The organism is Glycocaulis alkaliphilus, from assembly GCF_004000605.1.
In the GTDB taxonomy this organism is placed as follows: domain Bacteria; phylum Pseudomonadota; class Alphaproteobacteria; order Caulobacterales; family Maricaulaceae; genus Glycocaulis; species Glycocaulis alkaliphilus.
Map to the genome: position 1 here is coordinate 57,672 of NZ_CP018911.1, position 56,712 is coordinate 114,383.

50 protein-coding genes and 1 pseudogene (2 of these 51 running past the window's edge) are annotated in these 56,712 nt (G+C 63.3%); 27 read left to right on the top strand and 24 right to left on the bottom strand.

What is annotated here, in order from left to right; genetic code table 11:
• The 5 genes in view from dnaQ to X907_RS00345 are tightly spaced (at most 5 nt apart) and all read right to left on the bottom strand, a layout consistent with a single transcriptional unit that may run on beyond the window.
• On the bottom strand, positions 1-117 hold the 5' portion of the coding sequence (gene dnaQ, locus X907_RS00325) for a DNA polymerase III subunit epsilon (protein WP_127565083.1). The gene continues 570 nt to the left of window position 1, outside the view; the window shows 117 of its 687 coding nt (coding positions 1-117); it begins with the start codon at positions 115-117; its stop codon lies off the left edge, out of view.
• Positions 114-722 (bottom strand): dephospho-CoA kinase, encoded by a 609-nt coding sequence (gene coaE / locus X907_RS00330; protein WP_127565084.1) that lies wholly within the window; start codon positions 720-722, stop codon positions 114-116. Before coaE ends, dnaQ begins: the two co-directional genes overlap by 4 nt.
• A complete protein-coding gene (aroE, locus tag X907_RS00335; RefSeq protein ID WP_127565085.1) occupies positions 719-1,540 on the bottom strand; it encodes a shikimate dehydrogenase in 822 nt (273 codons plus the stop codon). Before aroE ends, coaE begins: the two co-directional genes overlap by 4 nt.
• A 5-nt stretch (positions 1,541-1,545) precedes the next feature.
• Positions 1,546-2,133 carry a Maf family protein gene (locus X907_RS00340; RefSeq protein WP_127565086.1) on the bottom strand — a complete coding sequence of 196 codons (588 nt, stop codon included), beginning with the start codon at positions 2,131-2,133 and terminating at the stop codon, positions 1,546-1,548.
• A complete protein-coding gene (locus tag X907_RS00345; RefSeq protein WP_127565087.1) occupies positions 2,130-2,987 on the bottom strand; it encodes a pyruvate, water dikinase regulatory protein in 858 nt (285 codons plus the stop codon). The genes X907_RS00340 and X907_RS00345 overlap by 4 nt, the downstream gene beginning before the upstream one ends.
• A gap of 538 nt (positions 2,988-3,525) precedes the next feature.
• On the opposite strand from X907_RS00345, the gene hemE reads away from it, so the two are divergent.
• From hemE to X907_RS00375, 6 genes are all read left to right on the top strand, one after another.
• Positions 3,526-4,551, top strand: coding sequence for a uroporphyrinogen decarboxylase (gene hemE / locus X907_RS00350; protein WP_127565088.1), 1,026 nt, complete (start codon positions 3,526-3,528; stop codon positions 4,549-4,551).
• 32 nt (positions 4,552-4,583) lie between these two features.
• Positions 4,584-5,648 carry a ferrochelatase gene (gene hemH / locus X907_RS00355; protein ID WP_127565089.1) on the top strand — a complete coding sequence of 355 codons (1,065 nt, stop codon included), beginning with the start codon at positions 4,584-4,586 and terminating at the stop codon, positions 5,646-5,648.
• Positions 5,648-6,094 carry a protoporphyrinogen oxidase HemJ gene (hemJ, locus tag X907_RS00360; protein WP_233352437.1) on the top strand — a complete coding sequence of 149 codons (447 nt, stop codon included), beginning with the start codon at positions 5,648-5,650 and terminating at the stop codon, positions 6,092-6,094. The genes hemH and hemJ overlap by 1 nt, the downstream gene beginning before the upstream one ends.
• Positions 6,095-6,436: 342 nt before the next feature.
• The gene (gene rho / locus X907_RS00365; RefSeq protein ID WP_127565091.1) at positions 6,437-7,693 is read left to right on the top strand and encodes a transcription termination factor Rho; all 1,257 of its coding nucleotides are present in this window, start codon (positions 6,437-6,439) and stop codon (positions 7,691-7,693) included.
• 21 nt (positions 7,694-7,714) lie between these two features.
• Positions 7,715-8,260 (top strand): hypothetical protein, encoded by a 546-nt coding sequence (locus X907_RS00370; RefSeq protein ID WP_127565092.1) that lies wholly within the window; start codon positions 7,715-7,717, stop codon positions 8,258-8,260.
• Between the two features lie 34 nt (positions 8,261-8,294).
• Entirely contained in the window at positions 8,295-8,924 is a 630-nt protein-coding gene (locus tag X907_RS00375; RefSeq protein ID WP_127565093.1) for a glutathione S-transferase family protein, read from the top strand.
• Between the two features lie 172 nt (positions 8,925-9,096).
• On the opposite strand, the gene X907_RS00380 is transcribed toward X907_RS00375, so the two are convergent.
• A complete protein-coding gene (locus X907_RS00380) occupies positions 9,097-9,777 on the bottom strand; it encodes a dienelactone hydrolase family protein (protein WP_127565094.1) in 681 nt (226 codons plus the stop codon).
• A gap of 83 nt (positions 9,778-9,860) precedes the next feature.
• Between X907_RS00380 and X907_RS00385 the strand changes: the two genes are divergently transcribed.
• The 6 genes from X907_RS00385 (at position 9,861) to X907_RS00410 (ending at position 15,807) form a co-directional block, all read left to right on the top strand.
• Positions 9,861-10,100, top strand: coding sequence for a DUF6489 family protein (locus X907_RS00385; RefSeq protein WP_127565095.1), 240 nt, complete (start codon positions 9,861-9,863; stop codon positions 10,098-10,100).
• Between the two features lie 10 nt (positions 10,101-10,110).
• Positions 10,111-11,436: a tRNA uridine-5-carboxymethylaminomethyl(34) synthesis GTPase MnmE gene (gene mnmE, locus X907_RS00390; protein ID WP_127565096.1), complete on the top strand. Its 1,326-nt coding sequence runs from the start codon at positions 10,111-10,113 to the stop codon at positions 11,434-11,436.
• 76 nt (positions 11,437-11,512) lie between these two features.
• Positions 11,513-13,411, top strand: a complete 1,899-nt coding sequence (mnmG, locus tag X907_RS00395) for a tRNA uridine-5-carboxymethylaminomethyl(34) synthesis enzyme MnmG (protein WP_127565097.1) — start codon at positions 11,513-11,515, stop codon at positions 13,409-13,411.
• Positions 13,411-14,064, top strand: a complete 654-nt coding sequence (gene rsmG, locus X907_RS00400) for a 16S rRNA (guanine(527)-N(7))-methyltransferase RsmG (RefSeq protein ID WP_127565098.1) — start codon at positions 13,411-13,413, stop codon at positions 14,062-14,064. The genes mnmG and rsmG overlap by 1 nt, the downstream gene beginning before the upstream one ends.
• Positions 14,054-14,905 carry a ParA family protein gene (locus X907_RS00405; RefSeq protein WP_127565099.1) on the top strand — a complete coding sequence of 284 codons (852 nt, stop codon included), beginning with the start codon at positions 14,054-14,056 and terminating at the stop codon, positions 14,903-14,905. The genes rsmG and X907_RS00405 overlap by 11 nt, the downstream gene beginning before the upstream one ends.
• Positions 14,902-15,807, top strand: coding sequence for a ParB/RepB/Spo0J family partition protein (locus tag X907_RS00410; RefSeq protein WP_127565100.1), 906 nt, complete (start codon positions 14,902-14,904; stop codon positions 15,805-15,807). The genes X907_RS00405 and X907_RS00410 overlap by 4 nt, the downstream gene beginning before the upstream one ends.
• 65 nt (positions 15,808-15,872) lie before the next feature.
• Here X907_RS00410 and holA read toward each other — a convergent pair whose 3' ends face one another.
• The 3 genes from holA to X907_RS00425 are packed head-to-tail and all read right to left on the bottom strand — an operon-like array spanning position 15,873 to position 17,964.
• Positions 15,873-16,850 carry a DNA polymerase III subunit delta gene (gene holA / locus X907_RS00415; protein WP_127565101.1) on the bottom strand — a complete coding sequence of 326 codons (978 nt, stop codon included), beginning with the start codon at positions 16,848-16,850 and terminating at the stop codon, positions 15,873-15,875.
• Between the two features lie 50 nt (positions 16,851-16,900).
• Positions 16,901-17,443: a hypothetical protein gene (locus X907_RS00420; protein WP_127565102.1), complete on the bottom strand. Its 543-nt coding sequence runs from the start codon at positions 17,441-17,443 to the stop codon at positions 16,901-16,903.
• A gap of 35 nt (positions 17,444-17,478) precedes the next feature.
• On the bottom strand, positions 17,479-17,964 hold the full coding sequence (locus X907_RS00425) for a DUF3576 domain-containing protein (protein ID WP_127565103.1): 486 nt from the start codon (positions 17,962-17,964) through the stop codon (positions 17,479-17,481).
• Between the two features lie 316 nt (positions 17,965-18,280).
• Here X907_RS00425 and X907_RS00430 point away from each other — a divergent pair, with 316 nt between their 5' ends.
• Positions 18,281-19,519: a hypothetical protein gene (locus X907_RS00430; RefSeq protein WP_127565104.1), complete on the top strand. Its 1,239-nt coding sequence runs from the start codon at positions 18,281-18,283 to the stop codon at positions 19,517-19,519.
• A gap of 95 nt (positions 19,520-19,614) precedes the next feature.
• Positions 19,615-20,181, top strand: a complete 567-nt coding sequence (locus X907_RS00435) for an NtrZ family periplasmic regulatory protein (protein WP_127565105.1) — start codon at positions 19,615-19,617, stop codon at positions 20,179-20,181.
• A gap of 2 nt (positions 20,182-20,183) precedes the next feature.
• On the opposite strand, the gene X907_RS00440 is transcribed toward X907_RS00435, so the two are convergent.
• On the bottom strand, positions 20,184-20,939 hold the full coding sequence (locus tag X907_RS00440) for an alpha/beta fold hydrolase (protein ID WP_127565106.1): 756 nt from the start codon (positions 20,937-20,939) through the stop codon (positions 20,184-20,186).
• A gap of 113 nt (positions 20,940-21,052) precedes the next feature.
• On the opposite strand from X907_RS00440, the gene X907_RS00445 reads away from it, so the two are divergent.
• The 9 genes from X907_RS00445 to X907_RS00485 all read left to right on the top strand — a co-directional run bounded on the left by X907_RS00445 (position 21,053) and on the right by X907_RS00485 (position 31,537).
• Complete coding sequence (locus X907_RS00445; RefSeq protein WP_127565107.1) at positions 21,053-22,210, top strand: glycosyltransferase family 4 protein; 1,158 nt, start codon at positions 21,053-21,055, stop codon at positions 22,208-22,210.
• A complete protein-coding gene (locus X907_RS00450; RefSeq protein ID WP_127565108.1) occupies positions 22,207-23,193 on the top strand; it encodes a glycosyltransferase family 9 protein in 987 nt (328 codons plus the stop codon). The genes X907_RS00445 and X907_RS00450 overlap by 4 nt, the downstream gene beginning before the upstream one ends.
• A 145-nt stretch (positions 23,194-23,338) precedes the next feature.
• Entirely contained in the window at positions 23,339-23,878 is a 540-nt protein-coding gene (gene infC / locus X907_RS00455; RefSeq protein WP_127565109.1) for a translation initiation factor IF-3, read from the top strand.
• Positions 23,879-24,020: 142 nt separating this feature from the next.
• A complete protein-coding gene (locus tag X907_RS00460; RefSeq protein ID WP_127565110.1) occupies positions 24,021-25,787 on the top strand; it encodes a hypothetical protein in 1,767 nt (588 codons plus the stop codon).
• Between the two features lie 156 nt (positions 25,788-25,943).
• Positions 25,944-26,147: a 50S ribosomal protein L35 gene (gene rpmI, locus X907_RS00465; RefSeq protein ID WP_127565111.1), complete on the top strand. Its 204-nt coding sequence runs from the start codon at positions 25,944-25,946 to the stop codon at positions 26,145-26,147.
• A 44-nt stretch (positions 26,148-26,191) separates the two neighbouring features.
• Complete coding sequence (gene rplT / locus X907_RS00470) at positions 26,192-26,551, top strand: 50S ribosomal protein L20 (protein ID WP_127565112.1); 360 nt, start codon at positions 26,192-26,194, stop codon at positions 26,549-26,551.
• Between the two features lie 159 nt (positions 26,552-26,710).
• Complete coding sequence (pheS, locus tag X907_RS00475; RefSeq protein WP_127569203.1) at positions 26,711-27,793, top strand: phenylalanine--tRNA ligase subunit alpha; 1,083 nt, start codon at positions 26,711-26,713, stop codon at positions 27,791-27,793.
• A 12-nt stretch (positions 27,794-27,805) separates the two neighbouring features.
• Positions 27,806-30,199, top strand: coding sequence for a phenylalanine--tRNA ligase subunit beta (gene pheT / locus X907_RS00480; RefSeq protein ID WP_127565113.1), 2,394 nt, complete (start codon positions 27,806-27,808; stop codon positions 30,197-30,199).
• Positions 30,200-31,537: an MFS transporter gene (locus tag X907_RS00485; RefSeq protein ID WP_127565114.1), complete on the top strand. Its 1,338-nt coding sequence runs from the start codon at positions 30,200-30,202 to the stop codon at positions 31,535-31,537.
• Here X907_RS00485 and X907_RS00490 read toward each other — a convergent pair.
• Together X907_RS00490 and X907_RS00495 are read right to left on the bottom strand one after the other, a co-directional pair.
• Positions 31,534-32,175, bottom strand: a complete 642-nt coding sequence (locus X907_RS00490; protein WP_233352438.1) for a DUF1134 domain-containing protein — start codon at positions 32,173-32,175, stop codon at positions 31,534-31,536. The genes X907_RS00485 and X907_RS00490 overlap by 4 nt on opposite strands.
• A gap of 155 nt (positions 32,176-32,330) precedes the next feature.
• A complete protein-coding gene (locus tag X907_RS00495; protein WP_170175403.1) occupies positions 32,331-32,792 on the bottom strand; it encodes a BLUF domain-containing protein in 462 nt (153 codons plus the stop codon).
• A 148-nt stretch (positions 32,793-32,940) separates the two neighbouring features.
• Between X907_RS00495 and lepA the strand changes: the two are divergent.
• Together lepA and X907_RS00505 are read left to right on the top strand one after the other, a co-directional pair.
• Positions 32,941-34,748 (top strand): annotated as a pseudogene (gene lepA, locus X907_RS00500) (translation elongation factor 4).
• A gap of 7 nt (positions 34,749-34,755) precedes the next feature.
• Positions 34,756-35,685 (top strand): HNH endonuclease, encoded by a 930-nt coding sequence (locus X907_RS00505; RefSeq protein WP_127565116.1) that lies wholly within the window; start codon positions 34,756-34,758, stop codon positions 35,683-35,685.
• On the opposite strand, the gene X907_RS00510 is transcribed toward X907_RS00505, so the two are convergent.
• The 6 genes from X907_RS00510 to X907_RS00535 all read right to left on the bottom strand — a co-directional run bounded on the left by X907_RS00510 (position 35,651) and on the right by X907_RS00535 (position 43,891).
• On the bottom strand, positions 35,651-36,106 hold the full coding sequence (locus tag X907_RS00510; protein WP_127565117.1) for a very short patch repair endonuclease: 456 nt from the start codon (positions 36,104-36,106) through the stop codon (positions 35,651-35,653). The two genes, X907_RS00505 and X907_RS00510, sit on opposite strands and share 35 nt — an antisense overlap.
• Positions 36,099-37,331 carry a DNA (cytosine-5-)-methyltransferase gene (gene dcm / locus X907_RS00515; RefSeq protein WP_127565118.1) on the bottom strand — a complete coding sequence of 411 codons (1,233 nt, stop codon included), beginning with the start codon at positions 37,329-37,331 and terminating at the stop codon, positions 36,099-36,101. The genes X907_RS00510 and dcm overlap by 8 nt, the downstream gene beginning before the upstream one ends.
• A 128-nt stretch (positions 37,332-37,459) precedes the next feature.
• Complete coding sequence (locus tag X907_RS00520) at positions 37,460-38,134, bottom strand: copper chaperone PCu(A)C (RefSeq protein WP_127565119.1); 675 nt, start codon at positions 38,132-38,134, stop codon at positions 37,460-37,462.
• Between the two features lie 187 nt (positions 38,135-38,321).
• Positions 38,322-39,359, bottom strand: a complete 1,038-nt coding sequence (gene trpS / locus X907_RS00525) for a tryptophan--tRNA ligase (protein WP_127565120.1) — start codon at positions 39,357-39,359, stop codon at positions 38,322-38,324.
• 103 nt (positions 39,360-39,462) lie between these two features.
• The gene (gene murJ, locus X907_RS00530) at positions 39,463-41,064 is read right to left on the bottom strand and encodes a murein biosynthesis integral membrane protein MurJ (RefSeq protein WP_127565121.1); all 1,602 of its coding nucleotides are present in this window, start codon (positions 41,062-41,064) and stop codon (positions 39,463-39,465) included.
• Positions 41,065-41,068: 4 nt separating this feature from the next.
• Complete coding sequence (locus X907_RS00535) at positions 41,069-43,891, bottom strand: [protein-PII] uridylyltransferase (RefSeq protein ID WP_127565122.1); 2,823 nt, start codon at positions 43,889-43,891, stop codon at positions 41,069-41,071.
• Positions 43,892-44,047: 156 nt separating this feature from the next.
• On the opposite strand from X907_RS00535, the gene X907_RS00540 reads away from it, so the two are divergent.
• A complete protein-coding gene (locus tag X907_RS00540) occupies positions 44,048-45,760 on the top strand; it encodes a heparinase II/III family protein (RefSeq protein ID WP_170175404.1) in 1,713 nt (570 codons plus the stop codon).
• Here the strand turns inward: X907_RS00540 and X907_RS00545 are convergent.
• From X907_RS00545 to mutS, 3 genes are all read right to left on the bottom strand, one after another.
• A complete protein-coding gene (locus tag X907_RS00545; protein ID WP_127565124.1) occupies positions 45,757-46,842 on the bottom strand; it encodes a DUF2855 family protein in 1,086 nt (361 codons plus the stop codon). The genes X907_RS00540 and X907_RS00545 overlap by 4 nt on opposite strands.
• Positions 46,843-46,874: 32 nt before the next feature.
• On the bottom strand, positions 46,875-47,630 hold the full coding sequence (gene ppk2 / locus X907_RS00550; protein ID WP_127565125.1) for a polyphosphate kinase 2: 756 nt from the start codon (positions 47,628-47,630) through the stop codon (positions 46,875-46,877).
• A gap of 61 nt (positions 47,631-47,691) precedes the next feature.
• Positions 47,692-50,385 carry a DNA mismatch repair protein MutS gene (gene mutS / locus X907_RS00555; RefSeq protein ID WP_127565126.1) on the bottom strand — a complete coding sequence of 898 codons (2,694 nt, stop codon included), beginning with the start codon at positions 50,383-50,385 and terminating at the stop codon, positions 47,692-47,694.
• Between the two features lie 148 nt (positions 50,386-50,533).
• Between mutS and X907_RS00560 the strand changes: the two genes are divergently transcribed.
• The gene (locus X907_RS00560) at positions 50,534-52,816 is read left to right on the top strand and encodes an NADP-dependent malic enzyme (RefSeq protein ID WP_127565127.1); all 2,283 of its coding nucleotides are present in this window, start codon (positions 50,534-50,536) and stop codon (positions 52,814-52,816) included.
• 9 nt (positions 52,817-52,825) lie between these two features.
• Here X907_RS00560 and X907_RS00565 read toward each other — a convergent pair whose 3' ends face one another.
• The 3 genes in view from X907_RS00565 to X907_RS00575 are tightly spaced (at most 36 nt apart) and all read right to left on the bottom strand, a layout consistent with a single transcriptional unit that may run on beyond the window.
• Positions 52,826-54,256: an AmpG family muropeptide MFS transporter gene (locus X907_RS00565; RefSeq protein ID WP_127565128.1), complete on the bottom strand. Its 1,431-nt coding sequence runs from the start codon at positions 54,254-54,256 to the stop codon at positions 52,826-52,828.
• Between the two features lie 26 nt (positions 54,257-54,282).
• Positions 54,283-56,172, bottom strand: coding sequence for an ATP-binding protein (locus tag X907_RS00570; protein ID WP_233352439.1), 1,890 nt, complete (start codon positions 56,170-56,172; stop codon positions 54,283-54,285).
• 36 nt (positions 56,173-56,208) lie between these two features.
• Positions 56,209-56,712 carry the final stretch of a YifB family Mg chelatase-like AAA ATPase gene (locus X907_RS00575; protein WP_127565129.1) on the bottom strand. It continues 1,062 nt past the right edge of the window, so 504 of the gene's 1,566 nt are visible here — the last part of the coding sequence; its start codon lies off the right edge, out of view; it ends in the stop codon at positions 56,209-56,211.

Genomic DNA, 56,712 nt, shown 5'->3' on the forward strand with positions numbered 1-56,712 from the left:
AAACTCCCGGCCTGTCGGGATCATGTTGAACACTTCCACACAGCCAAGCTCGGTGACCCGGTCGCCTTCGAGCGGGTAGAGGCCTGTGGTCTCGGTATCGAATATGATCTCTCTCATGGGCGGGGATTTTGCGGGCGTTCGCGCAAGGCATCCAGAACGGCGCGCACCTGATCGCGGGCATCATCCACACCTTTTGACGTGTCGATGACGAAATCGGCGCGCTCGCGCTTGTGTGCATCGGGTGTCTGGCGCGCCAGGATCATGTCGAACTTATCTGCATGCATGCCGTCACGGGCCAGCACCCGCGTCCGTTGCACATCTTCCGGAGCGGACACCACGACGATCACGTCGACATGCCCCTCCATGCCGGTCTCGAACAGGAGCGGAATATCGAAAAGCACACACCAGGCCCCGTCCTTGCGCGCCTGCTGCAGAAAAGCGGCGCGGCGCGCCGCCACCAGCGGATGCACGATGGCTTCAAGGCGGGCAAAATCCTGCGGGTTGTCTTTCAGATGGGCGCTGAGCGCATCACGGTCCACGCGCCCAGCTGTAGTCACATCGGGAAACACGGCATTGACCAGCTCAACCGCCTCTCCGCCCGGCGCATACATGCCGGCCACCGCCGCATCGGCGTCAAAGACCGGCACGCCTTCAGCGGCGAACAGGGAGGCCGTGGTGCTTTTGCCCATACCGATGGAGCCGGTGAGGCCAATCGTGATCATGCCCTCTCCTCCAGCGCGGCTTCCAGCAAGGCCCTGACCTGCGTACCGGCAGGCGCAGGCTGGCCGAAGAACGCCTCAAAGGCCGGGCGGGCCTGGCCGATCAGCATGGAAAGCCCGTCCACCGTCCTTAGCCCGCGCGCCCGGGCCTGCCTCAGCAGAGGCGTCTCCAGCGGCGCGTACACCATGTCAAAGACAGCGGCGCCGGGCGGCAATGCATCCAGCGGCACGCAGAGCTCCGGCTGTCCCTTCATGCCAAGTGAGGTGGCGTTAATGACAAGGCGGGCGCCCTCAAGCGCAGCCGCCGCATCATCCAGCCCGTAAATCTCGGCCGCGCAGCCCATGGAACGCACCAGCCCGGCTGCCCTGTCCCGGCTGCGATTGATGATCCGCACTGGCGCGCCCGACGCATTAAGCACATGAAGCGCCGCGCGGGCCGCCCCGCCAGCCCCGATAAGGACAGCCGGGCCCACACCGGCCTGCCAGCCGCTTTCCGCCAGCGCCGCTTCCACCCCCACAATATCGGTATTGTCCGCCACAATGCCGTCTGGACCGAACAGAAGAAGGTTTGCCGCGCCGCAGGCACGCGCGCCCTCGCTCGCCTCGTCGGCTAGCGTCAGAGCGGCCTGCTTGTGCGGCAAGGTGACATTGATCCCGCGATAACCCGCATCGCGCAGGCGCGATATGGTGGCGGCAAACGCGTCTGGCTGCACGCCGATACGGTCATAGCTGCCGGCAAGCCCCGCATCGGTCAGCCAGGCCTGCATCATCAGCGGCGAAAGCGAGTGATCGACTGGCCAGCCTGCGACACCGGCTTTCATGACAATCAACCCTCCAGCACGCCATGCTGGCGCAGCGCATCCAGCAGCGGCAGGAGCGGCAGGCCCAGAACCGAGAAGAAATCGCCCTCCACCCGCTCAAACAGCTGCGCGCCCAGCCCTTCATAGGCATAACCGCCGACGCCAGCTGTCAGGATAGACCCGGCATCGCGCATATAGCGGTCGAGAAAGCTGTCCGACACATTGCGGACATGCATCTCGCACCGGCTTTGATGCTGCCACACAATCTGGCCATCACAGGCCAGTACCAGCCCGCCAACCAGCGCATGCGTCCTGCCGCGCAGCATTATCAGGCGCGCACGGGCCTCTGCCTCATCGCGCGACTTGTCATAGGCACGGCCTTCAAATTCCAGCACCTGATCGGCGCCCAGTACCAGCTTTCCCGCCTGCCGGGGCGAAACCGCCAGGGCTTTCTGCCGGGCAAGTTCAAGTGCCAGTTCAGCAGGGGTGCCGGCAAAGCCTGCTTTCACGGCGCCCTCATCAATATCCGCCGGATCAATCGTGAAAGGCACGCAGGCCTTATCCAGAATCGCGCGGCGCGACGCCGAACCGGATGCCAGAACGAGCGCGGTCACAGCTTGCCTCCCGTCATCTTGCCCCGGTGTTCGGTGAGAAGATTGATGATCTTGGCGGCCGTCTCCTCGATGGAGCGCCGTGTGACATCGATGGACGGCACGTTGTGGCGGGCAAACAGGCGCTTGGCAAAAATAAGCTCGTCCTTCACCGCGCCTTCATCGACATATTCGGTCGAGCGGTCCTCATTCAGATTCAGGAGCCGGTTGCGGCGTATCTGGACAATGCGTTCAGGCGTCGCGTAAAGCCCGACAATGACAGGCTTTTTGTGTGAAAACAGATCAGGTGGAAGCGGCGCGTCGGGCACCAGCGGAATATTGGCCGCGCGCACACCGCGATTGCCCAGATAGATGGAGGTCGGGGTTTTCGACGTCCGGCTGATCCCCAGAAGGATGACATCCGCACTCGCCAGATCATCGCCCTGCCCGTCATCATGGGCCATGCAGTAGTTCATCGCCTCGATACGCCGGTAATAATCGGCATCGAGCGTGCGCTGGGCTCCGGCGCGGCCCGTCATCGGCGCGCCCAGATAGGCCGAGAGCGTTGTCTCTATCGGATCCAGCAGGGCAATGGCCGGAATGGAGAGCTCCGCACAACGCGTTTCAAGAGCCTCCCGGAGCTCCTGATTGACGACCGTGTACATGACCACGCCCGGGAAAGCTTCGACATGCTCCAGCGCGCGCGTCATCTGGCGTGGTGAACGCACCAGCGCAAACAGGTGTTCGATGGACTGGCCACGGTCAAACTGCGCCGCGGATGCACGCATGGCGCTCATCAGCGTTTCGCCTGTGGAATCAGAGATCATGTGGACATGAAAATAGATTTTTATGTCCGGTGCGCGTTGGGAAGTGGGCATGATGTCCTTCTCGAAGACCGCGTGATCTGAGCTCTGGCAGGCTAGCGATCAAGCGTTAGCCCGTTCTGCCCCGCCTGTGAACAAGCTGTCGGGAAACATGACAGCCTGTCCCCGCTTATCCCGTTCAAGCCAGGTTTTCGCGCAGCATGGCCATCTTCACCCACATCCCATCCCCGGTCATCCACCGGACAGGCCGGTGCAGGAGACGGCAAATCATGCGCTGTCGACGAAGGGCGCAAAAATGCATTGGCCGCTCCACATGATCCCCGGCGGGCTTACGAATTAGTATTTTGTTAAAGAAGATGAATTTTGAGTTAATCTCCCAATCAACAGCCGTGGCATACCTGCCGGTGCGGCACATTTGCCCACAGGCTGTGAAATACGCGGATAACAGGGTAAGCAACCTGCGTTTTCCACGATGCTGACAGACCTACGACTCATCTCCTTCCAAATTTTCTTTTTTAATTGAGAAAGAAGAGTGTGGAGGAAAACCGCCGCCAGGCCAGTCAGACCCCAGCGATACCAAGGGTAACACTCGATGACCGAACGCGCGCTTTTGAAGGTTCTGAGCGGTGAAACCCTCAAAACCCCGCCAGTATGGCTGATGCGTCAGGCGGGGCGCTACCTGCCCGAATACCGCGCTGTGCGCGCCCAGCAGCCTGATTTCATCGCCTTCTGCCTGAACCCGGAGGCGGCAGCCGAAGTCACCCTGCAGCCGATCCGCCGATACGGGTTTGATGCCTCCATCGTGTTTGCCGACATATTGCTGATCCCCCATGCGATGGGTCAGAAAGTGTGGTTCGAGAAGGGTGAGGGTCCAAGGCTGGCGGCGATGTCGCTCGACACGCTTTCAGCACTTCGCCCGGATGGGGCAGCGCAGAAGCTTTCGGCGGTCTGCGATACCTTGCGCCTTGTACGCGCTGGCTTGCCGGAGAGCTGCACGCTGATCGGCTTTGCTGGCGCGCCCTGGACGGTGGCGACCTACATGATCGAGGGCGGTGGATCGAAAGACCGCTGGAAGGCCCGCACCGCCGCCTGGAGCGAACCGGAAACGATGGACAGGCTGCTGGCCAATCTGGCGGACACGACCGCCGATTATCTGATCGCGCAGGCAAAAGCCGGCGCAGACGTGCTGAAGATCTTTGAAAGCTGGGCTGAAGGCCTGCCTGCGCCCCTGTTCAACCGCGTCGTGATCGCGCCCACGCGGCGCATTGTCGAGCGGGTAAGGGCGGCGGGCATAACCGCGCCGATTATCGGTTTTCCCAAAGGCGCGGGGCCCCATTATGTGCGCTATGCGGAAGAAACCGGGATTGATGCCATAGCCACCGATCATGGCCTCGATACCGATTGGGCCGTGGCCAATCTGCCGCGCTCCATGCCGGTTCAGGGTCAGCTCGATCCTGCCGTTCTCCGGGCGGGCGGCACGGCGCTTGAAGGCGAGGTCAGCCGTTTGCTCGACGCATGGGGGGGCCGACCCTATGTCTTCAATCTTGGACATGGGATCAATCCTGATGTGCCGCCTGAACATGTGAGCGAGCTGCTGGCCCATATACGCGGGCGCTAGCACGCGCCTCAAGACAAGCCGGAGTAGACTCTATGGGCCGCAAAATCGCTGTTGTACTGTTCAATCTGGGCGGGCCGGACGGGCAGGCAAGCGTGAAACCCTTTCTGCGCAACCTGTTCAATGATCCGGCCATCATCTATGCGCCCTGGCCGGTGCGGCCCTTGCTGGCCTGGCTGATTTCCACAACGCGTGGACCTAAAGCGGCGAAAGAGTACGCCAAGATGGGCGGCGGCTCTCCCATCGTGCCGGAGACTGAAAAACAGGCAGCAGCGCTCACTTCCACGCTGCAGGCTGCTCTGCCCGGCGACGAGATCCGCTGTTTCCTCGCCATGCGCTACTGGCATCCTTTCACTCATGAAGCGGCCGAGGCGGTAAGGGCGTGGGGCGCGGATGAGGTCGTGCTTTTGCCGCTCTATCCGCAGTTTTCGACCACCACGACAGCGAGCTCCCTCAAAGCCTGGCGTGATGCAGGCGGCGGGGACGCGCGTACGATATGCTGCTTCCCGCGCGAGGCCGACTTCATAGCCGCCCATGCCGGCCTGATCCGCCAGGCCTGGGAGACGGCCGGAAAGCCCGGGAATGTACGCGTGCTGCATTCCGCCCATGGCCTGCCGGAGATCACCATCCAGCGCGGCGACCCCTATCAGTGGCAGGTGGAGGAGACGGTGAAGGCCGTGACTACCCTGCTGCCGGAGCTGAACGATCACATCACCTGCTTCCAGTCGAAAGTCGGCCCGCTCAAATGGATCGGGCCCTCAACTGAAGACATGGTGGAAGAGGGGGCGAAAGAGGGAAAACACATCATCCTCTCGCCCATCGCCTTTGTGTCGGAACACATTGAAACACTGGTCGAGCTGGATGAAGAATATGCCGAGCTTGCCCACGAACACGGCGCGGCCGGTTATACCCGCGTGCCAGCGTTGGGTGTGACACCAGACTTCATCAAGGCGCTGGCCGGGCTGGTCGTGGATGCGCTCGACGGCCCAGCCGGGCTGAAGCCGCCATCGGGTAAGCCCATATGCCCGGCTGAATTTGGCCGCTGCCCGTGCCGCGAAGCAGGCTATAACGGAGAGCCAAGACAGCCAGAGGCCGCCTGATGGATTTTCTCCTGCCCTATTATGATGTGCTCAAAGCCCTGCACATTGTGTCGGTGATCTTCTGGATGGCCGGCATGCTCTACCTGCCGCGCCTGTTTGTGTATCACCACACCGCCACGCCAGGCGGGGAGCTGGAAACGGCCCTCCTCAAGCAGGAAACCAATCTGAACCGCATCATCATGGGCCCGGCGCTTATCGCGGTCTGGCTCTTTGCCATATTGATGATCGCGGCAAACCCCGCCCTGTTCAGCCAGGGCTGGTTTCACGGCAAGCTGGCGCTGGTGATCGCCCTGTCTGGCGTGCACGGGTTTTACGCGGCCAGCGCGAAGCGCTTTGCCAAAGGCGAACGCCCGCGCAGCGAGAAGTTCTGGCGGATGCTCAATGAAGTACCGGCAGTGGCGGCGATTATCATTGTAATACTGGCAGTGCTGAAGCCTTTCGCTTGACGGCTGCGGGCGCTTGTGTCACGCCTAGCCCATAACCGCCCGCCTGCGGACGGCTTCCCCCCTTATCGTGCTGTCCTTGGCGCCTGGCCTTGCGATCTGGCACGCTCTCGAAACACAGTCTTGCCCGCCTGTAGCCCGTGAGGGCCGCGTTCGCGGGGCCGGAACCAGCAGCTTGTGCCGGGCATTAGCCTAAAGGCATGCCTGTTCGCGCAAAGGCCGATCCCGGTCAGGCATTTCACCTTCCCGTCCGTTTCTCAAAAAAGACCTCCCCATGACCGATCAGAACGACACGCCCGAAACCGATCTCGACGAAATTGTAACGCCAACCCCGACGGTCGGCGCATGTCCTTGCAGGAGCTGAAGGAAAAGTCTCCGGCAGACCTTCTCCAGCTGGCCGAGAGCCTCGATATTGAAAACGCCGCCTCGCTGCGCAAGCAGGGCATGATGTTCGCGATCCTCAAGGCACTGGCCGAAGAGGGCGTCGAGATCCATGGCGGCGGTACGCTGGAAGTGCTGCAGGACGGGTTTGGTTTCCTGCGCTCACCAGAGGCCAATTATCTAGCCGGGCCGGACGACATCTATGTGTCGCCCAACCAGATCCGCAAGTTCGGCCTGCGCAATGGCGACACGGTGGACGGCGAGATTCGCGCCCCGCGCGATGGCGAGCGCTATTTCGCACTGCTCAAGGTCAATGCGATCAACTTCCAGCCCACCGATCAGGCCAAGCACAAGGTCCATTTCGACAATCTGACCCCGCTCTACCCCGAGAGCCGGTTCATCATGGAAAACCCGGATCCGACCAAGAAGGACCGCACGGGCCGGGTGATCGACATTGTGGCGCCGCTCGGCAAGGGCCAGCGCGCCCTGATCGTCGCGCCGCCGCGCACCGGCAAGACGATGGTGCTGCAAAATATCGCGCACGCCATCGAGACCAATCATCCCGAATGCTACCTCATGGTGCTGCTCATCGATGAGCGCCCGGAGGAAGTGACCGACATGCAGCGCACGGTGAAGGGCGAGGTCATCGCCTCCACCTTCGACGAGCCGGCCACGCGTCACGTCCAGGTCGCCGAAATGGTAATCGAGAAAGCCAAGCGCCTCGTCGAGCATGGCCGCGATGTGGTGATCCTGCTGGATTCCATCACCCGCCTCGGCCGCGCCTACAACACTGTGGTGCCAAGCTCCGGCAAGGTGCTGACCGGCGGTGTGGACGCCAACGCCTTGCAGCGCCCGAAACGCTTCTTCGGTGCCGCCCGCAATATCGAGGAAGGTGGCTCGCTGACCATTATCGCCACGGCCCTCATCGATACAGGCAGCCGCATGGACGAGGTGATCTTCGAGGAGTTCAAGGGCACGGGTAACTCCGAGATCGTCCTTGACCGGAAAGTCGCCGACAAGCGCGTCTTCCCGGCCATCGACATTCTCAAGTCCGGCACCCGGAAAGAGGAGCTGCTGGTCGACAAGAAGAATCTCGCCAAGACCTATGTGCTGCGCCGCATCCTCAACCCGATGGGCCCGCAGGATGCGATCGACTTCCTGCTCGGCAAGCTCAAGGAAACCAAGACCAATGACGAGTTCTTCGACTCGATGAACACGTAAACCTGATATTGGGCGGGCAACATGTTAGATATTATAGCGAGAGAAGCTGATGTAATACAGAATGCTCCAATCAGCTTCTTGTTATCTGTAATTGCGTTGTCGGTTGTTTTTTACTTTCTATGCGAATGGCGCTATGCGCCACTGCGCGATCGCTTGTCATTTAGAGACGAGCAGATTGCGGCGTTGAAGGAAAAGTTTCCTGATGTTTCCGCGCCCGAGCTCGTTGGAAAAGTAGAAGAGATAAGAACCAGATTAAATATAATTGAAGAGCGATATAAATTTTCAGCAGATAAAGAAAATGGAGGATCGTCAGGAGATAATGCTAACGGATATTATACGCGTTACAAGGATGGAACAATGGTTTGTAAAGCGATTCTTTCATTAGAAAATGAAGTGAATACAGTAGTTTTCCCAGCTGAATTTATTGGAAAACCAAGTTTATCTATTTCAAATGAAGACAGAGTAAAAATTTTAAATATAGATGAACACGGTTTTCGTTACAGGGCATCAAATGCTAGGTTTTGTGGAACAAAAATGTCTTATGTTGCTGTAGGGTTTTGGAACTAAAAAGTGCGCAACTTTTTTATTCGGGAGATTTCCTATGAGCCACGACGCAAACCTGATCCTGTTCCACGCCCCGATGACCCGTTCCATCCGCGCCCGCTGGGCGATGGAGGAGATGGGCCTCGATTACCGGCTGGAGCGCGTGGCCTTTGACCGGGGCAATGTGGGCGGCGATGAATACCGCAAGATACATCCCCTGCAGAAAATCCCGGCGCTCAAAGACGGCGATACCGTGATCCTGGAATCGGTCGCAATTGTGGAATATCTCATCAACCGCTACGGGCCGACGCCGCTGCGCGTAGACCCCTCCGAGGCGGAATATCCGCGCTATCTCGAATGGCTGCACTATGCTGAGGGCTCGATGGGGATGCCGGTCAGCCTGCTGCTGGCCCACACCACCCTCCTGCCTGAAGCCCAGCGCAATGAGGGCATCGCCAAATGGGCCAAGCGGGAGGTGGACAAGCATCTTGAGCTGATCGCCGCGCGCGGCCTTGAGGGCCGCGGCTGGCTGGCGGCGGACCGGTTCACGGCGGCCGACATTTCGGTCGGTTACCTGTTGTATTTGCTGAAGATTATACGCCAGCTGAAAGACGCCCCTGCGCCGGTGCTGGCCTATTGGGAGCGTATGACGGCGATGGAAAGCTGGCAGAAGGCAAGCGCGGAATAGGGCTAGGTCTTTCGTCCTTCGTCATTCCGATGAAAGTCAGAACCATATCCGGGTCCCCGGCCCCTGAGCCGGGGTCCATGTCCAGGCACTGGGCTTTTCCCATGGATCCCCCATCGGGGCGGGGGACCCCGGTGAAGAGGCAAGCCGGGCCATGACAATGCTGGGAAACCTCCTATCCCAGATGTTTTTCAAAGAAGGCTATCGTCCGGTTATTGGCCGCTTCGGCGTCCTCGCCGTGATAATGGGCTCCGCCCACACGGGCAAAGGCGTGATCGCGCTCCGGGTAGAGATGCATCTCCACTTTCGGGTTGGATTTCAGCCCGTCCAGAATCGCTTTTTGCGCCTCTGGCGGTACGAACTGGTCTTTCCCGGCAATGTGTAGCAGCAGCGGGCTGGTGATCTTGCCGCCTTCGCCCAGCCGGTCCTGTATCCCGACCCCGTAATAGCCAACGCTGGCATCGCAATCTGTACGGCAGGCGGTGAGGTAAGCGAGCAGTCCGCCAAGACAGAAGCCAACCGCGCCAACCTTCTCCGCGCCCTCTCCGCGCGCATGGGCGATGGTGGCCGCTATGTCTTCGACCCCCTTGTCGGGATCGAATTTACCAAACAGATCAAAGGCCTGTTTCCACTCGGCGTCCGTCTGGTCGGTCAGCTCAATGCCCGGCTCGATCCGCCAGAACAGGTCCGGGCAGATGGCGCGATAGCCGCTGGCCGCCAGATCATCGCAAATATCGCGCATCACCTGATTGATGCCGAAAATTTCCTGGATGACGATGATGGCCGGTCCTTTCCCGCGCGCATAGGCGGAAAAGCTGCCGTCGGCGGTCTTGATGGTGAGTGTTTCGGCGGGCATGTCGTCTCCTTTGGCTTATGGCGCGGAGCGGCTTATGGTCGGGGCATGAAGCGCCCTTTCCATAGAACCAAGACGAGGCAGGCATGAAGGTCAATATCGAAATCGACTGCACCCCGGCCGAGGCGCGCGCCTTTTTCGGCCTGCCGGACGTGACCCCACTTAACGAGCAGCTGGTCAGCGAGATGAGCAAGCGCATGGGCGCCAATATCGAGGCGCTGGAGCCCGACGCCCTGATGCGCAACTGGATGAGCATGGGCGGTGAGTGGCAAAAGCAGTTCATGTCGCTGATGAACCAGGCCGCTGGCGGCAAGACGGGAAGCTAGACGCACCGCCATGACCGATACGATTTTCGCTCTGGCCAGCGGCGCGGGCCGCGCCGGCGTCGCGATTGTGCGGGTTTCCGGCCCGGACGCAGGACCGGCGCTTGCTGCACTGGCAGGCAGTTTGCCAGAACCACGCCGCGCCGCGCTGAGATCGCTCAACGCCCGCGACGGCTCGCTCATTGATCGCGCCCTGCTGCTCTGGTTTCCCGCGCCGCAAAGCTTTACCGGCGAGGACGTCGCCGAGTTTCATGTCCATGGCGGCCCTGCCGTTATCGAGGCGTTGTCTGAGGCGCTTATAGCCGAGGGCCTGCGCCCGGCAGAACCGGGCGAGTTTTCCCGGCGCGCCTTTGCCCACGGGCAGATGGACCTGACCGAAGCTGAAGGCCTCGCCGATCTGATCGATGCGGAAACGCAAACCCAGCGCCAGCAGGCACTGGCGCAGATGGGCGGCGCGCTGGGTTCGCTCTATGGTGAATGGCGTGATGCGCTGATTGACACGCTTGCCGCCATTGAGGGCGAGATCGACTTTCCCGATGAGGATGATGTACCCGAAGGCCTGTCAGAACGCGCCGGGCCGCCGCTGGAAACCTTGTGCGCCAGCATGCGCGCCCATCTGGCGGACAATCATCGCGGCGAGCGGGTGCGTGACGGGTTCACCATCGCGGTAATCGGCGCGCCGAACGCCGGAAAGTCGAGCTTTATCAATTATATGGCGCAGCGTGATGCGGCGATTGTCAGTGATATTCCTGGTACGACGCGTGATATTATCGAGGTGCGCCTGATCCGGGCCGGTTTCGTCGTCTACATGGCCGATACGGCCGGTTTGCGTGAAGCGTCTGACGTCATTGAGGCTGAAGGCGTGCGCCGGGCGCTGGCCCGCGCCGAGAGCGCCGATATGCGGTGCCTGATGATCGATGTTTCACGTGAAACGCCGGATGAGGCCGCCTTCGCCATGCTGCGTCCAGGCGATGTGGTCCTGCTGAACAAGACCGATCTCGCCAGCGTTGATGCGCCCGTGCCAGAGGGCGTTGCGGCCTTTCCGGTGTCGGTAAAGACCGCGTCCGGTCTGGATGCCTTCAACGCCTGGCTGGACCGCGAGCTGGTAACACGGCTGGGCGGCGCAGAGGCCGCGCCTTTGTCGCGCGCGCGCCATCGCGAACTGGTCCAGCGGGCTCTGGCTTCCCTGGAAGAGGCATTGTCGCTTCTGTCCTCCCGCCCCGAGCTTGCAGGGGCTGAAGTGAACCGGGCGATCCGCGCGTTGGGAGAGCTGACCGGGGCGGTTGATATTGAGGATGTGCTGGACCGGGTGTTCAGCCAGTTCTGCATCGGCAAATAGGCCGGCAACTCGACTTGGCGGCGCCGATCATGTAAGGACGCGCTCCCCGGCGGGCTGGGCCGGACAAAAGAAAGCCATGACCAGAGATTTGCTCAAGCCGGCCGAGGCCGCGCAACGCCAATGGGATGTGATCGTGATCGGCGGCGGCCATGCGGGCTGCGAGGCCGCGAGCGCGGCTGCGCGCCTGGGCGCGGCTACGCTGCTCCTGACCCACAAGGCCGCAACCATTGGCGAGATGAGCTGCAATCCGGCGATTGGCGGGCTCGGCAAGGGTCATCTGGTGCGCGAAGTGGATGCGCTGGACGGGCTGATGGGCCGCGTCGCCGATGCGTCCGGCATCCAGTTCCGTATGCTGAACGCCTCCAAGGGTCCGGCCGTGCGCGGCCCCCGCACCCAGTCTGATCGGAAGCTCTATCGCGAGGCCATGCAGGCGGCGTTGGCTGAGCAATCCAATCTGCACATCGCTGAAGCCGCTGCCGAGGATCTGATTGTCGAGGACAGGCGCTGTGCGGGCGTCGTCGATGGCGAAGGCCGCCATTACCGTTCTGGCGCGGTCGTTCTGACAACTGGAACCTTCCTCAAAGGCGTGATCCATCGCGGCGATGAGCGTATCCCGGCGGGCCGCGTTGGCGACGCACCCTCTATCGGCCTGTCAGACCGGCTCTACGGGCTGGGTCTCTCCATGGGGCGGCTGAAAACCGGCACACCGGCGCGCCTTGATGGCTCCACTATCGACTGGGCCGGACTGGACATGCAGCCTGCCGACGATGTGCCAACCCCCTTCTCTTTCCTGAATGAGCGTATCAGCGTGCCGCAGATCGCCTGCGGCATTACACGTACGACCGTTCAGACTCACAAAATCATTGAAGATAATCTGGGCCATTCTGCTGTCTATGGCGGCAAGATCGCGGGGCGCGGCCCGCGCTACTGCCCGTCTATCGAGGACAAGGTGGTGCGCTTCGCTGACCGGACCAGCCACCAGATATTCCTGGAGCCGGAAGGGCTGGACGATGACACGGTCTATCCCAATGGCATCTCTACCTCCCTGCCCGATCATATCCAGGACGCCTTCCTCCAGACCATTCCGGGGTTGGAGCAGGTGAAAGTGCGCCGCTACGGCTATGCCATCGAGTATGATTATGTCGATCCGCGCGAGCTGGATGCGACTCTGGGGGTGAAGTGCCTGCCGGGCCTGTGGCTCGCCGGGCAGATCAATGGCACCACCGGCTACGAAGAAGCGGCGGCGCAGGGCCTGATGGCGGGCTTTAATGCGGCTCTTGCCTGCACTGGCAACCCAGCCTTCGTGCTCGACCGCTCACAAGCCTATATCGGCGTGATGATCGATGATCTCATCACGCGCGGTGTGACCGAACCCTATCGCATGTTTACCTCGCGCGCCGAGTACCGGCTCAGCCTGCGCGCCGACAATGCCGATCAGCGCCTGACGCCTCTGGCTATCGATCTCGGCGCGGCGAGTGTTTCACGTGAAACATCGTTCGCAGCCCGCGCTGAAGCGTTGTCCGAAGCCCGCGCCCTTCTTGAGCGCCTGAACCTGACGCCAACCGATGCAATGAAGGTGGGGCTGTCGATCAATCAGGACGGCAAGCGCCGCCCTGCCATGGAGCTGGCCGCACACCCGCAAGTGGGCTGGGCTGCGATCTGCAAGATCTGGCCGGAGATCGCTGCTCTGGATGTGCCCATAGCCAGCCAGATGCAGAACGAGGCGGTCTATCACGGCTATCTCGACCGGCAGGAGGCCGATGTGATGGCTTTCCGCCGGGATGAAGGTGTGCGCATTCCGGCAGATTTCGATTACCGGACGGTCGGCGGCCTGTCGCATGAGGTGCGCGAGAAGCTGGAGCGCGCGCGTCCTGCCACGCTGGGGCAGGCGGGCCGCGTGGAGGGCGTGACACCGGGCGCGTTGACGGCGCTCCTCGCCAGCGTGAAGCGGCTGGACCGTCAGCGGGCAAGCTGATGAATCACGAACGGACGTACGGCGCCGAAAACTTCCAGGCCGACACGGGTGTTTCACGTGAAACACTGGAGCGTTTCGTCATCTGGCGGCGCCTTCTGTCGGAGTGGTCAGCGCACACAAATCTGGTTGGCCGAGCGACGCTCGACGATTTCTGGTTCCGGCACGCACTGGATAGCTGGCAGTTGCCTGATCTGGCTCCGGCGGGTGCAAACCGCTGGGCGGACATTGGGGCCGGCGCGGGCTTTCCGGGGCTCGCCATCGCGTTCGGCCTCGCGGATCGGGCCGTTCCGAATGCCAGGGTCACGCTCATCGAATCCATCGGGAAAAAGGCCGCTTTCCTGCGCGCGGTGCTGGCTGAAACGGGCCTGACATCGCACGCCGAGGTGCTGGCGGAGCGTGTCGAGACGCTGGATGGCCTGCCGCCGTTCGACGTTGTGACGGCCCGCGCGGTGGCACCTTTGGAGAAATTGCTGGGTCTTATGGCACCGTTTGTGGAAAACGGCGCAATTGCGCTGATTCCCAAGGGTGCGCGCCATGCAGAGGAATTGACCGCGGCGCGTAAAAGCTGGAACTTCGAGGCGAGCCTTCATCCAAGTATTACCAGCGATGAAGCCGCCATCATCCGCATTGAAAGGCTGACCCGTGTCCGTTGATCCCCGTTCCGATACAGCGCCGCGCGCTGGTGCGCCCAAAGTCATCGCTATCGCCAACCAGAAGGGCGGTGTCGGCAAGACCACGACGGCGATCAATCTGGCCACCGCCCTGGCGGCCATCGGCAAGCGGGTGATCGTGCTGGATCTCGATCCGCAGGGTAACGCCTCCACGGGTCTTGGCGTGCCGCGCACCGAGCGCAAGGCCACCAGCTATGATGTGCTGGTCAATGAGCGCCCGATCGAGGAAGCGCTGGTGGATACGGCTGTGCCGGGGCTCGGTATTATCCCGTCCGATGTGGATCTCTCCGGCGCCGAGCTGGAACTGTCGGCTGCACCGCGCCGCTCCTACCGGCTGCGCCATGCCGTGGACAAGTTCCGCCGCTTTCTGGCGTCGCGTGGTGCCCATTGCGACTACATCCTCATTGACTGCCCGCCCTCTTTGAACCTGCTGACCGTCAATGCGATGACGGCGGCCGATTCCGTGCTGGTGCCGCTGCAGTGCGAGTTCTTTGCGCTGGAAGGGCTTTCGCAGCTTATGCGAACGGTCGATCTGGTTCGGGGCAATCTCAACAAGAATTTGGAGATTCAAGGGGTTGTGCTGACCATGTATGATCGGCGGAACAATTTGTCGTCCCAGGTCGCTGCCGATGTGCGCGCGCACTTTGGCGACCGTGTCTATGAGACGGTGATACCGCGCAATGTCCGCGTCTCCGAGGCGCCGTCCTTCGGCAAGCCGGTTCTGCTCTACGATCTCGCCTGCCCGGGATCGCAAGCCTATGTCCGCCTCGCCCGCGAGCTGGTCCGCCAGGAGCGCAAGCCGGCTGAAGCGGTGCCGGCATGAGCGCGCAGGAACGCCCGCGCGGCCTCGGCCGTGGCCTCTCCGCCCTTCTGGGTGAAGGTGAAGATGCCGACAATATGCGCGCGGATGAAAACCAGTCCGGGCAGAGTGCCGGCGCCGGACCGAGACCGCTTGCGCTTGATCTGATCGAGGCCAATCCCGATCAGCCCCGCAAGCGGTTTTCCGAAGACGAGCTGGCCTCGCTGTCGGCCTCGATTGCCGAACGCGGCGTGCTGCAGCCTATTCTGGTGCGCCCGGCGCCCGGTAAGACCGGGCACTACCAGATCGTGGCGGGTGAACGGCGCTGGCGCGCGGCCCAGCGCGCCCGCCTGCACGAGATTCCAGCTGTTATCCGCGAGTTTACCGACCGCGAAACACTGGAAATCGCCATTGTAGAGAACGTCCAGCGCCAGGATCTTAATGCAGTGGAGGAAGCCCGCGGCTACCGCCAGCTGATTGAGGCATTTGGTCATACCCAGGAAGATGTGGCCCGCGCCGTCGGCAAATCACGCGCCCATATCGCCAACACGCTGCGCCTGCTCGCTTTGCCCGCGCCCGTCCTCGACCATCTGGAGGCTGGCCGCCTGTCAGCGGGCCATGCCCGCGCCATTGCCACGGCGGGTGATCCGTCTGCCCTGGCTGAGAAGATCATTGCCGATGGCCTGTCCGTGCGCGGCGCAGAGGCTCTGGCACGAAAAGAACAGGCCCCGGAGCGCAAGGCGCGCAGCGGCGGACTGGAAAAAGCGCAGAAAGATGCCGATACGCGCTCCCTCGAAGCCGATCTCGCCGAGCGTCTGGGTCTCGATGTGGAAATTATCCATCGCGGTGAAGCAGGCGAGATCCGTGTGCGCTATTCCACGCTGGAACAGCTCGACGATCTGTGCCGCAGGCTGTCCTCGCGCTAGCGCGGCTCCTGATTTTGTCGCCTTTTCGAACCGCGAAACCGGCTCCCACTTTCGCTGAAAAGGCTCTAGCGGCTTCTTGCCGGAGAGGCGGCGCGGGCGAGCCTCAGCAGGGTTTCACCCGCCAGCGCCTCGGCCGGAGAGCCTGATCGCTTGATAGCCCGCTCGGTCTCAAACGCAATATCGCGCGCGCGCGCAATGCGTTGCCGGCTCCACGCGCGCGCGGCCGCCTGAAAGCGCTGCGCAGGCGGGCCAAAGCGCGGCGCGCCGGACCGCGCCAGAGCCGCCTGGTCGCCGCCCAGCTGGTGGTAACGCTCTATCTGGTCGATCTTGCGCTGCAGGGCACGCACAATGGCGACAGGGCTGGTGCCTGATTCCAGTGCCCGCTGATATTGCAGGTCAGCTTCGCCGAGCTCTCCGCACAGCGCTGCATCGACAATCTTGTCGAGCGCCGCGTCCGCGCTCTCTGTGGAGATGGCCGCCAGATCCTCCAGCGTTATGTCTCCGCCATCAAAGCCCTTGTAAAGTAACAGTTTTTCTATCTCCGAGCGGGCGAGCTCCCGATTACCTTCCAGAATGCCGGCGAGTGTCTGGCGTGCATCGCTGGAAAGAGACAGCCCGGCGGCACGAAAGCTCTCCTCGGCCAGCGCAACGAGATCGCGGGCATTGTCTTCATAACAGGCAATCGCGGCGGACTTCTTGCCGTCTTCGGCGGCCTTGCGCAGCTTTGATGCCTTGGTCAGATTTCCCGCTTCGACGATCAGCCGGCCTTCGGCTGCCATGTCCCCGGCCTCGAAATCGCTGATCCAGCGGGCGACCGATGCGTTGTCGGCAGACAGGCGGACCCGGACGAGACGTTCACCGCCCATCAGCGACATGGCCGCCATCGCATCCGCGAGCGCAGCGGCGTCGGCCTTGATGTCCTCATCGCTCAGGCGTGTAACGTTGAACGGATCATCCACATCGCCTGTTATGGCGAGGGCCAGTGCTTGCGCGCGCTCCCTTACCAGCCCGGAATCCGGCCCGAAGATCAGAAAGACACGCATGTCAAGTGGCGGAGATTTCAAAAGCCGGTCAACAGATCCGCCAGACGGCTTCACCACGGCTCATCGCCCTCCTCGGGCTCATCGCTAAAGTCCGGCACGGCCTCGGGGCGCGTGCGGGCAGACCCCCTCTGGCGAAGCGTGGCAAGGATGTCGCGGACAATCGCATCTGCAACGGCGTCGGCCGCGCGCCGCTCGGCATTGGTCCTTGCGGCTATGAGCGCGTAGGGTTCCCGCGGCGTTTCAAAGACGACCCGCTCGGTCACCCTGCCTCTGACAGGGGTGGCGCCGGAAAGCTGGTAATTTGCACGGATACTCAGCGCGACGCGGGTTGCCTGCCCGTCCGTGGACCGGCCCAGCGGCTGCTGCGCGGTTCTAAGCCGGATCGAGAGCGTTCCGGCTTCTCCTCGTGAGACACCAACCCGTTCAAGAAGCGCCGTCTCGGTCAGATAGGACAAGCGCTCGTCGCCGGACACGCTCACAGTGACATTGTCGAGCACTTCCGCAGCCCGGCCACCGTAAAGTGGCTGGAAGCCGCAAGCGGACAATAACAGGCAGAAGCCAGCGATTAGAGCTGAAACCGGAAGTTTACGCATCGCCTGTCCGTCCTTGCGCACCCCCGCTGGCGGGGTCAGGAGCCGGGAAGTTGGGAAATCCGCATCTGGCGCGCCCGGGTCAGGATCGCATTCTCCACCTGGATGCGCGTGCCCTGGTCAACGACAACGTCCGTCCAGTCGCCTGTGGACGGGTTGCGGGCCTGACGGAAGAGCTGGACGCTCAGCGCGTCGGCGCGAAGGCGGCTGTCGAGCACGTAAACGGTCGCCTTGAAACGCTCTTCGGGCGCTTCCGGGTTGGCGTACCAGTCGGTGATGATGACACCGCCAAACGGGTCGATCTGCTCAAGCGGCATGAAAGACAGCGTGTCCAGGGAGGCGCGCCACAGAAAGGCGTTCACGCCAATGCCTGCGTCCGGCGCGGTAGCGCGCGGACCGCTGCCGAGCAAACCGCCGAAAAATCCGCGATTTTCGCGTTCAGTGCTCGACCGAGATGCGCAGCCGGCCACCATGCTGGCTACGGCGACAACACTCAGAACCGTTACAAGCGGCCGTGAGAGCATGGGGCAAACCTCCAGGGAAATAGACAATGCTTGTTCGGGCGCATCCCGTCAGCCGCCACAAAAGACCAGAGCGGAGACAAGCGCAACCCGTCTCCTGCTTCTATAGCATGCGTTCACTGCGTGGCCAGAGCGATCATCCAGCCCGCCATGCGTTCCGTGTGCCGGGCAATACCGTTGCACTCTTGTGACAGTTCGCCGGGCAAGCCCGCTTCACACAGCCCGCGCAGCTTGACCGCCGCGCCAACCCTCCCGCATCTTGCCACAGCGCGTCCGGGGGAAAGCGGGGGCGCCACGGCGAGGCCGCGAGAGAAGAGCCATGATACCAGCGCTTGGCGCTCATGTTCGGGCCTTCACATTTCTCGCGGCCGCGCCTTTTTCAGCCCTCGGACTGTTCGCCTCACCGGCGCTCGCACAGGAGCGCACGCCTTGGTTTGACAGCGATATAGAGTTGAGTGCGGACATCGCGCTCGCTCCGGGCGCCAGTGATGCCGCGCGCTCAGGACCCTTTGGCGAAATCCGCCTCGATTACACCGCCGAGCGTATTCAGGAGAATATGAACCGGATCGGATTTGCCGCCGGTCTGGTCGTGCGCCGCGATTCCGGGCGGGCGGGGCTGGCGCAGGCCGTCGGGGATTGCCCCCCCGGCCTGGCCGACTGTTTCGATGCGGGCGGGCTGGCGCCTGCCGGCGCGTTCACCGGCTTTGCGGCCGCTGCCGGCGTAGAGGGTGATAACCCGGCGATCGCATTGGAAACCGCATTCATGTACTGGCGTGGCGGACTGGTGGAAGTTCGCGCCGGTTACGGCCCCGGTGCTGCCGCCCTCGAAAGCGAGGCTCTGCCGGGCGCTTTCTGGCTCATGCGCGCGGATGCAGGCCGGGTTGATCCCTCGGGCCGCAATCTGGCCTCCACCGCGAACACGTTGTCGGGCCATGCACCCAAGCTGCTGGTGCGAAGTGTGCGGCTGGCGGGCTTTCGGGCTGCGGCCTCCTTTACTCCCGACGGTGATGTGTGCGGCGCAAGCTTTTGCCGCCCGGAAAGCCAGCCGGGCGTTCTGGCAGCGGCGAGTGTCCGCGATATTGCCGAGCTTGGCCTGTCTTTCGATCACCGCTTTGCCGCAACGGGTGTGCGCTGGACGGCCGGTATCGGTCTGTCGCAAGGGCGCTCAGCCGGGCCTGACAGCGCGTTTTTCGATGATCCGTGGGCCGTGTCGGCCCGCCTGATACGTACGGAAGGGCCGTGGAGCGCAGGCGTGAGCACCCTTGTGAGCAATGATGGCGTGTCCGGCGCGCGCTACAGCGCGCACGCCGCAAGCCTTGCCTATGAACGCGGTGACTGGCTGTTCAGTCTGGAAATGGCGCAGGCGCGCTCTGGCCTCGTTCACGCCTACAGTCAGACCCTGCTCGCTGGCGCCTCGCGCTATTACGATTCCGGTCTGGTCCTCGGCCTGGGCATTGCCCATACCCGGTCCGGGCAGGCGGAAACGTCCGGCGCGGCGCGAATAACCCGTGTGCGTGAGGGTGCGCGCCTCTTTGTCGAAGCAGGGTTGCGCTTTTGACACGCTTTGCGCGAATTCGCATTTGATTCCGGGCAACCCTGTTGGGTTTGACGCGTTGCTGGCTTATATCGGAATCTAGAGTACTGGAGAAAGTCATGCGCTTGCGCCTGTCAGCCCTGTCGGCCTTGCCGGTCGTGATGGCCCTTGCCATCGCGCCGTCGGCGTTCGCACAGGATTCAGGCGCCCGCGACGGGTTTAATCTGCGCGGCACGGCCTTCTCCGATCTCACCTCGCTTGAGCGCCTGCAGGACCTTGCTGAACAGGCCGAGGCAGAGCAGGCGCGCGCCGCCCATCAGGAAGAGGCCCGCCGCGAGGCTGCCCTTCTGTCGGTGCCGGACCGTCCCACCGGGTCTGCCACGGCCTGGCAGCAACGCTTCACCATGGCGCCGGCGGGTACGATGGCGTCGGTCTGGGGTGAACAGGCTGAACAATTCCGCTTTTCTGCCGGTGAGCGCTGGGGCATCTCTCTGGGCATTTCCCAGCGCATGCGCGGTCAGGCCTTTGAGCTGCAGGATGTGAGCGCAGGCGCGTTCTACTCCCTGACAGACCGGGTACGCATTGGCGGTGAATTCCGCTTCACTTCGCCTGAAGAAGACGTGTTTGGCGAAGAGGCTGACCGCCGCACGCCGCAGCTGCGCTTTGAATCGGCTTTCCGCTTCTAGTTTTAGCCAATGCTTTCAACGGCCCGGCACAGCGCTTCGACGCTGCCGACCAGCTTTTCCAGATCGGCAGGCGTGGACAGGCGGTGATCACCGCTTTTGCTGACATGCACCGAGACGTCGCCTGATGTCAGCTTTCCGGCAAGCGCCATGGCGTGCTGCCAGGGCACGTCAATATCGGCCATGCCCTGCAATATGCGTACAGGGCCCTCAAAGCCGATCTGCCCGTCCATCAGCAGCCATTGGCGCGCCTCTTCGATCAGGCCGCGCGTGATGATGAGTGGATCGCCATACTCCGATGGCTGCGCCCATTCGCCCTGGGTCAGGATCGCGGTGCGGACCGCCTCAGGAAATCCATCCCACATCAGCTTTTCGGTAAAGTCCGGTGCCGGCGCGATCAGCACCAGTCCCGCCACCCGCTCCGGCCGGGCCAGTGCCGCCAGCAGGGCGGTCCACGCGCCCATGGAGGAGCCGACCAGTATCTGCGGCCCTTCGGTCAACGCATCTATCACCTGAAGCGCGTCCTCGCGCCACAGCCCGACGCGCGCCGCGCGCCAGTCACCCTCTGACTGGCCATGGGCAAAATAGTCGAAGCGTACGAAGGCGCGCCCTTCGCGCTGCGCCCAGGCGTCCAGGGCAAGGGCCTTCGTCCCTTCCATGTCAGAGCGCAGCCCGCCCAGCCAGACAATGCCCGGCCCCTTGCCTTTGCGGCGTGCATAGGCGAGCCGGGATCCGTCAGCGCGGTGAAGAAATTCTGGCATCAGGGAGCCTTTGCGTGTGAGCTGGCGTTTGCGCCTTACCGCCCCCATCTTTATGAGCCACGCTGTATGGTTCAACCGCCCTGCCGCACATTCACCGGGAAAACGCCCTGCCCATGAAAATTCTCCAGCTGATACCGGAACTGGATGCTGGCGGCGCCGAGCGCACCACGATCGACGTGGCGCAGGCGATTGCCGCCTCTGGCGGTGAAGCGCTGGTGGCGAGCCTTGGGGGGCGGCTGGAGGACGAGCTGGCGGCAGCAGGCGGAGAGCTGATCCGCCTCGACATGAAGAGCAAGAACCCGCTGACCATCGTGGCCAATTCGCGCCGCCTGGCCGATCTGGTCCGCGAGCGCAGGGTGGACATCATCCATGCGCGTTCGCGTGTGCCCGCCTGGAGCGGTCTGGAAGCAGCCCGCCGGACCGGCATCGCGTTTGTGACCACCTATCACGGCACCTATAATGCCCGTTCGGGCCTGAAACGATTTTATAATTCGGTGATGGCGCGCGGTGATGCCGTGATCGCCAATTCGCACTTCATTGCAGACCATGTGCGCGCAGAGCACGGCGCGGTGCTGGCCCGCAAACGAAAAGACCTGTCACATCTTCACGTCATTCCACGCGGGGTGGATTTTTCAAGGCTCGACCCGGCCCGGACAGATCCGCTGCAGGTCGAGGGTCTGCGCGCCGCCTGGCTGGAGGGGCGCCAGGCGCCGGTCATTCTCCTGCCCGGACGCCTGACTGGGTGGAAAGGCCAGATGCTGGCCGTGGATGCAGCCGCCCTGCTCGCCAGCCACCTGCCCGGTCCGCCGCCTGTACTGGTGTGTGCGGGTGATGCGCAGGGGCGGGGCAATTATGTGGAGCAATTACGCGCGCATGCGGCACAATCGGGCGTCGCGCTTGTTCTGCCCGGTCATCTCTTCGACATGGCGACCGCCTATATGGCGGCGGACATTATCATCACCCCCTCAACTGACCCGGAAGCCTTCGGGCGCACGCTGGCAGAGGCGATGGCGATGGAGCGGCCCGTGATTGCAGCTGCCCATGGCGGTGCGCTGGAAATCCTTTCCGACAGCGCAACCGGCTGGCTTTTTGCGCCCGGCAGTGCCGCCGATCTGGCCGCGCGGATGAAAATGGTGCTCGAACTTGATACGGCCGAGAAAAAAATGCGCGGGCATTTGGCGCGCCAACGTGTTATCGCCCATTATTCGCGTGAGGCGCTGCAGGGTTCCACCTTGCGGGTATATCGGGAACTTCTAGACTATCGCCCATGATTGAGCACGAGCCGCCCAAGGAACAGGTACTGGTCGTCCATGAAGGCGATCTGCGCGCCACCGTGCGCATGATGGCGGCTGCGCGCCTGATCCGTGAGCATCACCGCAAGGCGCGCATCACGTTTCTCACCACGCCCGAGTATGAGGGCCTGGTGAAGTATTGCCCCTATTTCAACGCTGTCGAGACCACGCTTCGCGAAACGGCTAAGAAAGGCTTTATCGAGCGCGTAAAGCTCGCCCGCGCCTCGAAGTTCGATTTTGTCTATGATCTGTGCGCGTCGGACGCCGCCCGCAAGCTGAAAGGCGCGATGCGCCTGTCGCGCGGCCAGTGGATTGATAGCGCGCCAGATCCGAAATCGCCTGACCACCCGTCAGAGCAGATCGCTGACCAGCTTGGCCGCGCAGGCATAGGCCGCACAGGACATCGTCTGGGCGAGGCACCGCCCCCCATGCTGGACTGGGTTGATTTCGTCGCCAAGCGCTCGCGCACGCTCGAGCCAGCCTATTTCGGCCTGCAGGATCGTTACGCTCTCTTTGCGCCTGCCGGCGATGAATTCCAGCCCGCCTTCCGCTGGCCTAAGGAGCGCTGGGCGTCCCTGGCGCACGCGCTGAAGGAACAGGGCGTCGAGCCGGTCATCGTGGGCGGCCCGTCTGCGCGCGAGATTGGCCGCTATATCGCGCACGTCACACCGGGCGCGCGCGATCTTACAGGCCGCGCCAATCTGGTGCAGCTTGCCGGTCTGGGCCGCAAGGCCAGCTTTTCCTTTGGCGAAGATGTGGATCTTTTGCATCTTCTCGTGGCCGCCGGTTCGTCTGCTGTGATGTTCCATCCCGGCGCGGAGGCACCCCACATGGCCTCTCCGCGGGGTCCGGAAAGCGTAATTCTCATGCACGCTCCGACACTTGCGCAAATTTCGGTTGCCGAAGCCGTGCAGTCCATGCGCGTTGCGGGCGGCTTTGCCCGTAGCCCCGAAGCGGCCTGAATGTCTTGATTTTACCAGCCATCTCACGATATGCGCATGCATCGGAAACGCTGCGCCGCGCGTTGACGCCATTGAAGAGTTTTGACTGCCGGGAGCGGGAGCATGATTTGGCTCCCCGGTCCGGCGCTGTAACAGGAGAAGACGCATAGCCCGACGCCCCCACGCCGCGCCGCCCGTCAAGAAGGATGGGCCGCGCATCAATGGAGAAATCCGCGTTCCGCGGGTGCTCCTGATTGACGAGAATGGCGAGAAGCAAGGTGAGATGCCGATCGAAGCCGCGCTCGATGCTGCGGCCGAGGCCGGACTCGACCTTATCGAAGTGTCACCGACCGCCAACCCGCCTGTCTGCAAGCTGGCCGATTTCGGCAAGCTGAAATACGCTGAGCAGAAGAAGAAGGCGGAAGCCCGCAAGAAGCAGAAGACGCAGGACATCAAAGAGATAAAGATGCGTCCCAATATCGACACGCACGATTATGAGGTGAAAACCAAATCGATGCGGCGCTTCTTCGAGGATGGCGACAAGGTCAAGATCACCTTGCGTTTCCGGGGCCGGGAGATGGCCCACCAGGATCGCGGCATGGTCATTTTTGACCGCGTGAAGGCCGATTTCGGCGACATCGCGAAAGTCGAGTTCGAACCCAAACTCGAAGGCCGTCAGATGATCATGGTAATGGCGCCGCGCTAGCCGGGCCATGAACCTGACAAATAGTGAAAGCCGGTGCCGCAGGCGCGATGCCGGCTTTTTGCGTCTAGGCAGTACAGCTGGTTTGCGCCTAGTGTCCGGCGCGAGGCGGGCGCCGACGGTATTCAGACATCGGAGATATTTCATGAAACATCTTGTATCATTGGGCGCCCTGGCGGCGCTGGCCGCTATTCCGGCAGCCTGGGCCCAGACACCGCAAGGGGCCAGCGAAGGCCGCCATGGTGCGGCGGCGCTCTCGGCCGGCTTTCCCGATGATCCGCGCACCTTTGCCGTACGGGCAGGCGGTGCCATGCGCGCGTCGCGCCTCGGCGGTTCGGGCTGTGTTGGCTTCGTCACCGAAGACCCCACCTTCGTTCTGACCTATGAGGATGCAGGCGATGTGTTTGACCTGATGCTCTCGGCGGCGTCAGAGACCGATACAACCATGGCTGTGCGCACGCCTGACGGCACCGTGTTGTGCGATGATGACAGCGCAGGCAATCTCGGTCCGGGTATCACGGTCGAAGGCCCTGCCAGCGGGGCATACGAGATCTGGGTCGGCACCTTTTCCGCTGGTGCGGGCTATCCTGAAACCGCCTTGCACGTTTCCGAACTGGCCTATTCTACCGCCAACCCGTTTGTCCGCACGGTAAATGCAGAAGCCCCGGCCGGAACCACACTTTCCCTGCGGGCCGGTTTCCGCGACGATCCGGCCAGTATCGAAGTTGCGCAAGGCGGCGATGTGCGCCTTGGCCCGCTTGGCATACGCTGTGTCGGTTATGGCTCTGACGCGCCCAGCGCTCGCCTGACCTACCGCGCCGGCCGCTACCAGCTCTATATCTCCACCGAAAGCGAATGGGACGGCACCATCGCCGTGCTGGCCCCTGATGGCAGCTGGCATTGCGACGATGACAGCGCAGGCAATCTCGATCCGGGCGTGACATTCGCTGAGCCGCAATCGGGCGACTATCTCATCTGGGCTGGCACATTCAGCGATATCGGCGAGCAGACGGCTACCTTGCACGTGTCGGAGATTGGTTATGCCGGTGTCGACAACGCCGTGGATGTTTCGGCCCGTCCGCTCCACGGCCAGACCCGCCTGAGCAGCGGATTCTCGCCCAACCCGTTCTCTGCCGATGTGCAGGCTGGCGGCCCGGTCGATTCAACGCTGGCGCTGGCCGGCCACACCACGGTTGAGGGCTTTTGCTATGGCCAGGTGACCCGCGCGCCGTCTTTCCGCCTGACATGGAATGGCCAGGAAGGCCCGCTTTATATCTCCACGGACAGCGATACCGACACCCTGCTTCTGGTCAATGCGCCTGACGGCGGCTGGTGGTGCGATGATGACAGCGCTGGCAACCTCAATGCGGGCCTGGTGATCGATAATGCCCCGGCCGGCGTCTACGACATCTATGTCGGATCGTTTGGTACCGAGCCGGCGCCTTCGCGCCTCTTCATCTCGCAGACGGGTTTTGGCCCGGAGGCGATTTCCCTGCGCGCTGATCCGTCACTGGAGCCGCGTTTTGGTGCCTTCACGCTGGACCCGGCGGGCAGCTCTGTGCCTTACGAGCAGGAGCTTGAGGCAGGTGGCCCGTTGCGGGCTTACCAGGCCGGCTTCTCCTCGTCGGATTTCTGCGTCGGCCATGTCAGCCGCGAGCCGAGCCTTGTCATCAACTGGGCGCCGGATGAGGCTACGGCGTTTGCCGTCTATCTTGATGCCGAGCGCGACACCACGATCGCCGTACAACTGCCTGACGGCAGCTGGCGCTGTGATGATGACGGCTCGGTCGGCCTGAACGCCGGTCTCAGCCTGAACGGCGCGCCCGGCCTGTACCGCATCTATGCGGGCACGTACGGGTCTGAGCTGGCCCCGGCCCGCCTGCACATCACCACAGGTGAATTGCCGCGCTGATTATGTAGCCGGAAGGCGCGAGACGCTTGCGTTTCGCGCCTTCTTGCGTATAACCACGCGCTCTTTCGCCCGGTCAGTCAGGCCCACGACATGCCTGCTGGCCGTTTAACGGCTCGCCGCGCCTTTAGTGCCCGGCACCCATATCAGGAGACCGAAATGTCGAAGATGAAGACCAAGAGCGGCGCCAAGAAGCGCTTCAAGGTGACCGGGACCGGCAAAGTGCTGGCTGCCCAGTCCGGCAAACGTCACGGCATGATCAAGCGGACGCCCAAGCAGATCCGCCAGAAGCGCGGCACCGACACTCTGGCGGCGCCTGACGCGAAGATCGTGAAGCAACACTACCTGCCCTACAGCCGCTAACGCGCTGGCCGGTACGTATATCCAACGTTTGAAGGACTGATATCATGGCTCGCGTTTCCTCAGGACCCGCTACCCACGCCCGTCACCGCAAGGTGATCAAGGCCGCCAAAGGCTATTATGGCCGCCGCAAGAACACGTTCCGCGCCGCCAATCAGGCAGTGGAGAAGGCCGGCCAGTACGCTTACCGCGACCGCCGCGTCAAGAAGCGTAATTTCCGTTCGCTCTGGATCCAGCGCATCAACGCTGCTGCCCGTCTGAACGACCTCACCTATGCCACGTTTATGAACGGGCTCAAGAAGGCCGGTATCGAGCTCGACCGCAAGGTTCTCTCCGATATCGCCATTCGTGAGCCCGAAGCCTTTACCGCCCTGGCTGACCAGGCGCGTTCGGCTCTCAAGGCGTAAGTGGCAGGTCCGGGCTGGCAACCAGCCCCTTTACGGATCACAAAAGCCCGCCTGCGAGCTCCGCAGGCGGGCTTTTTGCTGTTCGCCTCACACCAGAGTTTGAACCTGACGGCGAAAACGGCTCTAACCGGCGCTTCTGACACGAGACGGAATATGGCGATGACGACGAACGATGATCTGGGGGCGCTCGAGGCGCGCTACATGGCCGCGATCGAGGCGGCAGGCGATGTGCCTGCGCTGGAGGAAGTGCGGGTCGCCGCGCTCGGCAAGAAGGGCGAGGTCAGCCTGAAAATGCGCGATCTGGGCGCGATGAGCCCGGAGGAGCGCAAGGTCTTCGGCCCGGCGCTCAACGGGCTGAAAGACCGCCTGACCAGCGCCATCGAGGCGAAGAAATCCGCATTGGAAGCTGATGCGCTGAACGCGGCTTTGGCTTCAGAGCGCGTCGACATCACCCTGCCTGCCGCGCGTGCGCCCAAGGGCTCGCTGCACCCGGTGAGCCAGGTGATGGAAGAGCTCGCCGTGATCTTCGCCGATATGGGCTTTGCCGTGGCTGAAGGCCCGGACGTGGAGGATGATTTTCATAACTTCACCGCGCTGAACTTCCCCGCCGATCACCCTGCGCGCGATACGCACGACACCTTCTTCATGGAGAAGGGTGAGGACGGTACGGCGAAGCTCCTGCGCACCCACACCTCGCCGGTGCAGATCCGCACGCTGATGAATTCAGAGCCGCCGGTGCGCATCATCGCGCCGGGCCGGGTCTATCGCTGTGACTGGGACCAGACGCATACGCCCATGTTCCATCAGGTCGAGGGCCTTGTGATCGACAAGGATACCCATATGGGCCACCTCAAAGGGTGCCTTATCGACTTCATCGCGGCCTTTTTCGAGACCGATGAGGTGGAGGTGCGCTTCCGCCCTCACCACTTCCCCTTCACCGAGCCGAGCGCGGAGATGGATGTGCGCTATGAGCGCGTGGGCGATGCGGTAAAGGTCGGCTCCGGCGATAAATGGCTGGAGATTCTGGGCTGCGGCATGGTCCATCCCAACGTCATCAAGGCCTGCGGGCTGGACCCGGACGTTTATCAGGGCTTCGCCTTCGGCATGGGCGTCGACCGGCTTGCCATGCTGAAATACGGGATGAGCGATCTGCGCCCCTTCTTTGAGCCAGACCCGCGCTGGCTTTCCCATTATGGCTTCTCGCCGCTATTGCAGGCGAACCTTGCGACCGGACTGAGCTAGGAGACAAGACCGATGAAATTCACCCTCTCCTGGCTCAAGGAACATCTTGAGACGAGCAAATCCCTGTCCGAAATCGCCGATGCGATGACGATGGCGGGGCTCGAGATAGAGCATATCGACAATCCGGCCGACAGGCTGGCCGCGTTCACGGTCGCCCATGTGAAAGATGCCCAGCCGCACCCCGATGCGGACAAGCTGCGCGTCTGCACGGTGGAAACGGTCGATGGCGTCAAGCAGATCGTCTGCGGCGCGCCCAATGCGCGCGCCGGGATGACGGCCATCTATGCGCCGCTGGGCGCGTATATTCCGGGCCTCGACTTCGCGCTGGATGCCAAGCCGCGCAAGATCCGCGGCGTGGAAAGCCATGGCATGCTGTGCTCCACCAAGGAGCTGGAAGCGGGCGAAGACCATGACGGCATTGCCGACCTGACGGGCGACTGGGCCGTTGGCACCCCGGCTGCCGAGGCTCTGGGCTTCAATGATCCCGTCATCGATTTTGAAGTGACCCCGAACCGGCCTGACTGGCTGGGCGTACATGGCATTGCCCGTGATCTTGCCGCGGCCGGTGTCGGCACATTCAAGGACGAGGCCATCGCGCCGGTGAAGGGTTCCTTCCCCTGCCCGGTGACCATCGAGACCAGCTGGCCGGAGGCCTGCCCTGTCTTTGCGGGCCGGGTCGTGCGGGGCGTGAAGAATGGCCCGTCGCCGGAATGGCTGCAAAAGCGCCTTAAAAGTATTGGTCTGCGGCCCATCAATACGCTGGTCGATATCACCAATCTGATCTCGCATGAGCGCGCCCGCCCGCTGCACGTCTATGATCTCTCCAAAATTGGAACGACCATTCGTGCGCGCATGGGCCATGGCGAGAAGGACCGCTTCGAGGCGCTGGACGGGCGCGAGTATGACCCGCAGGCACATCATTGCGTGATCGCTGATGACACAAGGTGCCTCGGCCTTGGCGGCATTATGGGCGGCGAGTATTCAGGCTGCACGGGCACTACCGTTGATGTCTTTATCGAAAGCGCCTGGTTTGAGCCATCCATCATACGAACGACCGGCCGTGAGACGGGCATTGTCTCCGATGCGCGCTATCGCTTCGAGCGCGGCGTGGATACAGCTTCCGTCCTTCCGGGTCTGGAGCTTGCCACCCGCCTGATCCTCGATCTGTGCGGCGGTGAAGCGTCGGAGGTCTATGTCGCGGGCGAAGCACCGGCTGAGCCAGCACCGATTCAGTTCGATCCGGTGCGGGTGTCGCGCCTGACCGGACTCGATATTTCGTATGACCGTATCGCCAATATATTGACCGCTCTGGGCTTCGGCGTGGACCGTTCGGCGCCTGTCTGGACCGTCACCGTACCGAGCTGGCGGCGCGACTGCACGCAAGGCGCAGACCTGATCGAGGAAGTGGCGCGCATCGAGGGCTATGACCGCCTGCCTGCCACCAGCCTGAAGCGCCCTGCCGGGCGGTTTGAAGCGCCCGCAACGCCGATGCAGAACCGGGTGCGGGCCGCGCGCCGGGCTGCGGCCAACAGAGGCTATCAGGAGGCCGTTACCTGGTCTTTCTGCCGCGAGGATCAGGCCGCGCTCTTTGGCGGACACGGGGCAGGGCTGAAGCTTGCCAACCCGATCTCGTCAGAGCTCGACGTGATGCGTCCGAGCGCGCTGGTCCATCTCCTGCTATCCTTGCAGAAAAGCCTCGACAAGGGCCTGGCCGATCCGCGCTTCTTTGAAGCGGGGCCGATCTATCTGGATGACAGCCCCATCGGACAACGAACGGTCGTTTCAGTGGTGCGCGCCGCCAGTGCGGGCCGTGACTGGAAGGGCGCTGCCCAGCCGGACGTGTTTGATGCCAAGGCCGATGCGCTTGCCATTCTTGAAGCGGCAGGCGCGCCGGTTGCCAATCTGCAGGCAGCACCCGAGGCGCGCTCCTGGTGGCATCCCGGCCGGTCGGGCGTCTTACGTCTGGGCCCGAAAAATATCCTCGCGGAGTTCGGCGAGATCCATCCCGGCGTCCTCAAAACCCTCGGCGTGGAGGGGCGGGTGCTGGCCGCTGAAGTCTTCCTTGATGCCATCCCGGCCTCGAAAGCCAAGGGGCTCAAATCGCGCCCTGCCTTGCAGGTCTCTGATCTGATGGCCGTGCGGCGGGACTTTGCGTTCCTCACGCCGGACAGCGTGCCAGCAGGCGATCTCCTGCGGGCGCTCGCCGGGGCTGACAAGCAGCTTGTCTCGGACGTGGCGCTCTTTGACCGCTATGCGGGCAAGGGCGTGCCGGAGGGTCATGTCTCGCTGGCGGTGGAGGTGACCCTCCAGCCCACAGACAAGACCCTGACCGATGCGGATATTGATGCCGTGTCAAAGCGCATCATCGCCGCGGCCGAGAAGCAGGGCGCAAAGCTGAGAGGCTGATTGGACAAGGCAGAAGCCATCGCCGACAGGCTTGCAAAGCCCGTCTACGCCCTCCTCCACGATGAGGATGAGGGCCGGATGTGCGCCGACATCCCCGATGAGGCCTGCGCCCATCAGCCGCGCAATGTTGTGCTGTCGGCGCTGGTCCTGTCGCTGACCAAGACCGGCGACCGTCTGATGGATCCCAAGATCGTGCTCGCCTGGATGGTGAGTGCGCTTGGGGCGCCTGCGCTGATCGTCGGCCTGCTGTCGCCGGTGCGTGAGGCCTTGGCGCTCCTGCCCCAGCTTTTCATTGCGCGCATCATCCGCCAGCGTCCGCGCCGCAAATTCTTCTGGTCGCTGGGCTCTGCCGGACAGGCTCTGGCACTCGTCCTGATGGCGCTGTGCGCCCTCACCCTGCAGGGCTGGCCGCTGGGCCTTGGTGTGCTGGCAACGCTCGCCCTCTTTGCCATCAGCCGGGGCGTGTCCTCGGTTGCTTACAAGGATGTTCTGGGCAAGACGGTTTCAAAAGCCCGCCGCGGCGCGGTCGCCGGTTATGGCGCCAGCCTTGGCGGCATTGCTGCCAGCGCGCTTGGCGTGTGGCTGATGGTGATGGAGGCCAATGGCGGCGAGCCGGGCGCCCTCTTCTTTGCCGGCTTGCTCGTTACCGCATCCGGCCTCTGGCTGCTCGCTGCCGCGCTCTACCTGCTGCTGGCCGAAGCGCCCGGCTCCACCGATGGCGGCGTGAACGCGTTTGAAGCGGTAAGCCAGCAGTTGGCACTGGTCTGGCGCGAGCCGGACTTGCGCAGCTTCCTGATCGTACGCGCGCTATTGATCTCCACCGCGCTCGCCACACCCTTCTATGTCGCCATTTCGCAAGGGCAGACCGGCGCAGACCTGTCCGGCCTTGGCGGTTTCCTGCTCGCTGGCGCGCTGGCAAGCGCTGTTGGCGGGTGGGTGTGGGGCAAGGCGGCAGACGTCTCCAGCAGGCTCGTCATGGCCGCAGCCGGCGCGCTTGCAGCTCTGGCCGCCCTGGCGGTGCTGGCCAGCCTTCTCATGGGGGCGCCATGGGCGGACTCGGCCATTTTCTATGTGGGCATAGTCTTTGTGCTTTCGCTTGCCCATGAGGGCGTGCGCCTTGGCCGGTCCACCTATCTGGTGGACCTTGCCACGGAAGAAACGCGTGCCAGCTATACCGCTGTTTCCAACACCGTCATCGGCGCGCTGCTGCTCGTAATGGGCGCCATATCGGGTGCCGCTTTCAGCTTTGGCGCCGCATATGCCCTTGCCTTCCTGGGCGCCTGCAGCCTTGTGGCTGCAGGCATGGCCGCGAGGTTGAAGCCGGTCTCCGGCGTCTAGAAGGGCAGGATATTGCGGCGGCGCGAATAGGCCAGATAGCCGACATTGGCACCTGCGCGGAAACCCACACCTGAACGGATCGGGGCCAGCGTGATGTAATCGGCGCGCTGATAGTTCACGCCCATTCCGGCCACGAAATAGGCCGTGCCTTCAACGCCCGGGAAGCGCTGATAGATGCGGTCGGGCTGGTCGAGATTATAGATCAGGGTGAAGACCCGGCTGGCATTGCCGCCAGCATCAAAGCCCACCGACGGCCCCTGCCAGTAGACGCGTTGGGTGCCCGTTTCGCCGCGCAACACCATGTCGCCCTGGCCATAGCGCAGGCCGACACCGACCGCGCCGCTCGCCTCTTCGCCGATGATATAGCCGACCGGCTCGCCCAGATCGGAGAAGATCCGCTCCACCAGAACACCGGCCGCTTCGGCGGTAACGCCGAAGAAATCCGATACCGCCTCGACGATCTCGGTGCTGTTATAGGTTTCGCGCTCGGTTTGCGGCTGGGATCCCTGCTCGCCCGCGGGCCGCTCGGCCTGGGCATTACCTGCCGGCGCCGTGGCACAGGCGCCCATTACAACGCCGAAAGCAGCCGCGATGGCGGCAAGCCGTGCAGGACGGCTGGAAAGACTGGAAAGGCGCATCTTGGCAATCTCCGAAAGACAGGCAGGACCAGAAGCGGGCCCGCCACCTGTCAGCCCCTCACTCATCCATGCTGCGCCTTGGTTAAGGCGCAATTAAGGACGCGAGGCACTGGCAGGCCTGAAGGGAGAATGCGCAGGCCTTGCCGTTCGTTCCGCTATTGCGCGGGCTGGATGTCGTCGCCTGCGGGCGGCGTTATCTCGAAATTGGACATGGTATTGAAGCTGACAAACAGCATATGCAGCTCGGGCGACAGGTCTTCTGGCAGATAGGCTTTGAGCGCATCCGTTGTCAGGGCGAGCGGGCCTTCACCATGCCCTGAAGCCGTGCGCGCATAGGCCATCGTCCAGCCGCCAAACACCCGTGCATCAGCCTCTCCGGACAGGACAGGCACAACGCCGGTATGGCGGGTGTCCTTGCAGATGGAGGCAAATACCTGTTCCACGCTCTCGGGCGGACCTTCCAGCAATTGCATGAAATTGAAGCCGTTATAGATCAACAGGCCGGTGACGCCCTCTGCCTCGTTGCGGGCACGTGCGGTGTCCACAATGGCATCAATATCCGACAGCATCAGGTCCGGATGGGCCGTGCTGACATACACCAAGCGTGAAATACTCATAAATATCCTTAGTCGGGCGGACTCTCGCCCCCCTGTCACACCCGATCCCTGCGACACATAACCTGCAAATCGTGACGATTTAAAGTCCCGCGCGCTGTGCCGCGCAATGCGCTTGGCGCAAGGCCCTTGCGGTGCTACTTCCCCGCTCATGAGCACCAATCCCGCCAATATCCGCAATTTCTCCATCGTGGCCCATATCGACCACGGAAAATCCACGCTTGCAGACCGTCTGATCCAGATGACGGGGGCCTTACTGCGCGTGAGATGACCGAACAGGTCCTCGATAATATGGATATCGAGAAGGAGCGCGGCATCACCATCAAGGCGCAGACCGTGCGCCTGGACTATACCGCCCGCAATGGCGAGAAATACGTCCTCAACCTCATCGATACGCCGGGCCATGTGGACTTCGCCTACGAGGTGTCGCGCTCGCTCTCCGCGTGCGAGGGCGCGTTGCTGGTCGTGGATGCGGCGCAAGGCGTGGAAGCCCAGACGCTGGCCAATGTCTATGCCGCGATCGAGGTTGATCTCGATATTGTGCCGGTGCTCAACAAGATCGATCTGCCGGCTGCCGAGCCCGACCGGGTGCGCGCCCAGATCGAGGATGTGATCGGCATCGAAGCGCATGATGCGCTGGAAATCTCCGCCAAGACCGGCCTTGGCATTGAAGACGTGCTCGAAGCTATCGTCCACCGCCTGCCCGCGCCCGCGGCGGGTGATCCCGATGCGCCGCTCAAAGCGCTCCTCGTGGACAGCTGGTATGACGCCTATCTGGGCGTTATCTGCCTGGTGCGCATCCATGAGGGCACGCTGAAAAAAGGTATGCGCGTACGCCTGATGGGTACGGGCGCGAACTATAACGTGGACGGGGTGGGCGTGTTCCGGCCCACCAAGGTGAATGTGGATTCGCTGGGTCCGGGCGAGATCGGTTTTCTCAACGCCTCGATCAAGCAGGTGCGCGATGCGCGCGTCGGTGACACGGTTACCGAGGAAAAGCGTCCCACCGCGAGCATGCTGCCGGGCTTCAAACCCGCCATCCCGGTCGTGTTCTGCGGACTTTTTCCCGTCGATGCCAACGACTTCGAGGATCTGCGCGACGCGGTGGAACGCCTCGCGCTTAACGATGCCTCGTTCAGCTTCGAGATGGAGACCAGTGCCGCGCTCGGCTTCGGCTTCCGCTGCGGCTTCCTGGGGCTCCTTCACCTTGAGGTCATCCGCGAGCGGCTGGAGCGCGAATACGATGTAGACCTCATCACCACGGCCCCGTCCGTGATCTACAAGATCGCGATGACGGACGGCTCGGTGATCGATCTGCATAATCCCGCCGATATGCCCGATCCGGTGCGTATAGACACGATTTCAGAGCCGTGGATCAAGGCCACCATTCTGGTGCCCGACGAGTATCTGGGCGGCGTCCTGAAGCTGTGTGAGGACCGTCGCGGCATCCAGCGCGAGCTCACCTATGCGGGCAGCCGGGCCATGCTGGTCTATGAGCTGCCGCTCAACGAGGTGGTGTTTGATTTCTACGACCGGCTCAAAAGCGTCACCAAGGGCTATGCCAGCTTCGATTACCAGTTCATCGAGCACCGCGAAGGCGATCTGGTAAAGATGTCGATCCTCGTCAATGAGGAGCCGGTGGACGCGCTCTCCATGATCGTCCACCGCGCCCGCGCCGAAATGCGTGGCCGGGGCATGTGCGAGAAGCTCAAAGAGCTGATCCCCCGGCACATGTTCAAAATCCCGATCCAGGCGGCCATCGGAGGCCGCGTGGTCGCGCGTGAAACCCTCTCAGCCCTGCGCAAGGACGTGACGGCGAAATGCTATGGCGGCGACGCCAGCCGCAAGCGCAAGCTTCTCGACAAGCAGAAAGCCGGCAAGAAGAAGATGCGCCAGTTCGGCCGGGTCGAAATCCCGCAGGAAGCGTTTATTGCCGCGCTGAAGATGGACGGGGATTAGGGGATGTATGGCAGACTTTGATGCACCTGTATTCAAGGTTCTGGCCAACAATGATACTGGTGCCGCAAGTGGCCACCAAGGAGGTCTTGTTGTCCCCAAGGCACTTGAACAATACTTTCCACGCCTGACGGGAGAGACTTCTGCCGAAACTCCCACACTTGACGCGAATGTTACGCTCGAACTCTGGGTAGGCCCTCAACGTCTGGCTATCGTGCAAAGCCGATATCAATTTCAGACTTGGGGCGGCGAACGTAGTCCAGAACGTAGACTTACCGGAGGGTTCTCTGATTGGCGAAACAAGGCCAAGGGCGGAGATGTTGCGATCTTCAAGCGTAGCCTGGACGATGAATATTATTACCAGCTCACGCTCATCCGGTCGGAGGAACTGACCGAAGAATTGGCTCACGCTATTGCTGGCCGGAAATTTGGCGTTTTGCACCCCGATCAAGCCCCGACCGCCAACGAAGAGATCGATGAAGCTGAAAACCAGCTATTGACCAGCGAACGCCCCCAGCCACTGTTCGTGGAACGTGAACAACGCGATACGTCCGCCCGGCGACCAGTTAGATCGTATGCGTTCAGAGGCGCAGTCATTAAGGCTTATGGCGGATTTTGCTCCGTGACAGGCGAAGCAATATTTTCACCCTCCGGGGCATCCAGTTGTGACGCTGCGCACATCATTCCGGTTGAGGCCGGCGGCGCAGATGTGCTGGGGAACGGCATTTGTCTTAGGAAAGACCTACATTGGGCATTTGATAACGGTCTCTGGACGGTTTCGAGAGAACGGAAGGTCCTGGTGTCCTCAAAACTTGATCAGGAGCGGAACAAGCTATTGACCAAGCTGGCCAATTCGTCGCTGCTACTGCCTAAATCGAAAACATGGCACCCCGTCGACGAGGCGCTTAGCTGGCACAACGAGAACCGATTTCTCCGCTAGACCGTTTTGATTGAACAAAGTCCTCCAGTACAGCCAACTGGTTGGAAAGATTGCCTTGCTGTCGCAGAGCGCATTCCCAGCAGACAAAGGTTCGCCAGCCGTCCAACTGAAGGGCGACTATAGCCGCCGCGTCCCGCTCCCGGTTGCGCCCGATCTTGTCCCGCCAGAAGTCCTCGCGTGTCTTTGGCCATTTGAACAGGTGGCAGTCGTGGCCATGCCAGAAGCAGCCATGCACGAAGATGGCAACGCGGTACTTGGGCAGGACGATATCGGGCTTCCCCGGCAGGTCTTTGCGATGGAGCCGAAAACGATAGCCGCGCGCGTGCAGTGCGCGCCTGACCAGCATTTCGGGCCTGGTATCCTTGCGTTTGATTCCAGCCATCATCTGGCTACGCTTTTCGCGAGAGACGATATCAGCCATCAGTGCCGGAACGCGGTGGTTGCTCCATATTCAGGCCCAGCGCTCGTTCCAGAAACGGTTCGACGTGACGAGCAACGGCTTCAACGGCGGGCACCACAACGGAATTTCCGAACTGGCGATAGGCTTGCGTGTCCGAAACAGGAATTTTCCATTCCCGTTCCCCGCGTTCAAAGCCCATAAGCCGGGCACATTCGGTCGGCGTCAGCCTGCGAGGGCGCCCGACGGGCTGCTCGATCAGGATTTCCGAACCGTCCTTGTAGTAGCGGGCGGACAGGGTTCGCGCGACATCCTGCGGGCCACACAGGCCGAAGCCAAATCCGTTCCCTTGGCTGGCGTGCTTCTCCTTGTATCCCTGCAAATAGCCCCACAGATGCTCGGTCAGGGTGTATTTGGCATCTATCTCGTTGTGGGACTGGAGGATGTCACGCAGAACGGGCCACTCACTTTCAGGTGGAATCTGCTTCTCGAAGCCTGCAAAGCTGAAGCCCGCATTCTCCCTGAAACCCACGATGAAAATACGTTCGCGTTTCTGCGGTACCCATGGCCGGGCCGAAATCACGCGCCAGTCGATATGATAGCCCAGCTCGTTCTCAAGCCGGTCCCTGATAATGGCAAAGGTCCTGCCTTTGTCGTGACGCTCGAGGTTCTTGACGTTCTCCAGCACGAAGGCGGCGGGTCGATGATGCTTGAGAATATTCAGGACATCGAAGAACAGGTTTCCCTGCTCCTCGCAATCGAAGCCGTGCGCCCGGCCAAGCGCGTTCTTCTTTGATACGCCCGCAATGGAGAAGGGTTGGCATGGGAAGCCGGCCAGCAACACGTCATGTGCCGGGATCAGTGACGGATCGGCACTATAGGGCCGGATATCACCCGCATAATGGTGGGTGAACGGGTCATCCCGAAAGTTGGCCTTGTAGGTTTGCATGGCGAACCGGTCCCACTCGCTGGTGAAGACGCAGTGCCCGCCTATGGACTCAAAACCGAGGCGCAAGCCGCCAATGCCGGCAAACAGGTCAATGAAGCGGAACCGGTCAGAGGACTTTGACGGCTTCGCCTTTCCAGCAGATGCGATGCTCCTGAGGAGGGTTAGCTCCCCTTGCCTTGGCAGGCTTTCGCCGCGTTCGTACCGGTAAGCTGTAGCAGACGAAACGCCCAGCAAGGCCGCAATCTCGTTAACCGGCATGCCGAGGGAATGGCGCAAAGCAGAAAATTCGGTCTGGTTCATGCAACACCGCTAGGCTGATTTGTGTCAGGATGACAATATCCAACACAGTTGCATGTTCTTTTTATGTTCTCAACACAAAAAACGCCGCCGGATGATCTCCGGCGGCGTTCTGCGTTCAGCTGGCGTGTCTACTCGCCTGCGTCGTCTTCCGGTGCGGGTTCGTGATAATCGCCGCCATGATGCGCGTCTTCGGATGCAGCGTCATGGTCCATGCCGGCATGCGGATCAGCGGGCGCGGCGTCTGCTTCCGGCGCGACGGCGCTCAGGGGCAGGCGCACCGTGCTGCTGGCCCCGCTGGCAAATTCCAGCGTAACTTCAACTTCACCATCAAGAGAGGCGGTATCGACGCCGAAAATCATCAGATGATCGCCGCCCGGAGCAAGGGCGACCGTCTCGCCGGCCGGCAGGTCAATGGCCTCCACCTGACGCATGCGCATCACCTCGCCATCATCCTCCATCGTGTGGAGCTCCACGCGCGATGCGATGGGCGAGCTGGCGCCGACCAGCTGGTCGTCTTCTGCGCCTGCGCGCAAGGTCACATAGCCTGCGGTCACGTCGCGTCCGCCGGGCGGGGTGCGCACCCAGCCGGAGAGGAGCTCCGGTGCAACGGCTTCGGGCGCGGCGGCCAGCTCATCGCTGTCCGGGCTGGCCTCCTGCAGGGTGGGGGCGGCTTCAGGCGCAACCTCGTTGCTCGCCGGTGTGGCGGGCTCGCCGCAGGCCGCCAGGATGAGGGCGCTTGCCGACACGATGCCGGTCAGGAGATGGGGCGTGGACAGATTGGCAAGGGGGGCGGGGGATGTCATGTGCGCTCCGTTCAGGAAAAAGGCCGGGTGCGGAGCGGTTATCGGCTAGCGGCGCGGCACGGGCACTGCCGCGCGGGAGGGCATGTGAATGCTCCGCAACAGATCACGTCCCCCCGGCTGACAAGAAGTGGCCCGTGCCGGTCCGGTAAGCAAGCCCTGCAGGAAAATTTCGTAAGCCTCGCGGCGATCAGCCGCGCCAGTAACCCACCAGATCACGCGCTTCTGCGATCACCGGCTCGGCCACCGCGCGTGCCTTCTCCGCCCCTGCGGTGAGAATCCGGTCGATCTCGGCGCGGTCAGACAGAAGGCGCGCATAGGTGTCTGAAATGGGGCTGAGGAACTCCACCGCCACTTCGGCGAGGCGTGGCTTGAACACGCCGAAGCCTTGTCCGCCAAACGCGTCCAGCACGGCCTGGCTCGATGTGCCGGTTAGCGCCGCATAGATACCGACCAAATTCTTCGCTTCCGGGCGGCCTTCCAGCTCCTTGGTGCTGGCGGGCAGGGCTTCCGGATCGGTCTTGGCCTTCTTGATCTTGCGGGCGATCGTGTCGGCATCGTCAGCCAGATTGATGCGTGAATTGTCGCTTGCGTCGGATTTCGACATTTTTGCCGTGCCGTCTTTCAGCGACATGATGCGCGCGCCATCAGGCATGATGACGGGTTCAGGCAGCGGAAACACCGCCTCGCCCTTGCCAAAATCGCGGTTGAAGCGCGCGGCAATGTCGCGCGACAGCTCCAGATGCTGCTTCTGGTCCTCACCCACCGGCACATGGGTTGCCTTGTAGACGAGGATGTCAGCCGCCTGCAGGACCGGATAGGTGAACAGGCCAACGCTCGCGCGCTCGGCATCCTTGCCCGCCTTGTCCTTGAACTGTGTCATGCGCTCCAGCCAGCCAAGCCGCGCCACGCAGTTGAAGATCCAGGCCAGCTCTGCGTGTTCACGCACAGACGACTGGGCAAAGACCGCGCTGCGCGACGGATCAACACCTGCGGCGAGATACGCCGCCGCCACATTGCGCACGGCATCGGGCAGGGCCGCCGGATCGTGCGGCATGGTCATGGCGTGCATGTCCACCACGCAGTAGAAACACGGCACACCGCGCTCCTGCAGCGCCACCCAGTTCTTCAGCGCCCCCAGATAATTGCCAAGATGCAGCGCGCCGGTCGGCTGCATGCCGGACAGGATACGCTCAGGGCCTTTGTAATCGGTGGGGGTGTCGCTCATGGATCAGGTGCTCGGATGTAAGGAGGCGAAGGAGCGCAGGGAAACCTGCAGAAGGCGCCGGTTTAGCGGCGCTGACAGCAAGGCTCAAGGCGCAGGCGCGGCGTTAATCGCCGCTATCGCCAGCAGGCAGGGATTTGCTGGAGCGCTGTGGCTTTAGCGCCTCGGCAAATTCCGATGGTCTGACGGCGCCAAGGGCCAGGCAGGCAATGGCGAAGAGGCCTGCGCCCGCGCCTGCCACCACAACAAGGCTGATCAGCGTGTGCAGGCTTGCGTCAAGCATGGGCGCGATACCTGCCACAGCAGGCGGCAGTGCGCGCGCCAGAACCCATACGGCGCCCGCCATGATGAGCGAGGCCAGCAGGAGGCGCGGCGCGGTACGCACCAGCCGGGAATCAATCAGAAGAAGACCTCTGGCCCGCAGGGTTATGGCCAGCAGGCCCGCATTCACCCATCCGGCGAGGCTGGAGGCAATGGCGAGCCCGACAAAGCCCAGCCCGCCAAAGAACAGCGTCATCGCAAACACGAAATTCACCGCTACGGCTGCCAGCGCGAAACGCATCGGGGTTTTTGTGTCTTCGCGGGCGAAAAAGCCCGGCGCCAATACCTTCACCAGCACAAAGGCGGGCAGGCCCAGCCCGGCGATTGCCAGCGCGATCGCGGTATTGGTGGTGTCCTGAGTGGTGAACTGGCCGCGCTGGTAGAGCCCCGCTGTGATCAGCTCCGGAATAGCGATGAAGGCAAAGGACGCTGGAAGGGTGAGCGCCAGCGCGATCTCGATGGAGCGGTTCATGGCAAAATGCCCGCCCTTCTCGTCGCCGGAGCGCACACGGCGGGTAAGGTTTGGCAACAGGGCGATGCCCATGGCGATCCCGATCATCCCCAGAGGCAGCTGGTATAGCCGCTCGGCATAGTTCAGCCAGGACCGCGCGCCTTCTTCCAGCGTGGCGATAGACGAGGTGACAACCACGTTTACCTGCATCGCGCTGGCCGCCAGTGCGCCGGGAACGCCCAGCGCAATGAGGCGCTTCACGCGCGGTGTCAGCTTTGGCGGCAGGAGGCGCAAGTGCAGCTTTGCGCGCACGGCAGCCGTCCACAGGAGCGCCACCTGCATCACGCCGGATGCCGTCACCGACAGGGCCAGCCAGATGACCAGCTCTTCGGGCGGGCCAAGATCAAAGAGGAGGACGCCGATCATGGCGATATTGAGCAGGACCGGCGCGCCGGCCGCTGCGGCAAACCGGCCATTACTGTTCAGACCGCCGGAAATCAGCGCCGTCACCACCATGGCCAGCAGATAGGGCATCATGATCTGCAACAGCAGGACGGCCAGCGTCATGCCATCGGGATCACCAATCCGGCCGGGAAAGAAGATATAGGCGAGCCAGGGCGCAAAGATCTGGAACGCGATGACCAGTGCGGTGGTGAACGTCGCCATGAAGGACAGGGCCTCGGAGGCGAAACGGTCGGCCTCTGCCCGGTCCTTGTCTTCCAGCTCGCGCGCATAAAGCGGCACGAATGCCGCGTTGAACGCACCCTCGGCCAGCACACGGCGGAAGGTGTTGGGAATGGTCATCGCCTGAAAGAACGTATCGGCAATCGGCCCCGCACCCAGCCGCGCAGCGGTGAGAATCTCGCGCGCCAGCCCGGCGATGCGGCTCAGCAGGGTGAGGATGCTGATAACCCCAAGATTACGCAGCAGCCGCATTGTGTCAGCGTCCTGCGCTTGCTTCGGCGCGCAGGCGCGACGGCGCCCCGCTGGCGCCTGCCTCGCCGGATCCAAGCACGGTCATCAGCGCACTGGCGAGCGCCTTTTCCTTTTCAGGATCACTTATCTTGCGTCCCTGCTCCGTCACGTAGAAGACGTCGACCGCCCGTTCGCCATACCCGTCAATGCGGGCGGCCTGTATGGAGCAGCCCAGATCGGTTATCGCGCGGGCCAGATCGTGCAGCAGGCCCGGCCGGTCGCGCCCCGATGCCTCGATGACCAGCGCGCCGTCAGCCGCCTGACCTTCCAGCTTCACATAAGGGCTGACGGTGAAGGCGGCCTCGCGCCGGGCCACGCGCCGGGCCGGGATCAATATCTCGCCGCCCAGACCGCCGCGTGCGGCCTTTTCCACGCTCGCCCGCAGCCGGTCGAGCGCGGACAGGTCTGACCAGCCATAAGGCTTGCCGCCCTGTTCCTGCACGTAAAACACGTCAAACGCCGCGCCCCATGTGGTGGTGGCAACCTGCGCGCCGACCACATTGGCACCGGCGAGCGCCAGCGCGCCGGCAATGTCGGCAAACAGCCCGTCCCGGTCCGGCGCCAATATCAGCACCTCGGCGGCGGAGCGGCGCCGGTCCACGCGCACCCCGCAGGCCACCTCGCCTCCCCGGCTTTCAGCTGCGCGTACAAAAGCGGCGTGGCGCAGCCGGTCGCTTTCGGCGAAGGACAGCCAGTAGCTGTCATCCAGGCTGGCGATCCAGCGCCGGCCGAATTCCGGATCAATCCGCTCCATCTCCTTGCGGAACAGGGTGCGCGCGCGATCCGCGCGCCCATGCAGCCGGGCGCGGGCCTCTTCCTCGTCTGCGCGCTCACCGCCTGCCAGCACGGCGGCTGTGGCCTCGTAGAGATCGCGGATCAGCTGGGCTTTCCAGCCATTCCACACGCCGGGGCCAACGGCCCGTATATCCACCACGGTCAGCACGGTCAGAAGGCGCAGACGCTCCATATTCGCCACGCGTCCGGCGAAATCGAGCACGGTGCGCGGATCGGAGAGGTCGCGCCGCTGTGCGGCATCGCTCATTTCCAGATGATTGGCGATCAGCCAGGCCACCAGCTCTGTTTCGGCTTCCTCGATGCCCAGCCGTTCACACGCGCTGCGCGCGCGTTCCGCCCCTTCAATGCACTGATCGCCATTGCCCTTGCCGGTATCGTGCAGCAGCACGGCCAGATGCAGGGCGCGCCGGTGGGTGATCTCCGGGAAAATGCGGGTCGCCAGCGGGTGATCGGCCACCAGCTTGCCCTGCTCGATCTCGCGAAGGAGGCCCAGCGCATTGAGCGTATGCTCGTCCACCGTGAAGCGGTGATACATGTTGAACTGTGTACGCGCGACAATATCGCCAAATTCAGGGATATAGGCGCCCAGAAGGCCCGCCTCGGTCATCGCCCGCAAGGTGATGCGCGGATCGTCAGATTCCAGCAATATCGCAAAGAAGCTGCGCGCGGCGCGCTCATCGCGGCGCAGGCTGTCATCCACCAGGCGCAAGGAGCGAGAAACCAGCGCCACCGCGTCCGGGTGCAGGTCGAGATGGCGCGCAGCCGCCAGCTCGAACAGGGTCAGCATCAGGACCGGGTCTTCCTCCACCCGCGACGGATCGGCAAAGGCCAGACGGCCCGAACGCACCACAAATCCGGCTTCTTCAAGGGCGTTATCACCCTTCTGGACGCCATCGGCAGGCATGAAGCGGCCAATGCCCGAGGGCGGGTCTTTCAGCTCATCGGCTTCCAGCTTGGCGCAGACCAGGCGGGTCAGCGCGCCGACATCGATGGCGCGCTTGAAATAGTCACGCATGAAGTCTTCGACGCCCAGCGTGTCCTCGCTGTCGGCATAGCCCATCAGCGCGGAAATCTCCGGCTGGGTATCGAAGGTCAGCCGGTCATCCTTGCGGCCATTGAGCGTATGCAGATGGAAACGCACCGCCCAGTAGAAGTCCTCGGCGCGCAGATAGCGCTCCACGTCCTGCACCGTGAGAAGACCGCTCGCTACCCAGCGCTCCATCGCGTCATTGCCGTAGAGCACCTGCGCCAGCCAGCGCAGGGTCTGCAGATCGCGCAAGGCGCCCTTTCCGTCCTTGATATTGGGCTCGACCGCATAGCGGCTATCGCCCTGCCGGTCGACGCGCGTATCGCGCTCGGAGAGCTTGGCCGCGATAAAGGGCGTGATGGATTCGCGGGTGCGGTGAGCGCGGCCAAATTTGAGGCGCAGCGTACTCACCAGCCGCTCATCGCCCGACACCCAGCGCAGATCGAGAAGCGCGGTACGCTCCGAAACATCATCGGCAACCAGCGCCAGCGCCTCGTCCACGGTGCGGATCGCGCCGCCGCCTATATTCAGCCCGCAATCCCACAGCACGTAGAGCATGCGCTCCACGATGGCCTCTGCGCCTTCGCGCGGCGGTGTGCCGGTGAGGAAGAGCAGATCAATATCCGATTGCGGGGCCAGCTCGCCTGCCCCCCAGCCGCCCAGCGCGCACACGGCAAGGCCCGGCGCAGTTGCGCCCGCCTCGTCAAAATCGCTCGCAACGGAGTCAAACAGGGCGCGCACGGCGGCATTCATCACACCGGACAGTGCCCGCGCGGCCTCCAGCCCGCCGCCCTTGCCCGCGAGTTTGCTGGCGGCATGAGCGCGACCGGCGGCAATGAACTTTTTGAGCCGGCCAATACCGGCCTGGCGCGCTGCCGCCTGCTCCCAGCCCTCGCGGGTGGCAGCGGCCAGCTCTGCGCGCAGGCGCAGGCCGTCAAGCGAAGCGGGAAGGGCAGAAAGACGCATGGGGAGCGTCTTACGCCTTTCGAGCGCATCCGTCAGCCATCGATTTGTGTGAGGTGTTTCAAAAGACAAGCTGTATCACACCCTCGCATTGCGGCAGACTGGGGCGCAATCTGCGGCTAGCGGGTTTGCCCATCGGTGTGCGGGGAGATGGCGGGGATGTGCAGACACTTCATACTGGCTGGCATCCTGCTTGTGGCCGCGGGGTGCAGTGCGCCCTCCCATGAGCCTGTTCCCCCGTCCTTGCAGGCCGATATAGCGTTTCCGGCCAATCCCGGAGATCAGCCCGGCGCGCCAGCGCTTGATCCGGCGGCCCTCATGATTTCCTCCAACAGGGCAGCGCGCGAACGCGCCATGGACCGCGTATTCCAGCCGCGCGGTGACTTGCCGGAATGGGAATATGCGCTCCCCCTCGACTGGAGCGCCGATCCGTTTGGTGATCTCAACTGGCAGTTCCAGCTGCATGCCTGGCGCATGCTGAACCCGCTGGCGGACCAGTATGCGCGTCAGCACGGTCAGGCATATTTTGACCGCGCGGTTGACATCGCGCGCGACTGGAAAGCCTGGCACACAGACCGTTCGGCCCCTTTGAGCTGGCAGGACATGGCGACGGGATTGCGGGCCTCCATGCTGGCCTATCTGATCCGCGAAGCGCGCGCCGGACGGGCCGCAATCGGTGAAGATGGCTGGGGTGATCTTCTCCAGCTGGCGCGCGCCCACGGGGAGATACTGACCCGGCCGGGCTTCATCCCCGACGATAATCACGGCATTTTCGCCGCGCACGGCCTGATGGCCCTTTGCCAGACCATTGGCGAAATGCCTGAGTGTGCGTCAGGTCAGCCCCTTGCCGTGCGGCGCATGGACGAGCTGTTCGCGGGCCAGTTTCTCGAAGACGGCGTCCATGCCGAGCACTCGCCGGACTATCACTGGTTCGCGATGACGGTGTTTGAACGCGTGGCCTCGACCGGCTGGTATGCGCAAACCCGCTTTGATGCCGGTCTGGCCCGTGCCCGTGCGGCCGCACCCTACCTGCTGCATGCAGACGGACACCAGCCTGGTCTTGGCGATAGCGAGCGCACACTGCGCGAGAGCGATCATGCGCGCCTGCCCGCAACGCCTGACACCTGCCTGGATGAGGATGGCGATAACTGCGTCCTGCTGCGCCATTTCGATCAGGCAGGCTATGTCATTGCCCGCTCGGTGCGCGGCGCGCGCGACCCGCATTCCCTGTTCTTCACCTGTGGCTGGCACTCCACCATCCATAAACACCCTGATGAGCTGAGCTTTGAATGGTGGGCGTTTGGCGGGCTGATCCTCGCCGATAGCGGCAAGTACGGATACACGCCCGATGATACCCGCGCCTTTGTGCTCTCCCGGGCGGCGCACAACACGGTCAGTTTTGGTGGCCGCGAACCCCATCAGCCCGATGGTGGCGGGCCCTTTCCGGGCGCCTGCACGAGCGAACCCCGCCAGGAAGACGGAGCCATAGTCCTGTCGGGCGCCTACGATCCGCCCGGCCCGGCGGACCACCATGCCCGCGAGATCTACTACCGCCCCGGTGAAAGCCTTGTGGTCCGTGACCGGGTGGAGCATCGCGGCGGCTTCAGCCAGTGGTTCCACTTCGCGCCGGGCATTGATGTGTCACAGACCGGCGGGGCTGGTGAGTTGCGCGCAGACCTTGGCGACTCCCGTCCCTCCCTCGGCATCCATACCGATCCTGCCTGCAGCACGCGCCTGTATCATGGCAGCCGCCAGCCCATGCAGGGCTGGATGAGCACCGGATACGGCGAGATGACGGCGCGCCATACGCTGGAAGTCGTCTGCCCGGCCGGCGTGGCCGGGGCTGAAGCGCGCTTCGAGGTGGTCCGCTAGCGCGCGCCCGCCTCGACAATGAGCGCTTCACTGGCTGGCACTTCGCCGCGCACCAGCGCCTGATAGGCATTCAGGGCCGCGCTTGCGCCCTCAAGGCTGCGCCAGTCCAGAAGATTGTCTGCTGCCGCAGCGAATTGCGACCAGGCCTCGCCCTGCCGCTTCGCAAACCCGTCCGGTCCCCATTCGGCGACCCGGTCACGGGCATGGTCGGGGGCAAAGAAGAAAACGGGCCGGGGACCCGGCAGGCCTTGCGCCGGCGTGCTGTCATCCCAGTGTGCCCCGCCGACGCGGATATTGGCGTTCAGGTTCTCGCCAAAACGGGTGTGGAGCGCCCGGTTCACCTCGGCCGAACCGGCAAAATCGACGATCAGCCGGGCCGGTTCCGGGTCCATGTTCTCTATTGTCTCATAGGCGATGACGTCGTCATAGAGCCCGCTGCTCTTCACGAAAGCCGCGTTACGCGCCGAGGTCAGCCCTTCAATGCGCAAGGTTTCCGGCTGGTTGCGCTTTAACAGGAAGGCCAGCGCCAGCGCTGTCTTGCTGGACGCGCTGGTCAGCACAATGCGCTGCGCTGCTGAGAAGCCATTATCGCGCAAATGCACATCGATGAGGAAGGAGGTGAGAAACAAGGGCTGCAGCACCATCTGCGCCGCTTCGCGCGCCGGATCATACCCCGAAGCTGCCGCGCAGCGCTCATAGCGGTTATAGACCGGCGGCAGCTCGGCGCGATGGCTGGCGGCGTCGAAAAAGCTGTCGGGGCGGATCTTGCCCGGCGTGACGATGAGCTCACTGGCGGCGGGCAGATAGCCATAGACGCGCTCGCCCGTTTTGAGCCCATCGCAGCGGCTTTCTGTTATTTCAGCAAAGCCCCAGACCGGCAGGCGGCCGCGCCCGTCTGCGCCCGGAAAGAAGCGCCAATAGCCCATTGCCTCACCAAAGGCGGCATAGGTGATATTATTGGCCGTCAGCGCAAAGCGGTCAATGGCAAGGCGGGCCTCGCCGGCCTCAAGTGGGCGCGAGCTCGCCTCGATGATCGTGGCTTTTGTGATGTCGGCTTTATCAATGCTCAGCGCCCAGCTCATGGCCCGCCTCTCCTTTTCGCGAAGGGTGTTTTTTAGTGATGCAGATGCGCGTCCGGCCGGTCATCGGCCGACCAGCGGCGCAAGATGGCCGGATCCGGATCGCCATAATCCACCGGCAGGTCCGGGCAGGGCGCGCTCTGCAGGATATCGCGCATGATCGCCAGGCGCGTCGCGCGCTTGCTGTCGGCATTCACCACGCGCCACGGCACGGGATCGCCGGTAGCCGCCAGCATGATATTGCGCGCCTTCGAGTACTCGTCGAACTTTTCCAGCGCGACCGCATCCACCGGCGAGGTTTTCCAGGTCTTGAGCGGATTGGTCCGGCGGTCTTCGAGCCTTTGCGCCTGCTCCTCGCGCGAGATGTCGAGATAGTATTTCAAGAGGATCAGCCCGTCCTCGGTCAGCATGTGTTCGAACGGACCGGCATCGCCCAGGAAGGTCCGGTACTCGGCGTCGGTGCAAAACCCCATCACCGGCTCCACGCCGGCGCGGTTATACCAGGACCGGTTGAAAAACACCGTCTCGCCGCCGGCGGGCAATTGGGCCGCCCAGCGCTGGAAATACCAGCTGGTCTGGTCGCGCTCGGTGGGCTTGCCCAGCGCCACCACGCGGGTGTTGCGTGGCGAGCGGTGCTTCACGATACGCCGGATGGTGCCATCCTTGCCGGCCGCGTCACGCCCTTCAATGATCACCAGAAGCCGTCCTTCGGTAGAAATCAGACGGCGTTGCAGGACCACCATGCCGATCTGCAGGCGCCTGAGTTCTTTCTTGTAAGTTTTCTTGTCCATGCCGCGCAGCTTGGGCTTGTGCGCCTGCCGTGTCGAGGCTTGCGTGCTCTTGGGCAGGCGCCTAGCCCTCGTCCACCAGCCCTTTAAGCGCGTAGAGCGCCTCCAGCGCTTCGCGCGGGCTCAGCGCGTCCGGATCGATGGATTTGAGCCGTTCCAGCGCCTTGGAGGGTTTCGGCGCGGCTGGCGCAGGCTGGGCTGAAAACAGCGGCAGTTCGGCCAGCGCCGCCGCCGGACTGCCATCCGATTCCAGCTTGGCCAGGATGGATTGCGCCCGGCGCACAGCCATGTCCGGCAGACCGGCGCGCTTGGCCACCTCAACCCCGTACGAACGGTCGGCAGGGCCGCTGCCCACCTCGTGCAGGAAGACCAGCTCGCCTTTCCACTCGCGCGCTTTCAGCGACACATTGCCCGTGCCCTCCAGCTCGTCGGCGAGGCGCGTCAGCTCATGGTAGTGCGTGGCAAAGAGCGCGCGGCAGCGATTGACCGCGTGGAGATGTTCCACCGTGGCCCAGGCGATCGAGAGGCCATCCCATGTCGAGGTGCCGCGCCCGATCTCGTCCAGTATAACCAGACTTTTCGGCGTTGCCTGATTGAGTATGGCCGCTGTCTCGATCATTTCGGCCATGAAGGTGGAGCGTCCGCGCGCCAGATCATCGGCGGCGCCGACGCGCGAAAAGAGGCGGTCCACCAGTCCCAGCCTGACCGTTCGTGCGGGAACAAACAGGCCCGCTTGCGCCATGATGACGATAATCGCGCACTGGCGCAGGAAGGTGGATTTACCGGCCATGTTCGGCCCGGTCACCAGAAGCAGGCGGCTGGCCGCCTTCCCGTCTGCATCGAGCTGGCAGTCATTGGGCGTAAAGCGCGCCTCGCCGCTCCGGGTCAGGGCCTGTTCCACCACCGGATGGCGGCCCGCCTCGATAAAGAGGTCCGCGCCATCCGTCAGTTCAGGCCTGCAAGCCCCCGTCTCGACGGCCCAGTGCGCCGCCGCCGCCCACACATCCAGCGCGGCCAGCGCCTCGCCTGCCGCGCGAATAACGCCGGCCAGACCTTCCACCTGGGCGCAGAAGCGCGAGAAAATCTCCAGCTCCAGCGCGATGGCGCGCGAGGCGGCAGAGGCGATTTTCGATTCCAGCTCGCCAAGCTCGGTGGTCGAGAACCGTACCGCATTGGCCATGGTCTGGCGGTGGATGAAGGGCTCCACCCCCATCATCGCCTCGCCATGGCGCGCACTGACCTCGATGAAATAGCCCAGCACATTATTGTGCTTCACTTTCAGACCTGAAATGCCGGTCTGGTCGGCATAGGTTTTCTGCAGGCCTGCCACCACGCGGCGCGACTGGTCTTTCAGGGTGCGCAGCTCATCCAGCGCCGGGTCCCATTCGTGCGCCACGAACCCGCCATCGCGCGTCAGCAAAGGCGGCTCTTCCACCAGCGCGCGGGCCAGCTCATCAACCAGGCTTGCCAGCTCGGGCCGGGCTGCCAGCGACAGCGCGTCCAGCGCGCCCTGAATGGCTACTGGCAAGGCGTCATGGCCGAGGCGGGCAAAGGCCGCATTGATGCGCTCGCCCTCTTTGAGCGCTCGCGCCAGCGCCAGAAGATCGCGCGGTCCCCCGCGCTCCAGACACAGGCGTGACAGGGCGCGGACTGGATCCCCGGCGCTTTTCAGGCTGTCGCGCAAGGAGTCGCGCAAGCCGGCCTGCTCGTGCAGGAAGCCCACCGCATCAAGGCGCGCCTCGATCTCGGCGCGCACGGCAGAAGGCCGGGAAAGCTGCTCCGCCAGCAGGCGGGCGCCCGGCGCTGTCACCGTGCGGTCTATGGCATCAAGCAGCGAGCCCTTGCGCTGGCCCTGCAAGGTGCGGTCGATCTCAAGGCTTGCCCGCGCCGCCGGATCGATGGCGAGCCACCCTCCGGCCTCAAAATGGCGCGGCGGAGCAAGCTTGGGCGCAGCGCCTGCCTGCGACAGCTCCAGATAATCGAGAAGACAGCCTAGCGCGCCGAGCTCTGTGCGGGAGAAATCACCAAACCCGTCAAGGCTCAGCGTGCCGAAATGCGCATTCAGCCGCCGTTCCGCAGACCCGGCCTCGAACTTCGCCTTTGGCCGCGCCGTGATTGTGGTGCCGGGCAGGATGGGCGCCAGCACGCGTGCATCATCATCCAGCACCAGCAATTCGGCCGGTTGAAGCGCGGCAAGCTCTGCCTCCACATCACCCGGCTCCAGCCTTACGGAGCCGAAACTGCCATCGGAAATATCGGCAAAGGCGAGCGCCATATCGCCCGCTACGCCCCGCGCCAGCGCCGCCAGCCGGTTGGATTTGCGCGCATCGAGAAGATCATCCTCGCTTAAAGTGCCCGGCGTGACGATGCGGGTAATCGCCCGCTCCACCACCGATTTCGATCCGCGTTTCTTGGCTTCTGCCGGGTCTTCCACCTGCTCGCCAATGGCGACCTTGAAGCCTGCGCGGATCAGGCGCGAGAGATAGATTTGCGCGTTGTGGACCGGCACCCCGCACATGGCGATCGGTTCGCCCTGATGTTCCCCGCGTTTTGTCAGCGTGATGTCGAGCGCGGCGGCCGCGCGCACCGCATCGTCAAAGAAGAGCTCGTAGAAATCGCCCATGCGGTAGAAAAGCAGCGCTTCGGCAGGCACTTGCGCGCGAAGGCTGAGGAACTGCACCATCATCGGCGTCGCCCCTTCCGCGCTGGGAAAGGTGCGTTCCGCGATGTCGGATGGGGCGCTGGCGTCCGGGCTCATGGCGGCAAATTAACTTTCCGTTCCCGCCCCGCAAGGGGAGAGACCAGAGGCACGCGTTTTTGCGCTGGCTAAACAGGCTTTCGCTTTCGGCAGTGGAGCGTCTAGGCTTGGGCAAAGCCCGCAACCTGACCCGGATGACAGACCCCCCATGACAGACCGCAAACCGCGCGTGGACGATGAAGAAGCCCTGGCCTTTCACAAGCTCGCCCCGGCGGGAAAGATCGCCCTGCGCGCGACCAAGCCCATGGCCACCCAGCGCGATCTGTCGCTGGCCTACTCACCGGGTGTCGCCGCGCCGGTAAAGGCGATCCACGCCAATCCGGATGCGGTCTACGACTATACCTCCAAGGGTAATTTTGTCGCCGTCATCTCCAACGGTACGGCCATTCTGGGCCTGGGTGATCTTGGCCCTGCCGCTTCCAAGCCGGTGATGGAAGGCAAGGCGGTACTCTTCAAGCGCTTTGCCGATATCGATGCCATCGACATCGAGGTGGAGGAAAATGACCCCGAAGCCTTCGTCGAGTGCGTGCGCCGTTTCGGCAATACGTTCGGCGGGATCAATCTGGAAGACATCAAGGGGCCGGACTGCTTCATCATCGAGGAGCGCCTGCGCGAGCTGCTCGACATCCCGGTCTTCCATGATGACCAGCACGGAACGGCGATCATCTCCGCGGCTGGCATCATCAATGCGTGTGAGCTTTCCGGCCGGGACATCAAGGATCTCAAAGTCGTCGTGAACGGCGCGGGCGCAGCCGGTATTGCCGTGCTGGAGCTGATCAAGTCCATGGGCGTGGCCCATGACAATGCGATCCTGTGTGACACCAAGGGCGTCATCTACAAGGGCCGCGAGAATGGCATGAACCAGTGGAAATCGGCCCATGCCGCCGATACGGACAAGCGCACACTGGAAGAGGCGCTCGACGGGGCGGACTGCTTTATCGGCCTGTCGGTCAAAGGCGCGGTGACGAAAGCCATGGTGAAATCCATGGCCGCCGATCCGATCATCTTCGCCATGGCCAATCCTGATCCGGAGATCACGCCCGAAGAAGTGCGCGAGGCGCGTTCAGACGCGATCATGGCAACCGGCCGGTCTGATTATCCCAATCAGGTCAATAACGTACTGGGCTTTCCTTACATTTTCCGCGGCGCGCTGGATGTACGGGCCCGCACCATCAATGAGGCGATGAAGGTCGCCGCCGCCCGCGCGCTGGCCGAGCTGGCGCGCGAGGATGTGCCAGACGAGGTGGCCGCCGCCTATCACGGATCACGCCCCAGCTTTGGCAAGGATTACATCATCCCCGCCCCGTTTGATCCGCGCCTGATCAGCCATGTCCCGCCTTACGTGGCGCAGGCCGCGATGGATTCAGGCGTGGCCCGCCGCCCCATTGCTGACATGGAAGCCTACAAGGCGACCCTCGCCCAGCGCCTTGATCCGACAGCCTCGATTCTGCAGGCCCTGCACGAGGAAGTGCGCTCGGCCGACCGCAAGACGATTGTCTTCGCCGAAGGCGAGGAGCCGACCGTCATCCGCGCCGCCCACGCCTTCCAGACGCAAGGGCTCGGCAAGGCCGTGCTGGTTGGCCGCGAGGAAACGACCAAGGCCAATATGCGCCTTGTCGGCGTGCCCGAAGACGGGATCGAGATCGTCAATGCGCGCCTCTCCGACCATAATGCGGTCTATGCCGACTGGCTGTTCCGCCGTCTGCAAAGGCGCGGTTATCTGAAACGTGATGTGCAGCGCATGGTCAATAATGACCGCAACGTGTTTGCTGCCTGCATGGTGGCGCTGGGCGATGCCCACGGCCTCGTCACCGGCACCACGCGCAATTACGCCCAGGCCCTGGCCGACGTGCAGATGGCGCTGGACCCCAAGCCCGGCGAGCGGGTCATGGGCATGTCTCTGGTGCTGTCACGCGGGCGCACGCTTTTCATCGCTGACACCAATGTCACCGAGTTTCCGAGCGCGCAGGCCATGGCCGACATGGCGTGCGAGGCGGCTTCTGCGGCGCGCCGCTTCGGGGTGGAGCCGCGCGTGGCGCTGCTCTCCTACTCCACTTTTGGCAATCCGGCCGGCGAACGCTCGGAGAAAATCCAGGAGGCTGTCCGCCTGCTCGACGCGCGCAATCCCGATTTTGAATACGAGGGCGAGATGAATGCCGATGTGGCGCTCGATCCCGATCATACGCGGCTCTACCCGTTCTCGCGCCTGACCGGCCCGGCCAATGTCCTCATCATGCCGGCCATCCATTCGGCCTCCATCTCCACCAAGCTCTTGCGCGCCGCAGGCGGGGCAACCGTTCTGGGTCCGATGCTGGTGGGGCTGGAAAAGCCGGTGCAGATTGCAAGGCTCGGCGCGGGCGTGGCGGACATTCTCACGCTTGCGGCGCTGGCGGCGCATGACCTCTCGGCGGAGCGCAGCGAAACTAGCTGATCGTCTGGCCTAGCTGATCTGGGGCTTGTGGGCCGCGACTTCGCGCGCGGCCCGCCAGCGCATCACGATCCAGACCAGCAATACCGCTGGCGCGCCAATGAGCGCGGTGGTGGTGAAGAAGTTGGCATAGCCAAGACCATCCACCATGATACCGGAAAACCCGCCAAAGAGCTTGCCCGGCAGGGCGTAGAACGAGCTGAAGAGCGCATACTGCGTGGCCGAGAAGGCCCGGTTGGTGAGGCTCGACATATAGGCGATGAGCGCGGTCCCCGCCCAGCCGCCAGCCACGTTTTCGGCTGTAATGGCCAGCGTCAGATAGAGGATGGAGGGGTTTTTCTCCTGCGGCCACGGGGTCATCTCAATGCCATTTACCAGCGTGATCTCGCCGGTCGGCTGCAGGAGCGCCAGCCAGGTGAAAGCCAGCGCCGAGACAGCGCTGATGATCGCGCCCACCATCAGCACCGGATAGACGCCCCAGCGCGTGGCCGCGATTCCCGCCAGCATGGCGCCAGCCAACATCGCAAATACGCCGTAAACCTTTGAAACAGCGCCGATTTCAGACAGGGTGTAGCCCATATCCACATAGAAGGGATAGGCCATGAAGCCGAGCACGAAATCATTGAGCCGGTAGGCGCCGATCAAAGTGAGGATAAGCAGCGCGATCCAGCGATAGCGCACGATGAAATCGACAAAGGGCGCGACCACAGCCGAATAGAGCCAGGCCGCTGCCTCGCCCAGCGGATTGCCCTTCACCGCGCCTTCGATGGCCTCCGTCCCGCCGCCCAGCGCATCCGGGCGCTTGGGCTCGGGCGCGAGGAACACGCCCGCCACGCCGATCAGCATGAGCGCGGCCAGCACGGTGTAGGCGAAGGAGAACCCGCCAAAATCGGCCATCACCAGCGCGCCTGCGCCCGCGGCAATCATGCCGAAGCGGTAACCCCACTGATAAATCGCGACCAGCAGCGCCTGATATTCATCCTCGGCGACGTCGATGCGCCAGGCATCGAGCGCAATGTCCTGCGTGGCCGAACCGAAGGCGATCATCACGGTCGCCAGTGCGATCACAAAAAGACCTGTGGAGGGCGTCGCCGTGGAGGCGAGCAGAATTGCGCCGATCACAATGATCTGCGCGAGCAATATCCAGGAGCGCCGCCGCCCGAGCAGCCGGTCAAGGACGGGCAGGGGCAGCCGGTCAACCAGCGGGGACCACAGGAATTTGAACGTATAGGCCATGCCGGCCCAGGCAAAAAATCCGATCTCGGTGCGTGACACGCCCTCCAGCCGCAACCAGGCCGATAGCGTGGAGAAGACGAGCAGAATGGGGAGGCCGGCCGAGAACCCCAAAAGCAGCATGACGGCCGAACGCCGCCAGCCCAGCGCAATGACCGAGCCCAGAAGACTGCGGCGCTCGCTTTGGCGCTCGGCACTGATGTCGGTCATGAAAAGCTCGCTCCGGCGAACGTGACTTAAGCGCTCAGCCTTGCGCGGTTTTGCCCGCCGCACAAGCCGGAGAGGACGGCGGCCAAGTCATCGGGGTCCACCGGCTTGGCAAGGAACGCGTCCATGCCAGCCGCCAGGCAGGCATCGCGATCCGCCTCGGTCGCGTTGGCAGTCAGCGCCACCAGCGGCACAGCGCCCGGCTCGCCGGGAAGGGCGCGTATCTGTGCCGCGGCATCCCGGCCGTCCAGCTCCGGCATGCGCAGATCCAGCAACGCGGCATCATACCCGCCCTGGGAGGCTTCCAGTACGGCTTCTCGTCCTGTTGTGGCCATCACGACGCTGGCGCCCAGCCGCGACAGCAAAGTACGCGCGATGAGGGCGTTGACCGGATCATCTTCGGCCAGGAGGATGCGGTAACCGGCCAGTACGGGCCCGCTGACGCCTGTCGTCTCGCGCTTCTCGTCGCCCGAACGCCTGCCCAGCGCGAACCGGGCCAGAGAGCTGGCCCGAACCGGCGCCACAAGCCAGCCATCAATGCCTGCCGGGCGGTCTTTGCCGGTGTAGCGCGCCTTGGTGCGCGGGCGGGCGAGGGCCAGAATCCGGCCCGTGCAGCCGCTTGCCGCAAGGGCAGACGCATCTTCGGTCCAGCTGTCATCGAGAATGATGATGTCGGGCCGCACCGCTTGCGCGCGCGCCACCAGCTGGCCCTGACTGCTACAGCTTTCAGCCCAGGCACCGAGCGTTTCGGCATGCAGGACGAGCGCGTCTGATTCAATGCCGCACGGCGTGGCGACAAGAATGCGGCGCCCTGCCAGCGGGCGATGGACGGGCGCGCGCTGGAGCACCTCAGGCTTGAAGGTGAACCAGAACAGCGCGCCTTGTCCCGGTTGCGACCGGACGCCGACCTCGCCATCCATCGCCTCGGCCAGCCGCTTGACCATGGCAAGGCCCAGCCCGGCGCCCGGCGCGCTATTATCACGCTCGGCTGCGCCGCGCTCGAACTGTTCAAACAGCCGGGCCTGATCGGCCGGGCTGATGCCCGGTCCGGTATCGCGCACCGACAGGCGCAAATTCTGGTCTTCCGCTTCGAGCGTAACCAGCACCCCGCCTTCGCGCGTGAACTTCACCGCATTACCGGCAAGATTGTAGAGAATCTGCTTCAGGCGGGCGGGGTCCGCGCGGATCTGCGCCGGGACGCCTGGTCCTTGGGCATGCGCCAGGGCCAACCCCTTTTCGGCGGCCTTCTCCGATAACAGCTCGCACACCTCTTCAACCAGCCTTGACGGGTCGACGGGTTCAGGGCGCAGGTCCAGCTTGCCTGCTTCCAGCCGGGAGAGATCGAGAATATCGTCGATCAGCTTCAGTGCATGGCTGGCGCTGGCTTTCAAGGCGGCGACATAAGCGGCCTGATCAGGCTTCAGCCCGGTATCTTCCAGCAGGCGGGCCGTGCCCAACGCGCCCGAAAGGGGCGTGCGCAGCTCATGGGTAACGGCGGCAAAGAACACACCCTTGCCCCGCGCGGCTTCGCTCTCGCGCTGCACGAGGCTGCGCTGTTCGGTGACATCGCGCCCCACGGTAATGATGGAGCCGTCCGGGGTCAGGGTTTCTGACCACTCGATCCAGACCGGCCCGGCATGCGTGCGCATGGCTACATCATAGCGCCTCTGCACTGTGCTCTCGCCAAAGGCCGGCGCGACGGCGAACCAGCGCCCGGTCCAGTCTTCGCGCTCGCCGCCAAAGGCTCTCAGGAAGGCGCCGTTCACATCACTCAGGCGCCCGTCGCGGTCGCGTACGAGCACCAGCTCGCCCATTGCGTCGAAAATGCTGCGCAGCGGCATCTGGGCGGCCCCGTCGTCCGCCGTCTCGTCAGCGGCGGCTGGCTCAAGCGGTGTCCCGGCAGAAAGGGGAAGAGGCATGGCGTGGGTCATGATGGGACGCTAGTCCGGGTCAGGTTAACGAAGCGTCGAGTGCCGGAGCGATTTTTCGCCTCCCTCTGCCGCCGTTGGCCAGACCGGCGGAGTGCTGGATGATCGGGTATTGCGTCTTGCGCTCAGGGCCTCCGCGATATGGATGCGCCGCACCCCGTCCACGCCGTCCAGATCGGCAATCGTGCGGGCGGTACGCAGGACACGGTGATAGCTGCGCGCGGTCAGGCCCATGGCCTCCGCGGCGCGGGACAATAGCTCTCGCCCGGCAGCGTCAGGTTCGGCAATCCGGTCGAGCGCCTCGCCGGACAGCCGCGCATTGAGCCCTCCGCGTTCTTCCTGCAGGCCGCGGGCGCGTGCCACGCGCGCTGCAATCTCGGCGGTGCCCTCCTGCGCGGGCGGCAGGGCAAGGTCTGCGGGCGTAACCGGCGGCACCTCTATCTGCAGGTCGATGCGGTCCATCATCGGACCGGAAATGCGTGCCTGATAGCTTTCCGCGCAATTCTTGCCGCGCGCGCAGGCGCGCCCGTC

Excerpts from the sequence above, each read along its gene's own strand:
- coaE (WP_127565084.1), bottom strand. The coding sequence starts at position 722 with ATGATCACGATTGGCCTCACCGGCTCCATCGGTATGGGCAAAAGCACC.
- aroE (WP_127565085.1), bottom strand. The coding sequence starts at position 1,540 with ATGAAAGCCGGTGTCGCAGGCTGGCCAGTCGATCACTCGCTTTCGCCG.
- X907_RS00345 (WP_127565087.1), bottom strand. The coding sequence starts at position 2,987 with ATGCCCACTTCCCAACGCGCACCGGACATAAAAATCTATTTTCATGTC.
- hemE (WP_127565088.1), top strand. The coding sequence starts at position 3,526 with ATGACCGAACGCGCGCTTTTGAAGGTTCTGAGCGGTGAAACCCTCAAA.
- hemH (WP_127565089.1), top strand. The coding sequence starts at position 4,584 with ATGGGCCGCAAAATCGCTGTTGTACTGTTCAATCTGGGCGGGCCGGAC.
- hemJ (WP_233352437.1), top strand. The coding sequence starts at position 5,648 with ATGGATTTTCTCCTGCCCTATTATGATGTGCTCAAAGCCCTGCACATT.
- rho (WP_127565091.1), top strand. The coding sequence starts at position 6,437 with ATGTCCTTGCAGGAGCTGAAGGAAAAGTCTCCGGCAGACCTTCTCCAG.
- X907_RS00370 (WP_127565092.1), top strand. The coding sequence starts at position 7,715 with ATGTTAGATATTATAGCGAGAGAAGCTGATGTAATACAGAATGCTCCA.
- X907_RS00375 (WP_127565093.1), top strand. The coding sequence starts at position 8,295 with ATGAGCCACGACGCAAACCTGATCCTGTTCCACGCCCCGATGACCCGT.
- X907_RS00380 (WP_127565094.1), bottom strand. The coding sequence starts at position 9,777 with ATGCCCGCCGAAACACTCACCATCAAGACCGCCGACGGCAGCTTTTCC.
- X907_RS00385 (WP_127565095.1), top strand. The coding sequence starts at position 9,861 with ATGAAGGTCAATATCGAAATCGACTGCACCCCGGCCGAGGCGCGCGCC.
- mnmE (WP_127565096.1), top strand. The coding sequence starts at position 10,111 with ATGACCGATACGATTTTCGCTCTGGCCAGCGGCGCGGGCCGCGCCGGC.
- mnmG (WP_127565097.1), top strand. The coding sequence starts at position 11,513 with ATGACCAGAGATTTGCTCAAGCCGGCCGAGGCCGCGCAACGCCAATGG.
- rsmG (WP_127565098.1), top strand. The coding sequence starts at position 13,411 with ATGAATCACGAACGGACGTACGGCGCCGAAAACTTCCAGGCCGACACG.
- X907_RS00410 (WP_127565100.1), top strand. The coding sequence starts at position 14,902 with ATGAGCGCGCAGGAACGCCCGCGCGGCCTCGGCCGTGGCCTCTCCGCC.
- holA (WP_127565101.1), bottom strand. The coding sequence starts at position 16,850 with ATGCGTGTCTTTCTGATCTTCGGGCCGGATTCCGGGCTGGTAAGGGAG.
- X907_RS00420 (WP_127565102.1), bottom strand. The coding sequence starts at position 17,443 with ATGCGTAAACTTCCGGTTTCAGCTCTAATCGCTGGCTTCTGCCTGTTA.
- X907_RS00425 (WP_127565103.1), bottom strand. The coding sequence starts at position 17,964 with ATGCTCTCACGGCCGCTTGTAACGGTTCTGAGTGTTGTCGCCGTAGCC.
- X907_RS00430 (WP_127565104.1), top strand. The coding sequence starts at position 18,281 with ATGATACCAGCGCTTGGCGCTCATGTTCGGGCCTTCACATTTCTCGCG.
- X907_RS00435 (WP_127565105.1), top strand. The coding sequence starts at position 19,615 with ATGCGCTTGCGCCTGTCAGCCCTGTCGGCCTTGCCGGTCGTGATGGCC.
- X907_RS00440 (WP_127565106.1), bottom strand. The coding sequence starts at position 20,939 with ATGCCAGAATTTCTTCACCGCGCTGACGGATCCCGGCTCGCCTATGCA.
- X907_RS00445 (WP_127565107.1), top strand. The coding sequence starts at position 21,053 with ATGAAAATTCTCCAGCTGATACCGGAACTGGATGCTGGCGGCGCCGAG.
- X907_RS00450 (WP_127565108.1), top strand. The coding sequence starts at position 22,207 with ATGATTGAGCACGAGCCGCCCAAGGAACAGGTACTGGTCGTCCATGAA.
- X907_RS00460 (WP_127565110.1), top strand. The coding sequence starts at position 24,021 with ATGAAACATCTTGTATCATTGGGCGCCCTGGCGGCGCTGGCCGCTATT.
- rpmI (WP_127565111.1), top strand. The coding sequence starts at position 25,944 with ATGTCGAAGATGAAGACCAAGAGCGGCGCCAAGAAGCGCTTCAAGGTG.
- rplT (WP_127565112.1), top strand. The coding sequence starts at position 26,192 with ATGGCTCGCGTTTCCTCAGGACCCGCTACCCACGCCCGTCACCGCAAG.
- pheS (WP_127569203.1), top strand. The coding sequence starts at position 26,711 with ATGACGACGAACGATGATCTGGGGGCGCTCGAGGCGCGCTACATGGCC.
- pheT (WP_127565113.1), top strand. The coding sequence starts at position 27,806 with ATGAAATTCACCCTCTCCTGGCTCAAGGAACATCTTGAGACGAGCAAA.
- X907_RS00490 (WP_233352438.1), bottom strand. The coding sequence starts at position 32,175 with ATGCGCCTTTCCAGTCTTTCCAGCCGTCCTGCACGGCTTGCCGCCATC.
- X907_RS00495 (WP_170175403.1), bottom strand. The coding sequence starts at position 32,792 with ATGAGTATTTCACGCTTGGTGTATGTCAGCACGGCCCATCCGGACCTG.
- X907_RS00505 (WP_127565116.1), top strand. The coding sequence starts at position 34,756 with ATGGCAGACTTTGATGCACCTGTATTCAAGGTTCTGGCCAACAATGAT.
- X907_RS00510 (WP_127565117.1), bottom strand. The coding sequence starts at position 36,106 with ATGGCTGATATCGTCTCTCGCGAAAAGCGTAGCCAGATGATGGCTGGA.
- dcm (WP_127565118.1), bottom strand. The coding sequence starts at position 37,331 with ATGAACCAGACCGAATTTTCTGCTTTGCGCCATTCCCTCGGCATGCCG.
- X907_RS00520 (WP_127565119.1), bottom strand. The coding sequence starts at position 38,134 with ATGACATCCCCCGCCCCCCTTGCCAATCTGTCCACGCCCCATCTCCTG.
- trpS (WP_127565120.1), bottom strand. The coding sequence starts at position 39,359 with ATGAGCGACACCCCCACCGATTACAAAGGCCCTGAGCGTATCCTGTCC.
- murJ (WP_127565121.1), bottom strand. The coding sequence starts at position 41,064 with ATGCGGCTGCTGCGTAATCTTGGGGTTATCAGCATCCTCACCCTGCTG.
- X907_RS00535 (WP_127565122.1), bottom strand. The coding sequence starts at position 43,891 with ATGCGTCTTTCTGCCCTTCCCGCTTCGCTTGACGGCCTGCGCCTGCGC.
- X907_RS00540 (WP_170175404.1), top strand. The coding sequence starts at position 44,048 with ATGTGCAGACACTTCATACTGGCTGGCATCCTGCTTGTGGCCGCGGGG.
- X907_RS00545 (WP_127565124.1), bottom strand. The coding sequence starts at position 46,842 with ATGAGCTGGGCGCTGAGCATTGATAAAGCCGACATCACAAAAGCCACG.
- ppk2 (WP_127565125.1), bottom strand. The coding sequence starts at position 47,630 with ATGGACAAGAAAACTTACAAGAAAGAACTCAGGCGCCTGCAGATCGGC.
- mutS (WP_127565126.1), bottom strand. The coding sequence starts at position 50,385 with ATGAGCCCGGACGCCAGCGCCCCATCCGACATCGCGGAACGCACCTTT.
- X907_RS00560 (WP_127565127.1), top strand. The coding sequence starts at position 50,534 with ATGACAGACCGCAAACCGCGCGTGGACGATGAAGAAGCCCTGGCCTTT.
- X907_RS00565 (WP_127565128.1), bottom strand. The coding sequence starts at position 54,256 with ATGACCGACATCAGTGCCGAGCGCCAAAGCGAGCGCCGCAGTCTTCTG.
- X907_RS00570 (WP_233352439.1), bottom strand. The coding sequence starts at position 56,172 with ATGCCTCTTCCCCTTTCTGCCGGGACACCGCTTGAGCCAGCCGCCGCT.